Below are 57,671 nucleotides of genomic sequence, written 5' to 3'. Positions count from 1 at the left end.
GATCGGTTCGGTGGGGGAGTTGTACCTCCGGTGTCGGTCTTGCGCGGGGCTATGTGAACCGATTCGGCGACACGGCAACGAGATTCGTGGCCGACCCCTTGACTCCGGGCGCACGGATGTACCGCACCGGTGATCTGGTTCGCATTCGAGCCGACGGTCTGTTCGACTACCTCGGTCGCGCGGACGACCAGGTGAAGATTCGCGGCTATCGAGTGGAGACCGCAGAGGTCGAACGCGCCGTGGCCGCATGCGAGGGTGTGGTGGGCGCGGTGGTGCGTACGGTGCAGATCGGGAGTGGTACTCGCGCCCTGGCCGCATACATCGTTCCTCGCGACGGCGGTACGACCGACACGTCCGTGCTGTTCGGTTCCATTCGAGACCGGCTGGCAGCGACGTTGCCCGAGTACATGGTGCCGACGTTGTTCGCTGCCCTGGAACGCATTCCGATGACGATCAACGGCAAGCTCGATGTGCGGGCTCTTCCGACCGTCGACGCCGTGGGCGGAGGCACGTTCGTACCGGCCCGAACGCCGGTGGAAACGATGTTGTGCGAGATCGTCGCGGCGGTTCTGGGTGTCGGACGCGTGGGGATCGACGACGACTTCTTCGCGCTCGGCGGCGACAGCATCACCTGCCTGGCCGTGGCATCGCGGGCGCGAAAGGCCTCGATTCCGCTGGCACCGCGTGAGGTGATGCGCAAGCGGACGGTGCGAATGTTCGGGGCGGAGCTCACACCGGACGCCGACGCACGCCCCGCTGTCCACGCCGCCGCCACGGTGGAACTGTCCCAGGACGAGCTCGACGAATTCGAAAGCAGTATGTGAGCAGACATGACGACCGATACCGCGGCCACGTCGCAGTCCAAGATCGCCGCCGTACTCCCACTCACCGCACTGCAGGTCGGGATGTACCTGCAATCGACGCTCGCCGAGCGAGCGCAGGATCCGTACCTGTCACAGACGGTGCTCGACCTGTCCGCCGCGGTGGATCGCGGCCGGCTCGATCGTGCCCTCGAACTGCTGTTGGATCGCTACCCGAACATCAGAGCGCTGCTGCGGCAACGCCGTAACGGTGATCTGGTCTGGGTGGTACCGCGCGCGTCGACGCCGGTCGTGACGGCCGTCGACGACGAGTGGGATGATCATCTCCGACGAGACCGCTCGGCCGGGTTCGCGTTCTTCGAGCAGCCGCTCATTCGCTTCTCCTACTCCACTTCTGCGCGCGCCCCGCGAGTTCTGATCACCTACCATCACGCGCTGATGGACGGGTGGTCCGAGGCCATCTTCGTCAGGGAGCTGATCGCTCTCTACGAATCGGGCGAGGGGGCGCGGTTGCCGCCTGCACCCGACTTCGGCGATTATCTCGCGTGGACAGCGTTGCAGGACAACGTCACTGCGCGTCAGCGGTGGGCCGACTACCTCGACGGGTTCGAGTCCGCGACTCTCGTTGCCGGGGACCGAGCGAATGGGTCCAGCGCGGGCACGCGCTCGCGCCTGGACGTCGATATCGACGATGCGTTGGCCCAGCGGGTGTCCGAATACGCGCGTCGTACCGGCGTGACCACGAACGTCGTCGTGCAGACAGCCTGGGCGGCGATGCTTTCGGCGAGAACCGGTTCCGACGATGTGGCCTTCGGGATGGCGACGTCGCTGCGGCCGTTCGATCTCGATGGTGCCGAGGCGATGGTGGGTTTGCTGCTCAACACCGTGCCGGTCCGCCTGCGGTGGAACTCGGCTGCAACGGCGACCGAGATGCTCGCACGCGTGCAGGCAGACCACCTCGACCTGGACGAGTATCGGTTCCTCGGGCTGTCCGACATCGCCGGAACAGTCGGCGGCGGAGAGCTGTTCGACACCATAGTCGTGTACCAGAACTATCCCGCACCGATACCCGAGACGAGCGGGACCGTCGACGAGATCACGGTGCTGGGTGCGCACATGAGCTTCCCGATGGCGTTGATCGTGGGCCCCGATCCTGCTCTGTGGGCGTTCGTACTGCACGACGAGGCCGCTGTCGGCCGGCGGCAGGCCGCCATGTACGCCGAGACGTTCGTCGAGATGCTCGATCGGATGACGACAGTGTCGGACATCGACGTCACTCGACTGGTGGCCGCCCCACATGGCCAGGGGCGCAGCGTCGGACCGGACCGAACCGTGGTGCCGATCGAGACCGCTCTGGCAGCGCGCTTCGAGCAGTCCCGCGACGACGTGGCACTGCTGATCGGCGGCGAGCACATCACGTTCGGGCAGTTGTCCACGCGGGTCGGACAGGTGTCCGCACTGCTGCGTGTGCACCACATCGGTGTCGAAAGCCGCGTCGCTGTTGCGGTGAGCAGAGGTCTCGACATGGTGGCGGCGCTGTTGGCGACCATCGACGTCGGCGCAGCGTTCGTACCCGTCGACATTCGCTACCCGCGTGAGCGGATCGAACTGATCCTGTCCGATTCCGGGCACGACCTGCTGTTGATCGACGATGCGACCCCCGCGGCACTGACGGATATGGAGACTGCGGTCCGTGTCGATACCGCTGTACGACAACAGGACTGGACGCCGCCGTTCGGTCGCAGCGTCCCGGGTGAGTGCGCGGCCTATCTCGTGTACACGTCGGGTTCGACCGGAACGCCCAAGGGTGTGGTCGGCACCAGGAACGCGTTGGCCAACCGGCTGCAGTGGGCGGTGACGCGGTGGGGCAGACCGGGCAGCCGAGTTGCCAAGAGTTCGCTGGCGTTCATCGACGGCGCGACGGAGTTGCTCACCGGCATTCTCGCGGGCCAACGTGTGGTACTCGCACAGGATCACCAGTACGGCGATTCGGGTGCCGTGGCCTCGCTCATCGGACGGTCCGGTGCCGAACAGGTCACCGCCATCGGTTCTCTGGCTGCCGCGTTGGCCGCTACGGCACCGTCGGACTGCGCTTCGGTGACCGGTTGGATACTCAGCGGAGAACCGTTGACCGACCACATGATCGACGTGATCCGAGCGGTGACGCCGGACGCCACGATCGACAATTCCTACGGATCCTCCGAAGTCGCAGGCGACGTCGCCGTCCAGCGGGTCGACGGCGACCCTGCGGTCATCGGAACCTCGGTGGACAACACCACACTGCGGCTGCTCGACTCTCGGCTACGCCCGGTTCGGAACGCCGTTCCTGGCGACCTGTACGTGTCGGGCGTGCAGCTCGCCCGCGGATACTCCGGGAAACCGGCCGAGACCGCGACTCTCTTCGTCGCAGATCCCGGCGGCGATGGCGCGCGAATGTACCGCACCGGGGACCGTGCCCGTCTCGTCGACGGCGTCCTGGTATTTCTGGGTCGAGACGATCGTCAGGTCAAGATCAGAGGCCATCGCGTCGAACTGGGGGAGGTCGAAAGTTGGACGGCCAGTGACCCTTCGGTCGACGAGTGCGCCGTGGTCGCTGTGTCCGACGGTGACGGCGTCGGTGTGCTGGTGGCCTACGTGACTCCCGACTCGGTCGACACCGCGTCGGTGCGGGAGGCGCTTCGTCGCCGGGTTCCCGACTATCTGGTGCCCGCATTCTGGGTGGCCGTCGACAGTATTCCCAGAACCCCCAATGGCAAGGCCGATCGAAAAGTTCTGCAGGAGCGCGGAATACCCGACGGTGGTCCCAGCCGATCGCGACCGGCTGCATCCGAGGACGAGCGAGCACTCGCGGCGCTGTTCGCAGACACCACCCGTGCGGAGAGCGCCCAGTCCATCGGCGTCGACGACGACTTCTTCTCGCTCGGCGGCGACAGCATCACCGCCATCACCCTCGTCCATCACGCGCGCACCGCCGGACTTCCGATCACCACCGCAGACGTCTTCGAGTGTCGAACGGTCGCAGGGCTGGTGGAGCGGGGCCGAAGCGCCCGGGCCGTTGCGATCGTCGACCGGCCCGACAGTTCGGCAGCGCTGCTGACCGATGCCGATGTAGCCGAATTGCGCTCTCATGGAATCGATCCAGAGGCAGCTCGCCCGGCCACTCCGCTGCAGCGGGGCTTGGCATTCCAGTCCGTAGCCTCGGGCGACGGAGTGGAGGAAATCTACGTCATCGCCACCGAATTCGAGGTGCACGGGCTGCTGGATCCGCGACGTCTCGGGGGCGCACTCGACGCGCTCCTCGACCGTCATCCAGCGCTGCGCTCGCGCTTTCTGACGTTGAGCACCGGGACGACCGTCGCGATCCGCGATACGGGTCGAGTCGTACTCCGCCGTCATGTCGTCGACGATCCGACATCGCCTACCGCCCGTGACCTGATCGACCAGGACAGGCGTGCGTTCGACATAGAGCAGGACTCGCTCGTCCGAATTCTGCTGCTGGACTGCGGGAACGATCGTCACCGGGTGGTGCTGACCGTCCACCATCTTCTCGTGGACGGGTGGTCCATGGGCACTGTGGGTACCGAGCTGTTCAAGCTCTACCGAGGCCTGGCACTGCCGGAACCTGCGCGGTTCGACGACTACCTGCGGTGGCTCGCGGGCCGCGACGACTCGTCCGTCGACGCGTGGCGTCGCGCGCTCGGCGCGGACGTGGCACCGACGATGGTGGCAGCGTCGGCATCGGCATCGTCGTCGGTACGTTCCGAGGCGCACGAGATCGACCTCGAGTGGAGTGCGCAGGACACCGCTCGGCTCATCGAGTCGGCGCGTCGTCGATCGTCGACGCTGAGCGAACTGGTCGATGCAGCATGGGCCGTGGTGCTCTCGGCATTCACGGATTCTCCGTCGGTCGTGTTCGGCTCGACGGTTTCGGGGCGTCCCACCGACCTCGATCGTGTCGCAGACATGGTCGGACTGTTCATCAACACCGTTCCCGTCCGTGTCGACGTCGGACCCGATGCACGTCTGTCGACCGTGCTCGCTGGTCTGCGGGACTTCTCGATCGCCGTGGCTCCGCATCATCACGTGGGCCTGGCAGACATTCAGAAGGCCGTCGGACGGGGAACGCTGTTCGACACACTCGTGGTGTTCGAGAACTTCGCTGCTGCAGACACTTCGGGTGTCGATGCCGAGAACTTCTCGGTGTCGGTCGCCGGATTCCACACAGTGACGCACTACCCGCTCGTGTTGACGGTCCATCCGGGCGAACGGATGCGGCTGGTGGTCGAATACCGCAGCGACTCGGTGCCCGTGGCTCGCGCCCGCGCAGTGGCGTCCGCACTGACCTCGGTGTTGGGTGCGTTCGCCGACGAAGGCGACCCGCCGATCGCCGCACTGTCTCTCGTCGACGAGACGACGACTCGGATTCTCCGCACCGAGTACGCCGGCTCGCAGCGTCGGTATCCGGACGGGACGATGGTGGACCTGTTCGCCGACCGCGTCGCGTTGCAACCGGACACCGTTGCTGTTGCAGACGCCGCCACGGCTCTGACGTTCGCCGAGCTCGATCGCGTCTCCAATCGAATTGCGCGATGGCTCCTCGGTTTCGGTGTCGGCGCGGAAGATATCGTGGCCGTCGAGGCCCCACGAACCGTGACGACGATGGCGACGATCCTCGGGGTCATGAAGTCCGGGGCCGCCTACCTACCGATCGACCCGAACTGGCCCACCGAACGCGCGCGGCAGATTCTCGACGATGCGCAGCCGGTGATCACGGTGAAGGCATCGGCGGTCGAGGCCCTGACGCCGTCGTCGACGGACAGGATTGCCGTCACCGATTCCGAGCGTCGGTCCGCATTGCATCCCGACCACCCGGTGTACTTCATCTACACCTCCGGTACGACCGGTGTGCCCAAGGGAGTCTCGGTACCGCACCGAGGACTGGCGAATCTCTATCACTCCCATCGCGAGAGCGTGCATCTGCCGACGGCGGCGCGCGCGGGCACGGACACTCTGAACGTGGCGCATGCCTGGTCGATGGCCTTCGACGCATCCTGGCAACCGCAGTTGTGGATGTTCGGCGGGCACACAGTACATCTCATCGATCCCGAGGTCGTTCTCGATCCGAGAGAACTCACCGAGCGACTGCGAACGCTGTCGGTGCATTTCATCGAGGTCGTGCCGTCGTTGCTCGAACAGATGATGCGGTCGGGATCGATCGACACACTGACGTCAGTCGGGGTCGGCGGCGAGGCGGTATCGGTCGAGTTGTGGAACAGGTTGCGCGCGAATGAGTTTGTTGTCGCGTACAACTTCTACGGACCCACCGAGGCCACCGTCGATGCGGTGTTCACATCGACGGATCTGTCGCCCGAGCCCGTGATCGGTAGGCCGGTGACCAACCTGAAGGCATACGTGTTGGACGCCTGTCTTCGGCTTGCGCCTCCCGGGGCGCTCGGCGAGCTCTATTTGGCCGGGCCGGGCGTGGTGCGCGGGTATCGCAACGCGCCGGGGCGCACCGCGCACCGCTTCGTTGCCGATCCCTTCGCCGCGGACGGTACTCGGCTCTATCGGACCGGGGATCTCGTGTCGTGGACCGAATCCGGCACATTGAGGTATGCCGGTCGCGCGGACGACCAGGTCAAGATCCGCGGGCACCGCGTCGAAGTGGGGGAAGTCGAAAGTCGATTGCGAGAGATCGATGCCGTCGCAGACGCGCGGGTGCTGGTGCATACGTCGGGTATCGCTACCGGGCAGGCGACCCTCGCTGGGTACGTCGTTGCTGCGCCGGGACGGACGATCGACGTGAGCGCCGTGCGCGCGGGTCTGGGCGAACTCCTTCCGTCGTACATGGTTCCATCGTCGGTGACCGTGCTCGATGCGTTCCCTGTGCTGCCGAACGGAAAGCTCGATGCGGCCGCGTTACCCGACCCCGTCCCGACCCTCGGTTCCGGGCGCGCGCCGCGCATCGACGTCGAGCGGGAGATATGCCGCGCAGTAGCCGCTGTGCTGCATGTGCCGGAGGTCTCCGCGGACGACGACTTCTTCGATCTCGGGGGCGACAGCATCATGGCCATGGAGTTGTCGGCGCGGCTGCGGACGGTGGGCATGGCGGTCTCGCCCCGTCACATCGTCGCTCGGCGCACGCCGGAAGCACTTGCTCAGCAAGCGGAGTCGGCGCAACCGATGGCCTCCGGCGTCGAGGAACTGTCGCCGTACGGAGAAGTCCCGTTGACACCGATCCTCCGCTGGATGGACAGTCTCGATGGGTCCGTCGACGAGATCTCGCAGGCGGTGTTGCTGGAGGCTCCCGCCGATCTGACCGAGAACTCGCTGATCGAGCTTCTCGATCTCGTGGTGGCCAGGCACCCCATCCTGCATTCGAGTTTCGAGCGTCGTCCCGGCTCCGAGCCCGTGTTCACCGTGTTGCCGGACGGTACTGCCGACGTGGCCGAGTGGGTCCGTACCGAGTATGTGGACGGGCTCACCGAATCGCTGCTCGCAGAACGTGTTGCCGCCCAGTCACGCGCGGCACGTGGTCGGCTCGATCCCCGGATCGGCCGGATGGTCGATGTGGTGTGGCTGCGCCACCACGGTGACACCGACTCCTCGGGTGAGCTCCTGATCACGCTGCATCACCTCGTGGTCGACGGGGTCAGCTGGCGAATACTGCTGCCGGACATCACGACTGCGTGGCAGCAGCGGTTGTCGGCGGATCGCGGCCCGATCGGGCCCTCCATGCGGCAGTGGGCGCACGAGATCCACCGCCTCGCCGGCTCTGCCGAGGTGCTCGCTGATCTGGAGTACTGGACACGCGTCGGCGACGGGGCGGAACGGGTTCCGATGGTGCGTCCGGTCGATCCGTCGATCGATACCGGTGCAGGCGTACGCACCACCACGTTCGCGCTCTCCCCTCAGGAAAGCGCGCGGATTCTCGCCGCAGCCCGCCCGCGGCTCGGGGTGTCCGTCGAACATCTGTTGTTGGGAACGTTCGCGGCCGCGACAGTCGAGTGGATGGACAGCGGTGCGGCGGGTCCGCAGTCGTTCGTCGTCGACGTGGAGGGGCACGGGCGGTCGGGAATCGCGTCCGATCGGGTGGACGGCTCTTCCGTGGTCGGATGGCTCACGGCTGTGTTCCCGCTCCGCCTGACCGCTGACGCGACCGACCATCGCGCCCTGATGTCGCACCGGTCCGATCCTGTTGCCGCAGAATCGGTTCTGCGTACGATCGCGACGGACGCGGCTCGGTCGAGGGATTCGGTGCCGGGAGACGGGTCGACGTACGGCATGCTGCGGTGGTGCAGCGGTGAGGCGGGTGCGGTGCTGCGGCACATGCCCACGGCCGACATCGAATTCAATTATCTGGGCCGTTTCGACACCGCGACAGGCGGTCCGTTCGGGGCCAGCCGATTGCGTAGCAGTCTCGACACCACGCCCGGCACCGAGACGCCCTGCGGCTATGCGTTGGTCGTCGACAGCTACGTGCACGAACAGGACGGGTCGTCGGTACTCGGTGTGACGTACACGTGGCCGGCAGGAGTGCTCGACGGTGTGGAGGAACTGGCCGGGCTCTGGCGGGAGGCCCTGTCGGCCGCGTGTCGAATTGTGGAGGACAGGGAGTCAGAGGACGGCCTAATGAGGCAAGGGTAACCTCATTAGTGCTACCTTGTCAGTCGCCTCGCCCGGTCGGGTGTGGACGCAGTCAGTGCGTGGTCGAGTCGAGAGGTTCCGAGGAACGATGAAGGTTCGTACGAAGTGGATGAGGAGCGCCGCGTCGATCGCGCTCGCCGGAGGGCTGACCATCGCCCTCGCCGCCGGATGCAGCAGCGACACCGAGGAGACGCCTGCCGCCGACTCCACGACGTCTGCGCAGGAGTCCGCATTTCCGGTCACGATCGACTCGGCACTCGGATCCGCGACGATCCCCGAGGCACCGAAGCGGATCGCGACCTGGGGATGGTCGAACCAGGACGCGATTCTCGCCCTCGGAGTCGTACCCGTTGCGATGCCTACATTCGACGGTGCCCAGTACGGTGCGGACGAACGCGGCGTTCTGCCGTGGGATGCGAAGGCTCTCGCCGACCTGGGCGGCGACGCGCCGACACTGCTCTCCGGTGACGGCACCGGAGCGGTTCCGGTCGAGCAGTTCGCTGCCGCCGCACCGGATCTGATCTTCGCGCCGTACTCGGGGTTGAGCCAGGAGGAGTTCGACAAGCTCTCCGACATCGCGCCCGTCGTCGCGTACCCGGACAAGCAGTGGACCACGTCGTGGGAGGACCAGCTGACCATCGCGGGCAAGGCGCTGGGCAAGGAGAAGGAGGCCGCCGACCTGGTTTCCGGAGTCGAGGGCTCGATTGCCGATGCGGCGACGAAGTACTCTGCGCTGCAAGGCAAGACGGTCACCGTCGCGCTGCCCAACGCACCCGGCACTTTCGCCGTCAGCAAGGACAACGACGTACGAGTCGAGTTCCTCGAGCAGCTCGGTCTCGTCAACGAGCCCACCATCCAACAGGCCGACCCGGCCAAGGACCCCGACGCCGTGTACTTCGAGCTCAGCCTCGAACAGGCGTCGTTGCTGAAGTCCGACGTGCTGTTCGTCGTGGCGTACGACAAGGAATCTCTCGCCGGGTTCCTGGCCGAACCCGCCGTGGCCTCGCAGCCCGTACTTTCGCAGGGGCGTACCGCCTCCACCGAGGCCCTCAGCGCCGACAAGAACTTCGCGTTCGGTGGCCTGACGGTGCTGACGATCCCGTACATCCTCGACGACGTGGCCTCGGCGCTGAACACTGCCGCCGAGAACGTTCAGGGCTGACAACACTCGGGCGGCCCACTCGACGCGAGCACAGGCGTATTCACTTTCGACGACAGGAGCGTGTTCCACCGTGGCAAGGTCCCATCGACTTCAGGTCGTCTTTCCCGAAGTCCTGCGCACGGCAACGGTGATCGAAACACGTCAGCTGGGTTCGGGTATGCGCCGAATCGTGTTGGGTGGGCCGCAGCTGCGCGAGTTCTCGCGCGGCGACTACCGGTTCCCGGCGTTGCGCAGCGAAGGATTCGACGACTTCGTTCGGTTGTTCTTCCCGGCGGAGACCGACGGCACGGTGGTGCTTCCGACCCAGCACGAGCGCACCGTCGAATGGCCGCGTGATCCGCGTCCGGTGACCCGCAACTACACCGTGCGCAGCGTCGATCCCGAGACCGCGCAGGTGACTCTCGACTTCGTCACCCACGACACCGGCATCGCGTCGACGTGGGGTCGGCGTTGCCGCGTCGGCGATTCCATCACCCTGCTCGGACCGGTGCGGTCGGGCCATGCTCCGGCCGATGTCGACTGGGTGTTGCTCGTCGGCGACGAGACCGCGTTACCTGCCATCGCTCGGTATCTCGAAGAGGCATTGCCGGGCCGGCGAATTCGGGTGTTCGTCGAGGTCGCCGACGTCGAGCGAGAGTTGCCGTTGCCGACGGCCGCCGACGCCGAGATCACGTGGGTCCACCGTGACGGCGTCACCGCCGGCACCGGCGACTTGCTCGACAGTGCGGTGCGGGCGGCACCCTGGTGGGACGGAACGGTGTTCGCCTGGGTGGCAGGGGAAGCGACCGCTCTCAAGGGAATCCGTCGGTATCTGCGCGAGGACCGCGGCCTGCCGCCGGAGATGGTCGACGTCACCGGGTACTGGCGTCGCGCCGAGGTTCTGACCCGCGCCGACGATCCCGAGGTGCCCGACCTCAGCGGCGGTGAGTCCGAGCCGTTCGACAGGCTCGCCGAACGTGCGGAAATACTGTCGCCCTTCGCTTTCAGGGCGGCCAACACGTTACGTATCCCGTTGCACGTGTCCCGAGGGGCGTGCTCCGTCGAATCGCTGGCGGAAGCCACCGAGACGGACGCGCGCGCCCTCGCGAAATTCGTGCGCTATCTGCGTGCCGTCGACGTCCTCGCCGAGAACTCCACCGGTGATCTGATTCTCGGCGATATCGGTGAGGCGATGCTCGGCGACGACTGGATCTCGCACTGGCTGGACCTGGACGGGATCGAGGCACGGGTGGAACTGTCGATCACAGGTCTGGTGGACAGCCTGCGGACCGGTACCGCCAGCGCGAGCCTGCTGACCGGCAACACGTTGACCGAAGACCTCGAGGCGTCCCCGCGGCTCGCCGAACTGCATCACAACCACATCGCCGACGAGGCCGCGTTCCTGGGTCCTGCTCTGGTGCAGGACTATTCGTTCGACGGGGTCTCGACCCTGTTGGTGGCGGGGGCAGGATCCGGAGTGGTGCTCGGTTCCGTTCTCTCCCGGTACGACGGAGTATCGGCGGGTGTGCTCGGGTTGCCCAGCGAACTCGACCTGATTCGACGCGACCTCGGGAAATGGCCCGAACTCGAAGGGCGAGTGGTGAATCACCCGCAGAGCGTGATGTCCGAGCCGCATGTGGAGCACGGGAACGGATTCGACGCGTATCTGATGCTCGAGGTCACCGGACACTATCGAGACGACGATCTCGCACTGCTGTTGCGCAACGCGGCAACAGGATTGGCCGACAACGGAAAATTGGTGGTCGTCGAGCGACTGTCCAACGACGGGTCGTTCAACGAGGATCAGTCGGAATTCGATCTGCTGATGCTCTGCATGCACGGCAGCGGTGTACGAACGAAAGCCGAATTTGCCTGCGTAGCAGCCGATGCCGGCCTCGAGGTCGCGGCGTCGACGCTGGTCGGCTGGGGTATCTCGGTGCTCGATCTACGCCGTGTTCGCTGACACCGAGGAAGCCGTTGTGCTGCCGAGTCGGTTAGGTTAGCGTTCCCTATCGAAGGCGCGCGCCGATGCCGACCGCAGACGTTGCGCGCAATGCGCGGTCACGGACCGATTCACCGTCAGGAGTGCACACAAAATGACCGTTGTCGAAGAAACGACGATGGACACGGCCGAGGGGACCGAACTGCAGCGGGGACTGCGTACGGTCGTCGCGTTGGCGGAGTCCGGATTGTTCGACGAGTACGTCGTGTACGAGGACCGGGGACGCTGGGTGTTCGCGGGCGGCGTGGTCGCTCGCATCGTGCTTCGGCCCCACCTCGTGACCACCACCTGGGGGGCCGGAGAACCGACCGAGCGGAGCTGGTCCGGTAACCCGGCAGCGGCCCTGAGCGAGGCGTGCACGGGCCTGACCCGAGAACAGTGGAACGCTTACGGATTCGTCGGTTTCGGGTTCGCGGAGCACCTGCACGACGTCGATCGGTCCACTGCCGCCGGGCGCGACGCCGACGACATCCTCGCGCACCTGGTGGTGCCCCGCGTCGAGGTCCGCTTCGGCCGCGAACACGATGCCGTCGAGGTGACCGGCAGCGACGAGGACCGCGCCTCGGTACTGGCCGCGCTCGACGCGATCGGCGGCGACGAGCTGCCGACCGTGCACGCTCTCGACGTCGGCGGAGATCTCGACGACTACCGCGGCCGCGTCGAACAGGCCGTAACGGAAATCCGACGGGGCGACTACGCCAAGGTCATTCTGTCCCGGAGCGTGCGTATCCCATTCGATCTCGACATGCCGGGCACCTACCGCGCCGGGCGTACGGCGAACACTCCGGCCCGCTCTTTTCTGCTGCATCTCGGCGATCTGCGTGCCGTAGGCTTCAGCCCGGAATTGGTCGCCTCCGTCGACGCACACGGGATCGTCACCACCGAGCCGCTCGCGGGAACGAGAGCGTTCGGACTCGGTTCCGATGCCGACTCGGCAGCGAAGTCCGATCTCGAACAGGATCCGAAAGAGATCACCGAACACGCTGTGTCCGTGCGTACCTCGTTCGAGGAACTCGAATCGATCGCCAGCCCGGGGTCGACGGCCGTCTCGGACTTCATGAGCGTGCGCGAACGGGGAAGTGTCCAACATCTCGCGTCCACCGTGCGCGCACGCCTGCGCGAGGACCTGTCCTGCTGGGATGCCTTCGGTGCCCTGTTTCCGGCCGTCACGGCGTCGGGGATCCCGAAGAAGGAGGCCATCGACGCCATCGGTCGGCTCGACGACTCACCGCGCGGCCTGTACTCCGGTGCCGTCGTGAAGGCATCGTCGACGGGAGAATTCGAAGCAGCACTCGTGCTGCGCGCCGTCTACGAGCAGCAGGGTTCCGCATGGCTGCGTGCCGGAGCCGGCATCGTCGGCCAGTCCAAGCCCGAACGTGAATTCGACGAGACCTGCGAGAAGCTCGCCAGCGTTGCCCCATATCTCGTCCGCAAGAAGGAGAACGACGCCTGATGCACCGCACCATGCTGGGTGGAAAGATCCACCGTGCCACTGTCACTCACGCCGATCTGCACTACGTCGGGTCCATCACGATCGATTCGACTCTGATGCAGGCGGCCGATCTGATCGAGGGCGAACAGGTCCACGTCGTCGACATCACCAACGGCGCTCGCTTGGTCACCTACGTGATCGAAGGCCATCCGGGATCCGGCGTGATCGGAATCAACGGTGCCGCGGCCCATCTGGTGTCTCCGGGTGATCTGGTGATCATCATGTCGTTCCGTCAGGTCGAGAACGCCGAGCTGCCCACACACAGTCCCTCCGTGGTGCACGTCGACTCGGACAACAGCATCGTTGCCCTCGGAGTGGACCCTGCCGAACCGGTCCCCGGTGCGCTCGATCAGATGTCGGGGGCGAGCATCCGATGAGCCCGAGCGACGACTACAGCAGCGAACTCGACGGCGAATACGACATCGTCGGGGTCGGCTTCGGGCCCTCCAACCTCGGCTTGGCCATCGCGATCGAGGAACACAATCGACAGTGCGCTCCGGCCGAGCGCCTGACCTCGTGCTTCGTCGAGTCGAAGGACGAGTTCGCCTGGCACCCCGGAATGTTGCTGCCGGGAACCACGATGCAGATCTCCTTCCTCAAAGACCTTGCCACCCAGCGCAATGCGAGCAGCGAGTACACGTTTCTGTCGTATCTCGCCGAACGGGGCCGGCTCAACCACTTCATCAATCTGCAGACGTTCTTCCCCAGCCGGCTCGAGTTCCACGACTACCTGTCCTGGGCCGCAGGCAAAGTCGACGCCGCGGTGCACTACGGGACGCGGGCGTCCGCGGTCGTCGACACCGGTGACGGTTACGGCGTCCGCACCGAGGGGCGACGCACCGGGACCGTCCGCGGCCGCAACATCGTGCTCGCCGGCGGCCTGACCGCAGCCCTGCCGGACGGAGTCAGCGCGTCGGCGCGGCAATTCCACAATCACGACCTGCTCGGCCACCTCGACCGGTTGCCGTCGCGGAACCACCGGACGTTCGTCGTCGTCGGTGCCGGGCAGAGCGCAGCCGAAGTGGTCGACTACCTGCATTCGACCTATCCGGACGCATCGGTGCATGCGGTACTGCGCAAGTACGGGTACAGCCCGGCCGACGACAGCCCCTATGCCAACCGCATCTTCGATCCGACCGCCGTCGACGACTTCTACTCGTCCTCGCACTCCCTTCGTGATCAGCTGCTGCACTATCACCGCGGAACCAACTACTCCGCCGTCGACCTGCCCCTGATCGAGGAGCTGTACGCGCGCGAGTACGCGGAGCGGGTCAGCGGACAGCGCCGGCTGTTCGTGCACGGAGCCTCCCGACTGGCCGATGTCACGGAGGAGGCGTCGGGCGTGCGGGCATCGGTGGAACACGGGCCGACAGGACTGGCCGAGGACGTGCTGTGCGACGCTGTCGTCTATGCCACCGGCTTCACGTCCCTCGATCTGCCCGACATCCTCGGGCCGTTGTTCGACGCCGTCGAATTCGATGCGCACGGTCCTCGCGTGACGCGGGACTACCGGCTCGTCACGCGTGGATCGACAGTGGGTTCGATCTACCTGCAGGGCGGCACCGAGCACACCCACGGTCTGACGTCCTCTCTGCTGTCCAACATCGCTGTGCGCAGCGGTGAGATCGTCAAGTCCGCGGTGGGTGCGAGGGTGCGTTCGGTGGTGTGAAACGGCGGGGTATCACTGCGGGCGACGAGCCGGAACAGAGCGATGTTCCGGCTCTCGTCGGTGGTCTGGCCCGAACCGATGCCGGCAGGACCGCCGGTCTGATTCTCGTCGTCGCCGTCCTCGCGATTCTGTGCCTGGTGAGTATCGCTGTGGGAGCCGAGAACATCGCTGTCGGTGACGTGTGGCACGCACTGTGGTCGTCGAACGGTTCCACCGACGCGGTGATCGTCCGCGAGCTCCGAGTTCCACGGACCGTGCTCGGTGTGCTCGTCGGTACCGCGCTCGGCGTCGCGGGCGCGCTGATCCAGGCGATGACGCGCAACCCGTTGGCCGACCCGGGCATTCTGGGCGTCAATGCCGGAGCGGCACTCTTCGTCGCCTTCGCAGTCGGGGTGTTGGGCGTGACCGACGTTCGCTTCTATGTGTGGTTCGCGTTCGTCGGTGCCGTTCTCGCCACCGTCGCGGTGTACGCGCTGGGTTCGGTGGGACGAGCGGGTGCCACTCCGATTCGCTTGACGCTCTCCGGTATTGCCCTCGGTGCGGTGCTCGGCGGCGTCACCTCCGGGATGCTGCTGCTGGACCCGGACGCCTTCGCCAGGATGCGGTTCTGGGGCGCAGGCTCGTTGGCGGGTCGAGGCCTCGACATCGCGGCGGCGACCGGCCCGTTCGTCGTACTCGGACTGTGTCTGGCGGCGCTCGTCGCGCGTCCGCTCAATGCGATCGCACTGGGCGACGAGCTGGCCCGGTCGTTGGGAGCCAATGCGCTTCGAACGCGGACCGTCGGTGTCGTTGCGGTGACGCTGTTGGCCGGAGCGGCGACAGCGGCGGCGGGACCGGTCGGATTCGTGGGGCTGATGGTGCCGCACATGGTGCGCTGGTTCGTCGGGCCGGACCAGCGTTGGATTCTGATCCACACCGTGTTCGCGGCACCGGCACTGCTGTTGTTCGCCGACGTCGTCGGCCGAATCGTCATCGAGCCGGGGGAGTTGCAGGTCGGTATCGTCACCGCCTTCGTCGGGGCTCCCGTTCTGATCCTGTTGGTCCGCCGAAAGAAGGCGAGCGGGCTGTGATCCGGGCACCGCGCGCCGGGAACATCGACTTCGGCAGAAGGGTGTGGATCGTTCGCACAGTGCTGGGCGCACGAATCGACGTTCGTACGGTCCTCGTCTGCGCGGCCCTGCTGTTGCTGACAGCGGTTGTCGCCGTCCTCGCGATCGGCACCGGCGATTACCACGTTCCACCGGGCCAGGTGCTCGCAGCGGTGTTCGGCGACGCCCCGCGCATCACCGAGATCGTCGTGATGCAGTCGCGGTTCCCCCGGGTTGCGCTGGCATTCCTGTTCGGAGCTGCCCTGGGGGTGTCGGGTGCGATCTTTCAGTCGTTGACGCGAAATCCGTTGGGCAGCCCGGACATCATCGGCTTCTCGACCGGCGCGTACACCGGCGCTCTCGTCGTCATCCTGACGCTCGGCGGCGGTTACTACCGGACCGGAGCGGGCGCGCTCGTCGGCGGACTGGTGGCCGCCGCCGTGGTGTACGTGCTCGCCTACAAGCGCGGCGTGCAGGGCTTTCGATTGATCATCGTCGGTATCGCGGTCAGTGCCGTCCTGGCGTCCGTCAATACCTGGCTCGTGGTGAAAGCCGATGTCTCCGAGGCAATCGCAGCCGCCGTCTGGGGCGCGGGCACACTCAACGGGTTGGGGTGGCCGCAGGTGGTTCCCGTTCTCGTGGCCCTGGCTGTCGTCACCCCCGTGGCGGCGGCGCTGTCGACACGGCTACCGGTACTCGAGATGGGTGACGACGCGGCGAGAGCGCTCGGAATCCGCGTCGAGCCGACGCGTCTGATGCTGGTGATTCTCGGGGTCGCCCTCACGGCACTGGTCACGGCCGCAGCGGGGCCCATTTCGTTCGTTGCGCTCGCCGCGCCGCAGTTGGCTCGGCGGCTCACCGGTACCTCGTCGGTGGCGATGGTGCCGGCAGCATGCATGGGTGCTCTGCTCCTGATCGTCAGTGACGTTGCAGCGCAACGAGTGTTCGCGCCCACTCAACTTCCGGTCGGCGTGGTGACGGTCTGTGTGGGCGGCGCGTACTTCGTCTGGTTGTTGGCACGAGAAGGGCGGAAGCAATGACGACGAGGCCACGCCTGTACGCGGACGGCATCACCGTCGGATACGACAAACGAATCATCAGCGAGAAGTTGACCGTCGACATTCCCGACGGCAAGTTCACCGTGATCGTCGGGCCGAACGCCTGCGGTAAATCGACACTGTTGCGCGCGTTGTCGCGGCTGCTGAAGCCGACCGGCGGCACGGTATTGCTCGACGGCAAGTCCATCTCGTCGTACCCGGCGAAGGAGGTCGCCCGCCGACTCGGGCTCCTGCCGCAAACCTCCATCGCGCCGGACGGCATCTCGGTGGCCGATCTGGTTGCGCGAGGCCGCTATCCGCATCAGAAGTTGATTCGGCAATGGTCCGTCGCGGACGAGGCCGCGGTGGTGGAGGCCATGACTGCGACCGGAGTGACGTCGCTGTCGGCCCGTCCGGTCGACGAGCTGTCCGGTGGACAGCGGCAAAGAGTGTGGGTGGCAATGGTTCTCGCGCAACAGACACCGCTGTTGCTCTTGGACGAGCCGACGACCTTTCTCGACATCGCGCACCAGATCGAACTTCTCGACCTGCTGGCCACGTTGAATCGGGACAACGGCAACACCCTCGTCGCGGTGTTGCACGATCTCAACCACGCATGTCGATACGCCCACCACATCATCGCGATGAAGGACGGCGCGGTGGTCACCGAGGGCCCACCGGCGGAGATCGTCACCGCCGACTTGGTGGAGGCGGTGTTCGGACTGCAGTGCCGCATCATCGACGATCCCGAATCGCACACTCCGTTGGTGATACCCAAGGTGGCCGCTGGCAGGCTAGGCAAGGCTTAGTTTAGAATCGAACAGAATTGCCGCCGAGTTAGCCTGAGGGTTCTCGCACAGTCGGACGAGAGATGTATCGAGGACGAAGATGACCGATCAGCAGCGTGGTTTCCACTACGCCGACGTCGTTGCGGTGGAGCAGCTCACCGTGCACATGGTGCGCGTCACCTTCGGCGGCGAGCACGTCGCCGGTTACCGCACGCTCGGGGCACCCGACGAGTGCGTCGGGGTCTACTTTCCGCGTGAAGGCGAGTCGGCACCGCCGCCGATGACCGAGGTCGACGGCCTGTGGTGGTTCCACGGCCTCGAGAACGCGCCGGAGGGCCGGAACTACACGATCCGACGCGTCGATCCCGACCGCGGCCAGTTGACCATCGACTTCTTCGCACACGAGGGTGGCGTCGCGGCCACCTGGGCCCAGCAGGCCGCCCCCGGTCAGACGGTGCTCTTCACCCGTCCGCGGTCGTGGTACTCACCGCCCGCCGACGTCGATTGGCTGCTGCTGGTGGCCGATATGACCGGAGTTCCAGCACTGGGTCGACTGGTCGAACAGTTGCCCGCAGGCACCCGCGCACACGCGATTGTCGAGGTACTCGAACGCGGTGACATCCAGACGTTCGAGACAGCCGCCGACGTGACATTCGATTGGCGTATCGGATCCGGAAACGGAGACAGCGCCAGCGTGCTCGACGACGCGGTGCTCGCCTACCCGCTACCCGAGGGGCGCGGCTACGTGTGGTTCGCCGCAGAGGCGTCGTCCTCGCGTCGGGTACGCAAGTACTTCCGCAAGGACTTGGGTTACGACAACAAGTATTTCGACATCATCGGCTACTGGCGCGCTGACTCGGAGAAGTGGCTCGAAAAGTACAAGCAGTACCAGGAGGAGGCGCTCGCGGTGTACAACGGCGTCATCGAATCCGGCCGCACCGAGCAGGAAGCCAGCGAGGCGTTCGACGCGCTGCTCGAGCGGGTCGGGCTCTAACGCGGAAATTCGTAGTCGGGCAATTCCAGCGTCGCCGCGTCGGGACCGAGGAATCTGCTCGTGACCGCCTGGACCGGCTTCGATCCGGCCAGGCGGAGCACGGTGCGAAAAGCAGCTACTCCCACAGTCGTTTTCGGATGCGCGACGCGAGGCACGCCGGGCGGAAGCTTCTGAGCCTGATTCACGAACGGACGCATGCGCGCCTCGAAGGCCTCGAACCCGGTGCGATGATCGCGCGCTCGGGCGAGTTCCCCGGCGAGCACGTAGGCCCCGGTGACCGACAACGTGGTGCCCATCCCGCTCAATGGTGTTGCGCACCAAGCAGCGTCGCCCAGCATGCCGATTCTGCCGTTCGACCAGCGTGGGGCCTGCACCTGGGCCAGATAGTCGACGTAGAGCTCCGAACCCGGTCCGAGCGAATTCAAGATTCTGGGCACTTCCCAGCCGACGTCGGCGAACGTCGCTCGCAGGGCGGCAACGACTTCTTCGGTAGACGCGGTTTCGTACCCGCCATCGTCGGACACCCAGGACAGGCTGAAACGCGTCGTGCCGAGGTTGTCCGGGCGCAGATTGGCGACCCTGGATCCGGCGGCGTTGTACCACCGCCACCAGCCGTCGTCACTCGGTCTCTTCGGCAAAATCCCGTAGGCGGTGTACAGGCCGACCGGCGTGGTCTCCGCCTCGGCAGGAAACGCCAGTTCTCTGCTACTGGAACGGATTCCGTCGGCGAACAGGACGAGGTCGAACCTTTCCGCTGCGTTCGACGCGAACGTGACATCGACGCCGTCGGCATCCTGAGCCACGTCGACGACGCGATCGCCGTACCGGTACTCGGTTCGCGGACCGGCTGATTCGACGAGAATCCGCGCGAACTCGCCGCGCAGAATCTCCATCTCCGCCGTCGGCCCGTCGTGTGATCCGTCTCCGGCCGGAAAGGCCGCGATGGTGGCGTCGGAATCGTCGACGAATCTGGTGCCCTTCTCGGTGGTGCCGTTGGCCAGCAGGGTCTGCTCCAGGCCCATGCGCCGCAGCACCTCGCGTCCACTACCGCGGACGTCGATGTTCTGGCCGCCCAGACGCAGCTGCGGACTGCGCTCGACGACGACGACGTCGTATCCCGCTCTGTCGAGCCAGTAGGCGACGGTGGGGCCGACGATGCTGGCACCGGTGACGAGCACGCGTTCGGTCATCGGGCGGGAATGCCCGGGCGGCCGGTCGTTCAATCCGGGGGGAAAGTAGCTGAGCCTCACCTTGGTGGTGTACTTTCTCGAATTGTCCGTTTGACCCGTTTTCGTCAGGAGAACCGTGTTCACCGTTCGCCGTCTGGCGCTGCTCTCGTGCAGTGCAACCCTTGCCCTCGGTTTGGTCGCCTGCAGCTCTTCGGACTCGGGTGACACCACCTCCACCTCCGAGTCCGCCACCGCAGAGTCCGCCCTGGTGGTGTACTCCGGCCGCGGCGAAGAACTCGTCGACCCCCTGATCGAACGCATCGGCGGCGGCGTCGAGGTCGACTACTCGGGCAACACCAACGCCCAGGCCGCCAAGATCCTCGAAGAGGGCGACGCGACGCCGGCCGACGTCTTCTACGGCCAGGATGCAGGTGCACTGGGGGCCCTCGACGAAGCAGGGGCGCTCGCACCGCTGCCCGAGGACATCCTCGCGCTCGTCCCCGAGCAGTACCGCGGCACCGACGGCACCTGGGTCGCCACTTCCGCACGGGCCCGCGTGCTGGCCTACAACTCCGATTCGGTGCAGGCAGCAGACCTGCCCACCGGTATCGACGGACTGCTCGACCCACGCTGGCGCGGACAGATCGGCTACGCACCCACCAACGCGTCGTTCCAGGCGTTCGTCACCGCATTGCGCGTGCAGCGCGGCGAGGAGGGTGCGCGCACCTGGCTCGAAGGATTCGTCGCCAACGAGCCGGTCGCGTTCGAGGGCAACGGTCCGCTGCTGACCGCCGTCAACGACGGGCAGGTCGCCACGGGACTGCTCAACCACTACTACTGGTACCCGTTCAAGGACGAGAACGGTGCCGACGCTCCCGTCGAGCTGCACTACTTCGAGCCCGGCGACCCCGGCGCATTGATCAACGTCGCCGGTGCCGGTGTGCTGGCGGCGTCGGACAACCAGGAAGCGGCATTCGATTTCGTGCGCGAGCTGCTCTCGACCGAATCGCAGACATACTTCGCCAACGAGACCGCCGAATACCCCGTCATCGACGGCGTCACGTCCGACTACGACCTGCCGCCGCTGTCGGACCTGGGTTCGACCGACCTCGACCTGGGCCGGCTCTCGTCCCTCGAAGCCACGCAAACCCTGCTCACCGACGTCGGAATCATCTAGTCGGTGTTCGTGTCCGCACTCCAGCCGCTTCGGCGGCGCCACTTCGGCGGTCGTCCCGTTCTCGGGACGACCGCGTTGTGCGTGGGAGCGCTGACGCTGACACCCTTGGTGTACCTGTTCGTTCGAGCGTTCGACGGCGGAACCGAGAAGGTACTGCGGCTGCTCCTGCGGCAACGCACCCTCGACCTCGTTGTCCGGACGGCCACGCTCGCGCTCACCGTGGTGGTCGCCTCCGTCGTGGTGGGCACGCTGCTCGCCTGGTTGACCGTCCGAACCGATCTACCGGGTCGACGCATCTTCTCGATGATCCTCGCGGCACCGCTGGCCATCCCGTCGTACGTGTCCGGGTATCTGTGGATCGCTGAATTTCCCTCCCTTGCAGGATTTTCCGGTGCTGCGCTGGTGCTCACGTTGTCGTGCTTCCCGCTGGTGATGTTGCCGGTGTCCGCGGCGTTCGCCACCGCGGACCCGTCGTTGGCCGAGGTCTCGCGAACCCTCGGTCGAGGCGCTGTACGCACCGCGCTGACCGTCGAGTGCCGTCGCGTCGTTCCGGCTGCGGCAGCAGGCGCGCTGCTGGTGGCGCTGTACACCATCAGTGACTTCGGGGCGGTGGCACTGATGCGGTACGACGCCTTCACTCTTGGCATCTACAGCGCCTACCGCGGCGGGCTCGATCGCACCGCGGCCGCTGTTCTCGGGTTGGTCCTCGTGGTGGGCGCGTTGGTGTTGACCCTCCTCGAACGGCGTGCTCGACGCGGGGCCACGGCGCGCGTGGGATCGGGTACCGACCGGATGGCCGAGCCTGTGGTTCTTGGCCGGTGGCGCGTGCCTGCTCTGGCCGTTATCGTTGCAGCCCTCGGTGTTTCGGTGCTGGTACCGATTCTGGCCCTGGCGCGATGGCTCACTCGATCGCTGCGCTTCACCGTCGACTGGGCGGACGTGCTGGCTGTCAGCGCCAAGACGGTCCAGTACTCGGCGACTGCTGCTCTGGTGGTCGCCGTGCTTGCGTTGCCGGTGGCGTTGTTCGCGGCCAGGTCCACGTCCCGCGGTGCGCGCACCGCCGAGTTGTCCACGTACATTGCGCACGGTCTCCCGGGTATCACCGTGGGACTGGCGACGGTGTTTCTCGGAATCAGATTTCTGCCGTCGTTCTATCAGACCGCGGTGCTGCTGGTGCTGGCGTACGTGGTGCTGTTCCTGCCGTTGGCCGTCGGCAGCACCCGATCGGTCGTCGACGCCACTCCGGTTGTGCTCGAGGATGTTTCACGGACCCTCGGTGCCGGGCGAGTGCGCACCGACCTGCGGGTGACGATTCCCGTCGCCGCGCCCGGCATCGCGGCCGGAGCCGCCCTGGTGTTCCTGACCGTCGCCAAGGAATTACCGGCGACGTTGATGCTGCGCCCCCGCGGTGTGGACACGCTCGCGACCACGCTGTGGTCCACCACCGAGGCATTCCGCTACGGCGAGGCAGCCCCCTACGCCCTCGCATTGATCCTGATCTCCGTGGTCCCGACGATCGTCCTGACCCGGGCGCTGCGGCGTACGACGCGAAAGCGAGTGACACTGTCATGAGCATGGTGATGTCCGATCTCGTTGCCTCGTACGGCAGTACGACGGTGCTGCACGGAATCGATCTCGACCTCGGCGACGGTGAGATGCTCGCCGTTCTCGGACCCTCCGGCTGCGGCAAGACGACTCTGCTGCGATCGATCGCAGGCCTGCACCGTATCGACGCGGGCCGCATCACCGCCGACGGGCGCGACCTCTCCGTCGCCGGGCGTGTTCAGGTGCCGGAGAAGCGGGGAGTAGGCCTGATGCCGCAGGAAGGTGGACTGTTTCCACATCTGACGGTGCGCCGAAACATCGAATTCGGTTTGCGCACAGGGTTCGTGCGGCCGTACCTGTCCGGCCGAGCCGAACGGGCCCGACGCGTCGACGAGATGCTCGAGCTCGTCGGACTGCCCGACGCCGGTGCGGTTCGACCCAGCGAACTCTCGGGCGGGCAGCAGCAGCGGATCGCGTTGGCGCGCGCGTTGGCCCCGGCTCCGTCGGTGGTGTTGATGGACGAGCCGTTCGCTGCTCTCGATGCAGGTCTGCGGACCTCGATTCGGCAGGACGTGCGAGAGTTGTTGCTCACCAGCAAGACCGCGTCGATTCTCGTCACACACGATCGGGCCGAGGCTCTGGGCACTGCGGATCGGGTTGCGGTCCTGCTGGGCGGGCGCTGTGCGCAGGTCGATACGCCGCGTGCACTGTACGAGCGGCCCACCACGCCGGCTGTGGCGAGCTTCGTCGGCGACGCCTATTACGTCGACGCTGCCGCGCGCGACGGTTGGGTCGACACCGTTCTCGGTCGTCTCGAATCCACCACCAGGGCAACGGGTATGGGGCAGGTCTTGCTCCGGCCCGAACAGTTGGTGGTCTCGGAGCGCGAGGATGGCGAATTTCTCGTCGAACACGAGGTTTTCACCGGCCCCGAATGCTCGGTCACTGTGCGACACCGCGATACCGGGCTCCGGCTGCGTGTCGTCGCTCGGGCCTGCGACCGATTCGCTCCCGGTACAGCCGTGAACGTCTCGGTGACCTCACCGGTGCACTGGTTTCCGCGTTCGGTGCGTTGATGCCGTGACGCAGGGTTCCGGTCGCGGTACGCGGCGGAACCCTGCGCAGTGGGCGAGTTATCGGGCCGTGCGCTTGGGCATGAACACCGCAGCGACAGTCATCAGGACGGCGGCGACCAGCACTCCGATGAAGACCAGATGGATGGCGTCGGACAGTTGTTCGGGTTCTGGATCTCCGGACACACGGGCGTTGACGATGGCACCGAACACCGCGACGCCGACGGCGCTACCGAGTGAACGGGCGAACATGTTGGTGGAGGTGACGACGCCGCGTTCGGCCCACTCGACGCTCGACTGTGCGGCGATCAATGTGGGGCTCGCGATCAACCCCATGCCGAGGCCGATGACGAAGCACATCGCCGCGACGTGCCAGATCTGCGAATCGGCGTCGAGCAGAGTCGTCAGTGCCGTACCCACGATCCCGATCGAACCGCCGACCACTGCCGTCGTGCGGAAGCCGAAGCGCAGGTACACCCGCCCGGACTGGGATGCCGCGATCGGCCAGCCGAGGGTCAGCGTGGACAGCGAGAAGCCGGCGATGATGGCTCCGGTGCCGAACACGCCCTGTACGAAGGTCGGGACGTAGGACGTCAGTCCCAGGATCAATGCGCCGACGAGCAACGAGATGAAGCTGCTGACCACCAGCACCCGCCGGGTGAACACCCACAGCGGCAGGATCGGCTCCTCGGCGCGGGACTCGACCCATGCGAACACCGCCAGCAGTAGGAAGCCCACAACGAAGATCGCGATGCTGATCGGCGAACCCCAGGCCCAGGACTGGCCGCCTTCGAGCAGGCCGAGGAGCACCATCGTCGCGCCGACGGTGAGCAGAGCTGCACCGAGGTAATCGATCTTCGGCTTGGTGCGTTCGACAGCGCCTTCCTCGAACTTGCGCAGCAACATGAACGCCGCCACCGCGCACAGCGGAATGTTGATGAAAAAGATCCACCGCCACGACAGGTACTCGGAGAAGACGCCACCGAGGGCGGGGCCGAGCACCGAAGAGATCGCCCACACGCTGGCCAGGTAGCCCTGCACCTTGGCGCGCTCGGGCAGCGTGTAGATGTCGCCCGCGATGGTGATGGACATCGGCTGGACGGCACCCGCGCCGAGTCCCTGAATCGCGCGGAAAGCAATCAGAGCAGGCATGCTCCACGCCAGGCCGCACAGAATCGAGCCCAGGCAGAACACCGCGATGCCGAACACCATGATCTTCTTGCGCCCGAACAGATCGGACAATTTGCCGTAGAGCGGCACCGAGACAGCCTGTGCCAGCAGGTAGATCGAGAACAACCACGGGAACTGCGCAAACCCGCCGAGGTCGCCGACGATGGTGAGCACCGCAGTGGCGATGATCGTCGCGTCCAGCGCAACCAGCGACGAGCTGAGCATCAGCGCGATCAGGATGGGACCGCGTTCGGAGCGGAATCCGATGTCCGGGGTCGATTCGGTCGTTGCCATTGCTACTCATTGTGATCCCTGCCCGCCGACGTGGCGGCACCGGCCCAGATAGTGTTGAGCCTCGTGCGACCATCACTGAGTAGCTACGAGCATCTGGCCGGCGGCAAGGTCCGCGATCTGTACACGATCGACGACGCGCATCTGCTGCTCGTCGCGAGCGATCGAATCTCGGCCTACGACCACATCCTCGACACCCCGATCCCGGACAAGGGACGTGTGTTGACGGCGATGAGCGTGTTCTTCTTCGAGGAGCTCGGCGGCGTCAATCACCTGGCCGGTGATCCGCTCGACGAACGCATCCCCGCCGAACTGATCGGCCGCGCCCTGGTGGTGAAGAAGCTGAACATGGTGCCGATCGAGTGCGTTGCTCGCGGCTATCTCACCGGATCCGGGTTGGCGGATTACAACGCGACCGGTGCCGTGTGCGGCGTCGAACTGCCGCCCGGCCTGATCGAATCGAGCAAACTCGACGAGGTCATCTTCACTCCTGCCGCCAAGGCCGAACTGGGCGAGCACGACGAGAACATCACCTTCGACCAGGCCGTCGAACTGGTCGGTGCCGAGCTGGCCTTCAAACTCCGCGAAGACACCATCGAGATCTATTCGCGTGCAGCCAACTTCGCTCTGGAACGCGGAATCATTCTCGCGGACACCAAGTTCGAGTTCGGGACCGATGCCGACGGCAACCTCGTTCTCGCCGACGAGGTGCTCACCCCCGATTCCTCGCGCTACTGGCCTGCCGATTCGTACGAAGAGGGTCGCGTTCAGCCCAGTTTCGACAAGCAGTTCGTTCGCGACTGGCTGACCGGCGAATCCGGCTGGGACCGAGCGTCCGACACCCCACCGCCACCGTTGCCCGACGACGTCGTCGCCGCAACGCGCAGCCGCTACATCGAGGCCTACGAGCGCATCTCGGGCCTGAACTTCGACGATTGGGTCACGCCATGACGATCACCCCTCCCATTGCCAAGAAGGTGCCGCAGGGGCGCACCCATCACGGCGACACGTTCATCGACAACTACGAGTGGTTGCGCGCCAAGGAAGACCCCGAGGTGATCGCCTACCTCGAAGCCGAGAACGCGTACACCGAGCAGCAGACGGCCGGACTGGAAGCACTCCGCGGCAAGATCTTCGACGAGATCAAATCGCGCACCCAGGAGACCGACCTGTCCGTGCCGACGCGCATGGGCCAGTGGTGGTATTACTCGCGCACCGTCGAGGGTAAGTCGTACGGCCTCCAATGCCGTTGCCCCGTCGACTCTCCCGACGACTGGACACCGCCGACGCTGTCTTCCGACGTGGACGTGCCGGGGGAGCAGATCCTGCTCGACGCCAACGTCGAGGCGGAGGGTCACGACTTCTTCTCGCTCGGGGCATTCTCGATCAGCCTCGACGGCACGTTGCTGGCGTATTCCACCGACACCGAGGGCGACGAGCGGTACACGCTGCGTTTCAAGAACCTCGAGACCGGTGAACTGCTCGCCGACACCATCGAGAACGTCGCGCCGGGTGCCACCTGGACCGCCGACGCCACGCATGTCTTCTACCTGACGGTCGACGAGTCCTGGCGTCCCGACACCGTCTGGCGGCACACGCTCGGTAAGGCCGAGGACGTCAAGGTCTTCCACGAGCCCGACGAGAGCTACTGGGTCGGATTCGGTTCCACCCGCAGCGAGAAGTACCTGATGATCTGGGTCGGCTCGAAGATCACCTCCGAGTGCCTCGTCCTCGAATCCACCGATCCCGAGGGCGAATTCCGCGTCGTGCTGCCGCGCACGGACGGCATCGAGTACAGCATCGAACACGCCGTCGTGGCCGGTGAGGATCGCTTCCTGATCACCCACAACGGCTCGGTCAACGGCTGGGGCACCGAGGGGGAGAAGGCCGAGAACTTCCTGCTCGCCGAGGCCCCGGTCAGCGATCCACTCGATCAGCGCATTCTGGTTCCGCATCAGGGCGACGTCCGAGTCGAGGACATCGACGCCTTCGCGAGCCACCTGATCTTCACCTACCGCCGAGAAGCGTTGACCCGCATGGCGATCTGGCCGCTGACCGACGAGGGATACGGCGAGTACCGCGAGCTGGAGTTCGACGAGGAGCTCTACTCTGTCGGTGCGGGCTCGAACCCGGAATGGGATCAGCCCCTGCTGAGGATGGTCTACACCTCCTTCATCACGCCCGGTCAGGTGTACGACCTCGACATCGCCAGTGGCGAACTGCTGCTCCGCAAATCGCAGCCGGTTCTCGGTGAGTTCGATGCCGGTGACTATGTGCAGCACCGAGAGTGGGCGACCGCGCCGGACGGAACACAGATTCCGCTGTCGGTCATCGCTCGCAAGGACGTCCCCGAGGGGCCTGCTCCCACGCTGCTGTACGGCTACGGATCGTACGAGGCATCGATGGACCCGTCGTTCTCGGTGGCGCGTCTGTCCCTGCTCGACCGCGGCATCGTCTTCGTCGTCGCACACGTGCGCGGCGGCGGCGAGATGGGTAGGCACTGGTACGACCAGGGCAAGACGCTGCAGAAGAAGAACACGTTCACCGACTTCATCGCTGCCGCAAAGCATCTGATCGACACCGGCCGTACCTCACCGAAGCATCTGGTTGCCGACGGCGGCAGCGCAGGCGGACTGCTGATGGGTGCGGTGGCCAACCTTGCACCCGAGTTGTTCAACGGCATCCTGGCCAACGTGCCGTTCGTCGACCCGCTCACCTCCATCCTCGACCCGTCGCTGCCGTTGACGGTCATCGAATGGGACGAGTGGGGTAACCCGTTGGCGGACAAGGAGGTGTACGACTACATGAAGTCGTACAGCCCCTACGAGAACGTCGAGGCCAAGGACTACCCGTCGATCCTCGCCATCACGTCCATCAACGACACCCGCGTCCTGTACGTCGAACCGGCCAAATGGGTTGCGGCCCTGCGTGCCACGAAGACCGGTGACTCGGACCTGCTGCTCAAGACCGAAATGAGCGCCGGACACGGCGGAGTCAGCGGACGCTACGAGAAATGGAAAGAAGCGGCCTTCGAGTACGCGTGGATCGTGAGTGCGGCTGGCGCCGCAGTGGAGTGATCAAGCGCCCCAGGGGGCACTCAACCACACCACTGGCGCGTCAGCGCCACACATAGCGGACCTGCGGTCGCCCGGCTTTGCCGTATTCGGTGTGCCGGGTGACCAGGCCGTCGTCGGCCAGTCGTTCGAGGTAGCGCCAGGCCGTCACCCGGGATACGCCGACAACCTTGGCCGCCTCGGAGGCGTTGAGGCCGTCGACGGATTCCTTGACGCTGGCGGTGATGCCGTCCATCGTCTGTGGGGCAATGCCTTTGGGGGTGGAGACGCGTTCGTCGGCCGTGCGCAGGTGTGCCATCGCACGGTCGATGTCTCGTTGACTCGACGCGTTCTCACCGGCGGGTAATGCGTCGTGGAATTCGCGGTAACGCTCGAGCTTGTCGCGAAACGCCGCGAACGTGAACGGTTTGAGCAGATACAGCACGATGCCGTGCGCCACTGCGGAACGAACTACCGACAGATCACGTTCGGAGGTGATCGCAATGACGTCGGGGCTCGGACGTAGACCGCCGAGCGCCGCAGCGACGTCGATGCCACTGGCGTCGGGCAGGCCGATGTCCAGCAACACCAGATCGACGGGTTCGGTGCTGGCGAATCGCATGGCCGCAGCGCCGGTGTGTGCGACGCCGGCAACGTCGAAACCGGGCGTCCGCTCGACGTACGTCTTGTGTGCCTCGGCGATGAGCGGTTCGTCGTCGACGATCAGTACGCGGATCACGACGTCGCTCCCGGAATGGTCGCAACCAACACCGACCCGTACGTCACTTCCGAGGTCAACGTGCCACCGTGCCGCGTGATCACCTGCGTCACGAGCGCGAGGCCGAGTCCGCGAGATCCGGATTTGGTCGAGTATCCGCGCCGGAGAGCAGCTTTCAAGGTTTCCGGTGGCATGCCGGGACCACTGTCGGCCACCCGGACGACGAGTTCACCGTCGGCGTCGCGGACCGTCACTTCGACCCACGGTTGGTCGGATTCTTTCGAGGCATCGATCGCATTGTCTATCAGATTGCCGACCAGCGTCACCAATTCGCGAGCAGTCAGAACCCCTTCGTGTTCCATCGCCGTGTCGTCGGTGATCGTCAGCTCGACGCCCTGTTCGGCAGCCTGGCTGACCTTGCCGAGCAACAGCGCCGCGAGCGCAGGCTCGCCGACCGCGTTCATCAACCGGTCGATGAGAGTCTGCGAGAGTTCGAGATCGGCCGTCGCGAATTCGACGGCTTCTTCGGGGCGACCGAGCTCGACCATCGTGATGACCGTGTGCAACCGATTCGCCGCCTCGTGCGCCTGCGAGCGCAGTGACTCCGCGAAACTGCGCACCGAATCCAATTCGCCCATCAACGAACGCAACTCGGTCTGATCGCGAATCGTCAGGACGTTACCCAGGCGTTTGCCCTCCCACATGACCGGATCCTGGTTGACGACGAGTACACGATCTTTCGTCAGATGCAGCTCACCGCGGACGATCCCGGTGTCCATCTGTTGCATCGACTCCGGCAACGACGTCAGCGATACCGGCCCGTCCGGTAGGTCGAGAAGGCGTCGGGCCTCGTCGTTGACCAACTCCGCCTCGTCGCTGCGTCCGAACACCAACAGACCCTCGCCGATGGAATGCAGAACGGCGTCGTGATGCTCGTACATCGTCCGCAATTCGGCCGGAGCCATTCCCAATGTCTGACGCCGTAGCCGGCGGCTGAGCAGCGTCGAACCGGCCGCAGCGACGACGAAGGCCGCGAGCACGACGGCGAGGATCAACGGCAGGCCTTGCAGGAACTGATCGCTGATCTTCTGGCGGGTGACTCCGGCGGACACGAGGCCGACGATCTCGCCGTCGGTATCGGTGACGGGTGTGACCGCTCTGATCGACGGGCCGAGAGAGCCCACGTACGTCTCGGTGAACGTCTCGCCGAGCAGTGCGCGATCGATGTTGCCGCTGAACGGTTTACCGATCAGGTCGACGGTGGTGTGCGTGAAGCGGGTGCGATCGGGAGCCATGACGACGATGAAATCGACCCCGGTGACCTGCCTGATCTTCTCCGTTTCCGGCTGCAGACGAGACGTCGGGTCGTCGGATTCGATGGCCAGCGGCGTCGACGGTTCGTTGGCAATACTCACCGCGATCGCCGTCACCTCACGTCGGGTGGCGTCGTCGCTGTTGGACCTCTCGTTGAGGATCGTCAGTATCCCGCCGGCGAGAACGACGACGGCCATGACGACCAGTTGCAGGACCAAAACCTGGCCCGCCACGCTCAGCGGCCGCTTCGAGGACAACACATTCCTTTCGGACAAGAAACATCGATGTGAACAGAATGAACGTATAGGTGACTCCAGTCACTGGGTGCAGCAACATCATCTCTCAGCAGGGGTGACCCACCTCACTCCACTCCGGCGATCACGAAGCCACCAGCCACATTCACGCACCACCGGAACACTAAGGAACGTCCATGACTATCAGCACCGACGCTGAGCGGAACGACAATCCGTCGTCCGAGCCGAAGAAGAAGCGCGACAGAACGCACTGGCTCTACATCGCGGTGATCATCGCCGTCATCGCCGGCATCATCGTCGGGCTGGTGGCCAAGGATTTCGCGTCCGACCTGTCGATCCTCGGCACGCTCTTCGTCAGCCTGATCAAGATGATGATCAGCCCGGTCATCTTCTGCACCATCGTCCTCGGCATCGGATCGGTACGCGCCGCAGCCAGCGTCGGCCGAGTCGGCGGCCTGGCGCTCGCTTACTTCATCGGCATGTCGACCATCGCCCTCGGTATCGGCATGGTTGTCGGCAACCTCATCAAGCCCGGTGACGGCCTGAACATCACGCCGAACGACGCCGGACTCAAGCTCGCCGACACCGCCCACGAGGCCGGCGGGACGATGGACTTCATCGCCGGGATCATTCCGACATCGCTGCTTTCGTCGCTGACGGCCGGTTCTGTTCTGCAGACGCTGTTCGTCGCCATCCTCGTCGGTTTCGCACTGCAGGCCATGGGCAAGCAGGGTGAAGGCATCCTCAAGGGCATCGGCGCAGTACAGAAGCTCGTCTTCCGCATCCTGACGATGATCCTGTGGCTCGCCCCGATCGGTGCCTTCGGTGCCATCGCCGGTGTCGTCGGCAAGACCGGCTTCGACGCAGTGATTCAGCTCGGCACTCTGATGCTGGCCTTCTACATCACCTGCTTCATCTTCGTCTTCTTCTTCCTCGGCCTGATTCTCAAGTTCGTCTCCGGCTTCTCGATCTTCAAGCTGGTCAAGTACCTGGCCCGGGAGTACCTGCTCATCGTTGCCACGTCGTCCTCCGAATCGGCCCTGCCGCGTCTGATCGCCAAGATGGAGCACGTCGGAGTCGAGCGCACCACCGTCGGCATCGTCGTCCCCACCGGTTACTCGTTCAACCTCGACGGCACCGCGATCTACCTGACCATGGCCTCGATCTTCATCGCCGACGCCATGAACATGCCGCTCTCCATCGGGGAGCAGTTCTCGCTGCTGCTGTTCATGATCATCGCCTCCAAGGGCGCAGCCGGAGTCTCCGGAGCAGGCCTGGCGACGCTCGCCGGCGGCCTGTCGAGCCACCGCCCGGAACTGCTCGACGGTGTTCAGCTCATCGTCGGAATCGACCGGTTCATGTCCGAGGCTCGCGCCGTCACCAACTTCTCCGGTAACGCCGTTGCCACTCTGTTGGTCGGTACGTGGACCAAGACGATCGACGCCGCCCGAGTCACCGAGGTGCTCGACGGCAAGCACCCGTTCGACGAGGAGACCATGGTCGACGACCACCTCCCCGAGGACGACCGGCCCGCCGACAAGCAGGTCATCATCGAAAAGAACGCCGCCAAGGCATAAGAACCTGCCGGGCGACGCGCATCCCCCCGTCGCCCGGTTCGGAAGAACGCAAGTACGGCCCTGCCACCAGCGGGGTCGTACTTGCTTTTGTACGTCGGTTCCATTCTGTCGGTACTCACAGGTAAGTTCGGGTGATGACTGAAGTTCAGAACATCGGCATCAACACGCTGGGTGGTGCGCCCACCTCGCTCGACGAGTACGCCGGACGGGCCGTCCTCGTGGTCAATGTCGCATCCAAGTGCGGACTGACCCCGCAGTACGAAAAGCTGGAGAAGCTCGCCAACGAGTACTCCGCCAGTGGCCTGTCGGTCGTCGGGGTGCCGTGTAACCAGTTCGGTGGCCAAGAGCCCGGCACCGCCGAAGAAATCGAAACTTTCTGCTCCACCACGTACGGCGTCACGTTCGCGATGACCGAGAAGGTCGACGTCAACGGTGACAACCGGCACCCGCTCTACGCCGAACTGACCAAGACCGAGGACGCCGACGGCACCGCCGGAGACGTTCAGTGGAACTTCGAGAAGTTCCTGATCTCCCCGGATGGCGTCGTCACCAACCGGTTCCGCCCGCGCACCGAGCCGGACGCACCCGAGGTCCTCGCCGCGATCGACAAGATCCTGCCGAAGGAAACGATCGCCGTTTAGCTTCTGTCTGCATCGACGTCGAGCCTCGTTCACGCTGGTGTGCGAGGCTCGAGTCATGTCTGGACGCCTGATCGTGTCGGTGAGCGGAATCAAGAACGACACCTACGAGCACGCCGCCGAGTTCGCGCGAGAACTCGACGGACGGGGCGTCCCGCTGTCGCTGCTCGTCGCACCGCGCCTGAAAGACAAATACCGTCTCGCAGCCGACGTGCCCACCCAGGAATGGCTGCGGACGCGACGCGACGGAGGCGACGCCATCGTTCTGCACGGCTACGACCAGGCCGCGACGAAGCGTCGACGCTCCGAATTCTCTGCACTGCCGCGTCACGAAGCTCGACTGCGTTTGATGGCCGCCGACCGCGTCATGGAACAGACCGGCCTGCGTACCCGAGTGTTCGCCGCTCCGCGCTGGATCGCCTCACCCGGAGCCATCGAGGCGCTCCCGGATGCAGGATTCCGAATGATCGCCTCACTCAACGGTATTCACGACCTCGACCGCGACGGCACCATCCGCGCCCGGGTCTGGGGAATCGGCGAAGGCTTCAAAGCCGAACCCTGGTGGTTCAAAGCACTCGTACTTGGGGCCGGCCGCACCGCCCGACGCGGGGGAGTGGTGCGCCTGGCCATCAGCGCCAAACAACTCGGACGCCCCGCGCCCCGACAGGCAATCCTCGATGCCATCGACCTCTCCCTGCACCACAACGCCGCAGCGGGAGTCTACGAATGGATCCCGCGCACCAAAACTCGCGTGGCCTGACTCCTCGCTGCCTCACCCCCGCCCCGCCCCAACCCCCGCCCCGCCCCCGGCTTGCTCTGTACCTCCAATTGGGATCAATGTGGCTTTCAGTCACTCAGATTGCAAGAAAGGCGCATTGATCCGAAGGGGGTGGGGTGGTCCATTGACGCGAACGGGGTGGGAGCGGTCGTAGACTCGACAGCGATGAATGCCTCGAGTGTGACCCTGAACGACGTCGTTGCCGCGCATCGACTGCTGCGTGATCGCAATCCGCTGGTGCAGTGTCTGACCAATACGGTGTCGGTGCAATTCGTCGCCAACGCCCTGCTCGCGGCAGGTGCGGCTCCGGCGATGGTCGACAATCCGGAGGAAGCGGCCGGCTTCGCCGAGATCGCCGACGCGGTTCTGGTCAATCTCGGAACTCCGACGGCCGCGCAGGTGGAAAGTTCTCGTCTGGCGTCCGCTGCCGCGCGAGCAGCGGGGAAGCCGTGGGTACTCGATCCGGTGGGAGCGGGCGGGCTGCCGTGGCGAACCCAGGTCGCCGTGGAACTACTTGCCAACCGGCCCAGCGTGATTCGCGCGAATGCTTCCGAGGTGATGGGACTCGCGGGCGCTGAGGGTGGATCGCGGGGTGTGGATTCGTCTGCGCACGTGGCGGATTCCGTCGACGCGGCGCGTTCTCTCCTCGACCGCGCCGAGGTCGTAGCGGCCTCGGGGGAGGTCGATCACATCTTCGCGCAAGGCTCGACGGTGAAGATCGGCGGCGGAAGCGCACTGCTGCAACGAGTTACAGCCACCGGATGCGCGTTGGGTGCGCTGACGGCTGCGTACTGTTCCGTTTCTCCGTCTGCGTTGATCGGTGCCGCCGCCGCGCACGCGCACGTGGCGGTCGCGTCGGAGATTGCGGCTCGGTCGACGTCGCGTCCGGGTACCTTCGCCGCTGCATTCTTGGACGGACTCGACGCGGTGGACGAGTCCGCGCTACGCGAATTGGTTCGGCTCGACTGACGAGTGCAACTGGCGCTCCACTCTGTGGCGGCTTCCGCTGAAATACCGCGGACCGGGCGGGGAGTGGAGCAACAATCGCCTGCGCCGTGAATGTAACGACCCCTTGATCGAAATGTGATGTAACGGAACGCGTTTGCGAGGGGACATACCTGGCGTCGGACAATACGAACCAGGCGGTCTTCATGAAACGACTTCTGCTCCTCGCGGTCGGTGCAACAGCTCTCGTCGCGTGCGGCGGATCGGAGCATGGAACGCCGTCGGCAGCACCGTCCTCGGCCGTTCCGGCGACCACCCAGGCAACCACCCAGACAAGTCCGGCACCGGTGACACCCGACCCGGCCACCGTGACCGAGGGAACGCAGCCGCAGCGGACGCCACCGGAGGAGGCCAGCGACCTGGTCCCCATGGGTCCGTCGGAAGCCGAGCCACTGTGCCTGGATCTGACGTGGGGGCCGGTACCGCAGGCCGTGGACTCGCTGCCGCTCGTGTTCGCAGATTCACCGTGGGTCGCCACCGACATGGGCGATCCCTGTGCGTCGTTCACCTGGGTCGAAGCCCTGCCGTCCGGGGCAACGGTGAGCTCGCCGACACATCTGCTCTTCTTCCACGACGCCGAGTACCTCGGCACCGCGACGCTGGAGCCGTACGGGTTCACGTCGGTGGCGGCGCAATCCGCCGACACGATCACAGTGAACTACCGCTGGCCACTCGCCGGTGACGCCAATGCGAACCCGACCGGCGGACCTGCGACGATCGACTACCAGTGGGACGGAACGCAAGTGACCATGATCGGCACCCTCCCGCCCGAGGTCACCGGCTAGATCGAGACGGACGATTCCTCGGGAAGTTCGCGGATTTCGGCGTCGGACATGTCCTTGAATCGGCCGTAGTAGATGCCCCTCGCCTGTTCCGCGACGACGGCCTGATGGATGGGGAAGGCCATTCTCGGGGCCACCGCACGCAGGAACTCGACCGTCTCGGACAGCTTCGACCACGGTGCTGCCGCGGGCAGTGCCAGTACCTCGACCTGTTGCTCGGGAACGAACAACGAGTCACCCGGATGGAACAGTTGCCCCGGGTTCTCGGGAGTGCCGAGAAGGTAACCGGTGTTGTCGATCTCCGGCAGTTCCGGATGGATGACGGCGTGCGTCCCGCCGACTCCGGTGACGGTGATGCCGCCCACGGAGAAGTCCTTGCCCGCCGAGGCAGCGATCCATTTCCCTCCGAGCTGGCCTGCCGTCATGGGATCGGCATGCAGCTCGGCGCGGGGATTGGCGTCGAGAAGCGCGGGAAGTCGCTGCAGATCAACATGATCCGGGTGCTGGTGAGTGACCAGGATGGCGTCGAGTCCGGTGATGCCCTCGAATCCGTGAGAGAACGTGCCGGGATCGAACAGCACCGTGGTGCCGTTGAGTTCGACCAGAACGCAGGAATGTCCGAAGTGTGTCAGCCGCATGCACTCCACAGTAAGCGCGGTTTCGCTCCGCTGGCCAGGGCTGCGTAGACTCCCACCTGCCGGTAACTGTCTTGCTGTACGTATTTCAAGGAGCGCTTTCGTGGCCCGAGTCGTAGTCGATGTCATGCCCAAGGCCGAGATTCTCGATCCGCAGGGTCAGGCCATCGCAGGTGCGCTGGGCCGGCTGGGAATCTCCGGTGTGTCCGATGTGCGTCAGGGCAAGCGCTTCGAGCTGGAGATCGACGATTCCGTCGACGACGCCGAACTCGAGAAGATTGCCGAATCGCTGCTCGCCAACACGGTGATCGAGGACTGGAAAGTGACCCGCATCTCATGAGCGCCCGCGTAGGAGTCATCACGTTCCCCGGAACTCTCGACGACGTCGACGCATCCCGCGCCGTGACTCTCGCCGGCGGCGAGGCCGTCAGCCTGTGGCACGCCGACGCCGATCTGAAGAACGTCGACGCCATCGTCGTCCCCGGCGGATTCTCGTACGGCGACTATCTGCGGGCCGGTGCGATCGCCCGCTTCGCTCCCGTGATGGAGTCCGTCGTCAAGGCGGCAGAGGGCGGGATGCCGATCCTGGGTATCTGCAACGGTTTTCAGGTGTTGTGCGAGGTCGGACTGCTTCCCGGAGCGTTGACGCGCAACGAGGGCCTGCATTTCGTGTGCCGCGACCAGTGGTTGAAGGTCGAGAATGCCGGCACGGCATGGTCGTCGCGATACGAGCAGGATGCCGAGATCCTGATTCCGGTCAAGAACGCCGAGGGCCGATTCCAGGCATCGCAGAGCGTGCTCGACGAGCTCGAAGGTGAAGGCCGCGTCGTGTTCCGCTACAGCGGGAGCAACCCCAACGGGTCGCAGCGCGGTATCGCCGGAATCTCGTCGGCAAACGGTCGGATCGTCGGCCTGATGCCCCACCCCGAGCACGCCACCGAGCCGTTGACCGGCCCGAGCGACGACGGGCTCGGCATCTTCTACTCGGCACTGGACGCGATCGTCAACGCCTGATTTTCGTGTCGGTGGGTGGGTCTAATCTTCCGCCATGACACTGACCCTGGGCATGATCACGTTCGATTCCACCGACCCGGGCCCGCTCGCTCGCTGGTGGGCCTCACAGGTCGACGGATCGATCGTCGAGGAGAACGACGGCTGGTTCTACGTCGTCGCACTCGCTTCGGCCCCGTATCGACTGGCCTTCCAGAAGGTCGACGACCCGTCGCCGGGTAAGAACCGCCTCCACCTCGACATGACCGCCGAGAACCTCGACGACGAGGTCTCTCGGCTGGTCGAGTCGGGTGCGACCGAGATCCAGCAGCACACCATGGGTGACTTTCGCTGGGTGACGCTGAGCGATCCCGACGGCAACGTGTTCTGCGTATCCGGGGCGCACTGAGCGGCGGATGCCCGCCCAATCGTGGGTGACCCTCGTCGTCGGCGTTCTGGCCGTCGTCGGGGTCGCTCTCATCGCCAGCATCGACGCAAGGTGCTGATGGCCGTTGCGGGCCGGTCTGCACGTCGCGCACTGGCGCAACCGCGCGAAACCGAGGACACTGACGGCGAGAGCGAGCAGGAGGACCCGCGATGACCACCACCGACGAACGCAACATCAAAGCACCACGGCCAACGGTCGCCGCTGCCGCTGCCCGCGCGTACATCACCATGGCCGAACGCGATCATCAACCCGTACCCGACTGGATTCGCGACGCTGCAGCGGGACGACCGACCACTCCGCCGCCTGAATAGCGGGTCTGTCGGCATGTGTTCGCAGTCAGGCCGCGCGTGCGCGTAGTTCGGTCAAAGCTGAGGTGAAGATACCCGTAGGCCCGTGCGTCACGTCGCAATACTCGCCGTCTCGCCAGAAGAACACCGAGCGCGACAGTGGGCTCGGTGTATCGCGAGAGAACACGTCGGCCAGCTCGGCGAGTGCGGTGGCTGCCGCGACTGCGTCGTCGGCGTCGCGGGGCCGGTGAAAGGCGAATTCGTACGCGTTGGGGACGGCGAAGAGTACGCCGTACAGGCATTCGCCCAGATGCGACGAAATCAACGTGGTCATATCGGCGATCTTCGACGCGAGATAGATCGAATCGCCGTCGAGCACCTCGATGCAGACCCCCTCGCGTTCGAGCAACTGCGCTCCCTCGAACTCGATCGCCGCAGTGTTCTTGCGACCCGCAGCCCACGCAGCGTCGATGTCGCGCCCCTCGAGGTGACTGTCGGACAACGTCAGAGCTCGATTCGGAGACGACAGATTCAACACCCGCCTCGGCGCATCGGGTGCCGCGAGCAGGGGAACCGAATAACTGTACGAACCCATCGATTCCAACACGCACGGCGCGACGACGCGTTCACGGAGTTTCGAATGGAACTCGTCGTCGGACAGGCCTGCGATGAACGCCGGAGCGGACTCGCGCATCGCCTCGATCATGACCTGGACATGGCCGCCGATGATGCTGTCCCACGCCGACCGGGGCGCACCCGAGCAGCGGGCGAACACGTTGTCGAGCGGGAAGCGTGCACCCGACTCCGCGCCGAGCGTGGTCGCATCCTCACGGTGCACCACCATTCCGCGGGTACGAAATGCTTCGATCGTTTTCATTCGAACGATGGCGAGTGTGGTTGCGTGAGCGACGTGTTGGTTCGGTGTCGGCTCGATCTTCATGTTTCTCCCCCGGTCGGTGTGTGCTCTCGGGGTGTTCGACGCGGCGGCTGACACAATGGTTCCCATGTCGTCCTCTGCCTCTGCTGCCGGTCTCTGCAACTTCGTCGACGTCTCGCCGTCCCCGTTCCATGTGTGTCGGACGGTGTCGGTGCAGCTCGAGGACGCCGGATTCGTGCGTCTGGACGAGACCGATGCCTGGCCGACGGAAGCGGGCCGCTACTACCTGATCCGCGGCGGCTCACTCGTTGCCTGGAGCACCGAGCGTGAGGGCCCCTTCCGCATCGTCGGCGGACACACCGACAGCCCCAATCTCCGGGTGAAGCAGCATCCCGATCTCGAATCGGCGGGTTGGCAGATGGTCGGCCTGGAGCCGTACGGCGGTGCCTGGCTGAACTCCTGGCTCGATCGCGACCTGGGTATCTCCGGCCGGCTCAGCGTGCGCGACGGCAACACCGCTCGCGAGGTGCTCGTCAAGGTGGACGAGCCGATCCTCCGCGTTCCGCAGCTGGCGATCCACCTGTCCGAGGACCGCAAAGGCGTCACGCTCGATCCGCAGCGGCACGTCAATGCCATTTGGGGCGTGGGTAACTCGCCACGATCGTTCATCTCCTACGTCGCCGACCGCGAAGGCGTCGATCCCGGTTCGGTGCTGGGCTGGGAACTGATGACACACGACCTGGCGCCCAGCGCGGTGGTGGGCGTCGAATCCGAGTTGGTCAGTGCGCCGCGTCTGGACAACCAGGGCACGTGTTACGCCGGAACGCAGGCTTTGCTTGCGGCAGTGGAGAATCCGACCGACGTCACTCCGGTGCTGGCACTGTTCGACCACGAGGAAGTCGGCAGTATGTCCGACCGCGGCGCGTTCTCGGACCTGCTCAGCACCGTGCTCGAACGCATCGTGCTCGGGCGCGGCGGCGGTCGTGAGGAATTTTTGCGCACGATGGCCGGATCCATCTGTGCCTCGGGCGATATGGCGCACGCGACGCATCCGAACTACCCGGATCGCCACGAGCCTGCACATCGCATCGAACTCGGCGGCGGACCGGTGCTCAAGGTCAACCAAAACCTGCGCTACGCAACCGATTCCGCCGGTGCCGGTGCATTCGCACTGGCATGCGAGCAAGCCGACGTACCGTTGCAGCGCTACGTTCATCGCGCGGATCTACCGTGCGGATCGACCATCGGACCGATCACCGCGTCGCGCACCGGGTTGTCGACGGTCGACGTCGGCGCAGCGCAACTCGCCATGCACTCGTCCCGAGAGTTGATGGGAGCCGGCGACGTGAAGGCATACGCCGACGCGTTGGCGGCTTTCCTCGCCCCTGCCTGAGCCAGATCGGCGTCGCAAACGCGCGCGCAATTGTCAGGTGCGCGCGGATTCGTGCCCGATTCCGGGGCTGTTTCGCGCGCGTTCGGCAAACGCGCGCGCGTTTGCGAAATCCGGGGGGGGTGAACCAGAGACCCGGAAGCGAACCCGAGACCAGCGACCCGAGGACCTAGACCGGATCGAGTTGCAGGCAGGCGTCGGCAGCGAGCCAGAACAACTGTTCGCGCACCGTTGTTGCCTTGGTCCAGCCGCGGTGATCCCAGTCGGCGGCCAGGGAGTCTCCCGCGTACAGCAGTTGCGCGAATCGGACTCCACGGAATCGGGCGACTGCGCAGAAGGCCGACGCCTCCATGTCGACCGTGCGGCAGCCTTCCTCGACGCGGCGCGAGACTCGGCCGCGGGTCTCGCGGTAGAGCGCATCGGTGGTCCAGGAGCGGCCGGTGACGAAGTCGATGCCGGCGTCGGTCAGTACCGACTGGAGTACGGCCACTCCGGCGGGATCGGCGTCGACCACTCGGCCCGGCGGCAGGTAGTGGAACGAGGTGCCCTCGTCGCGGACGGCGCTGTCGACGACCATGACGTGTCCCATGCCCAAGTCGTCGGACAGCGCCCCGGCACCGCCGACGGCGACGAACTGCGTGCAGCCCATGGCGATGGCTTCTTCGAGGAACAGGGCGGCCAGTGGCGCGCCGACGCCGGGATGGAAGACGGCAAGTTTCTGTCCGTCTCGTTCGATCTCGTAGACGGGGTGTTCGCCGTGCTCGGAGCGCATGATCGACACCACTCGGGCGTCGCCTTTCGCGCAGATGCTCTCGATCACCTCGGCGAAGAAACAGACGACGGCTTTCGGCGGTACGTCGACTCCCTTGGCCACCATCGACGGGTCGATGACGCCCGTTTCGTCCAGATCGTCCTCGGTCAGTGCAATGTCCATCAGGTGATGTTCGCACGAGGCCGATACGTCCGATGCCGTACATGTCGGCGGCACCTTATAGACTCTCCCTGGCATTTCGCTCCATCGAAGGGACCTATTCCTCGTGTCCGCTAGCTCTGTACCCACAGACACTGTCTCGAACGCCGTCGCCACCCCCGACGTTGCGCAGCCGTACAAGGAACTCGGACTCAAGGACGACGAATACGTCCGCATCAAGGAAATCCTCGGCCGCCGCCCCACGGACGCCGAATTGGCGATGTACTCCGTCATGTGGAGCGAGCACTGCTCGTACAAGTCCTCGAAGGTGCACCTGAAGTACTTCGGCGAGACCACCACCGACGAGATGCGCAAGCCGATGCTCGCCGGTATCGGCGAGAACGCGGGCGTCGTCGACGTCGGCGACGGCTGGGCCGTCACGTTCAAGGTCGAGAGCCACAATCACCCGTCGTACGTCGAGCCCTACCAGGGTGCGGCGACGGGCGTCGGCGGCATCGTCCGCGACATCATGGCCATGGGCGCTCGCCCGATCGCCGTCATGGACCAGCTGCGATTCGGTGCTGCCGATGCACCCGATACGCGCCGTGTCCTGAGCGGCATCGTCGCAGGCGTCGGTGGGTACGGAAACTCCCTCGGCCTACCGAACATCGGCGGCGAGACGGTGTTCGACGCCTCCTACGCCGGTAACCCGCTGCTCAACGCCCTGTGTGCCGGCGTCATGCGGGTCGAGGACATGCACCTGGCGTTCGCGTCGGGCCTGGGTAACAAGATCATTCTGTTCGGTGCACGAACGGGTCTCGACGGCATCGGTGGCGTGTCCGTGCTCGCGTCGGAGACCTTCGACGGTGACGAGACCGGTGGGGGCCGCAAGAAGCTTCCCGCGGTTCAGGTGGGCGATCCGTTCACCGAGAAGGTGCTCATCGAAGCCTGCCTCGAGTTGTACTCGAACAAGCTCGTCGTCGGCATCCAGGACCTCGGTGGTGCCGGGTTGTCCTGCGCCACATCGGAACTTGCGTCCGCCGGCAGTGGTGGCATGCACATCGAGCTCGACAAGGTGCCGATGCGCGCCACCGGCATGACTCCGGCCGAGGTGCTCTCGAGCGAATCCCAGGAGCGCATGTGCGCCGTGGTGACCCCCGAGAACGTCGACGCATTCATGGCCGTCTGCAAGAAGTGGGACGTCCTGGCCACGGTCATCGGTGAGGTCACCGACGGCGAGCACCTCCAGATCACCTGGCACGGCGATACCGTCGTCGACGTACCGCCGAAAACCGTTGCGCACGAAGGCCCGGTGTACAACCGTCCGGTGCAGCGCCCGGACACCCAGGACGCGTTGATCGCGAACAGCACGGCGTCGCTGAAGCGTCCGGAAACCGCGGACGAGCTGAAGGCCACTCTGCTCAAAATGATCGGCTCGCCGCAGCTGTGCAGCCGCCGATTCATCACCGAGCAGTACGACCGCTACGTCCGCGGCAACACCGTGCTGGCAGAGAACGCCGATGCAGGCGTCATCCGCATCGACGAGAAGACCGGTCGCGGAATCGCTTTGGCCACCGACGCGTCGGGCCGCTACACCGCACTCGACCCGTACCAGGGCGCGCAGCTGGCTCTGGCCGAGGCGTTCCGCAACGTCGCGGTCACCGGCGCCACTCCCAAGGCCGTCACCAACTGCCTGAACTTCGGTTCGCCGGAGGACCCGGGTGTCATGTGGCAGTTCCAGCAGGCCGTACGCGGTTTGGCGGACGGGTGTGTCACCCTCGGCATCCCGGTCACCGGCGGCAACGTCAGCTTCTACAACCAGACCGGCGCGGAGCCGATCCTGCCGACCCCCGTGGTCGGAGTGCTGGGCGTCATCGACGACGTCCATCGCCGCATCCCGACCGGGCTCGGCCTCGAGCCCGGCGAGACACTCATCCTGCTGGGGGAGACCCACGACGAGTTCGACGGGTCCATCTGGGCGCAGGTCGAGCACGATCACCTCGGCGGCGTTCCGCCGAAGGTCGATCTCGCTCGGGAGCAGTTGTTGGCAGACATCCTGCTCGCATCCTCCCGCGACGGCCTGGTCTCGGCTGCACACGACCTGTCCGAGGGTGGTCTCGCTCAGGCCGTCGTCGAGGCAGCCTTGGCCGGCGAAACCGGTTGCCGCATCATCGTTCCCGAGGGCGCAGATCCGTTCGTGACCTTGTTCTCCGAATCCTCCGGCCGGGTGCTGGTCGCCGTGCCGCGCACCGAGGAGACCCGGTTCACCGGCATGTGCACCGCACGTGGACTTCCATGGGCGCGCGTCGGCGTCGTCGACGAGGGCTCGGATTCGATCGAGGTCCAGGGGCAGTTCTCCGTGCCGATGACGGAACTGCGGGAGACGTTCGAGAGCACTCTTCCCAGACTCTTCGGCTGACCGAGGTGGGGGGACAGGTATCGGAGCGTCGAAGGGGGACCGAGCCCACACTCGAGCAGGATCAGCATCATCGGTATCACTTTCCGACGGTGGAGTTCTCGGCTCCGTCGCCGGAGAAGCATCCGTTCGTCATGTGGTCGTGGGGCCTGCTGCGTCTGGACTTCACCGGAATCGCGTTCAGCGCGTTGTTCTTCTGCTGGTCGCTGACGCCGTCGCTGCTGCCTCGTGGATGGCTGTTCCAAGGCATCATCGGCGGCATCAACTCGGCTATCGGGTACGCCTTCGGGGTGGCCGTGGGATGGGCGGTGACGCGATGGTGGCTGTCCTCGCGCTCGTGGTGGCCATTGCCGCGCAAGGTCGAACTCGCAGTCAAGGTGGTCGTACTCGTCGTCGCCGTCGCTGCGTCGATGATCATGCTGGCGGTCTCGGCGCAGTGGCAGCGTGAACTCGCCGCGCTCATGGACGCGGAGGGGACCACAACGACGGGGTACCTCCGCACCGGAGCATTGAGCATTGCCATTGCCGCACTGCTCATTTCGATCTCGCGGGTGCTACGCGACGTCGTCCGGTTGCTGGCCCGTCAGATCAATCGCATCGTGAAGATGCCGCGCGAGGTGGCCAATGCACTCGGCGTGATCGTTCTGGTGGTGTTGGTCGTCGCCCTGGTCCAGGGTGTGCTGTTGCGTGCGGTCTCCGAGGTGACCAACTCGGTGTTCAGTCTGCAGAACGACGAAACGCGAGAGGGCACAGAACAACCCGTCGCCGACGAGAGGTCGGGTAGCCCGAATTCGTTGGCACCGTGGGACACACTCGGATTCGAGGGCCGCAACTTCGTCTCCAGCGGCCTGCGAGCCGACGAGATGGAACGGGCCACCGGACGTCCGAGCCTCGAACCCATTCGGGCCTACGCCGGACTGGAAACCGCGGAGACTCAGGACGAACGACTCGACATCGTCGTCGCCGAACTCGAACGCACCGGCGCGTTCCAGCGCAAAGCGCTCATCGTCGTGCCGACCACCGGCACCGGCTGGGTCAACCCCACCGCCGTCGAGGCCGAGGAGCTGATGTTCGACGGCGATGTCGCCACCGTCGCCTCCCAGTACTCGTATCTGCCGAGTTGGATCTCGTTCATCGCCGAGGGCGACAAAGCCGCCCAGGCAGGCAAGGCGCTGATCGACAAGGTGCACGACCGGTGGCTGCAGGAGCCCGAGGCCACCCGCCCCAAGTTCTACGTCTACGGCGAAAGTCTGGGGACGAAGTCCGGTGAAGGCGCGTTCGACGGGTTGGCCGACATCCGCGCCACCACCGACGGCGTCCTGTGGGTGGGTCCGCCCAACGACAACCGCATCTGGAGCCAGTTCGTCAGCAGGCGTGATCCGGGCAGCCCCGAGGTTCGGCCGGTGTACTCCGAGGGCCTGACGGTTCGCTTCGCCGACAATTCGTCGGGCATCCCACCGGAGGATCAGCCCTGGTACGCCCCGCGCATCCTGTACGTCCAGCATGCGTCGGATCCGGTGGTCTGGTGGTCACCCGACCTGCTGTTCGAGCGCCCGGACTGGCTGTCCGAGCCGCCGGGGCCGGACCGACTGCCGAGCATGCGTTGGTTCCCGGTGGTGACGTTCTGGCAGGTGGCAGCGGACCTGACCAACGCCGCGGGCGTCCCCGACGGCCACGGTCACAACTACGGAACCCTCGTGCTCGACGGCTGGGTGGCCGTCGCCGCCCCCGAAGGCTGGACCGACCGCGACACCGAACGAGTGCGCGGCGTCATGGAGCAATTCGCCGGACGTGACGGTCCCGAGAAGTGAGAACCGCACTGGCAACCGGAGTGGAGCCCGCGGAACGACCCATTCTGACGGGACTCGTGACAACGGCGTGGAGCACGTACGTGCTGCCTGCGGCCGGGCTCGGAGCCCGCGGGCGGGCAGTGGCCAACGCGTCGTTCGCCGTCGCTGTGGCTGCGGTGTCGGGATCGAATGCCGAACGGCTGGGCCTGCGTAACGCCGCATCCGGGCTGAAATGGGGTGCGGCTGCGGCAGCCCTACCCGTCCTGGGGTCTGCGGTGGTGTCCGCCGTACCCGCACTGCGTCGACGCGTCCGACCGTCCGAGGACGATCTCGCCGAATGGGTGCTGTTTCGGATTCCGGTGGGGACGGTGCTGACCGAGGAGTTGCTCTTCCGCGGTGTGCTCGATGCGGCATCGCCTGCCGTGTCGCCGGTCTTCTTCGGACTGTGGCACATTCGTCCCGCCCGCGCCGCCGGGGATTCGGTGGCCGGGACCGTTGCCGCGACGACCGTCGCCGGGGTGGTGTTCTCGTGGCTGCGGGCACGCAGCGGCAGTGTGCTCGCCCCTGCTGCGCTGCACTACGCACTCAACGCGAGCGGTGCCGTGTTGGCGCATCTCGCGGCTACCGAACGTGAGAGGAGCTGACCGGAGATGCCACCGCACAAGGAGGTCGGTCCCGCCGAGGTGCGCGAGGCCGTTCTGGCCGTCGCGGGCTGGATCAGAGGCGAGGCCGAGAAGCCGCCGCGGGCACAGATCGCCGCCGCCGTGCGCACCACCGCCAGAACTCTCGGTCAGAACGCGCCGGGGTCGTCGGTGGAGGTGCGGGTGCCGCCGTTCGTCGCGGTGCAGTGCATCGTCGGGCCCCGGCACACCAGAGGAACCCCGCCGAACGTCGTCGAAACCGATGCTCTGACATGGCTTCAGGTGGCCACCGGGACCCGGGATTTTGCCGAGGCGCTCGGCGACGGCTCGATCGACGCGTCCGGCAGCCGGGCCGTCGAGGTGGGTCGTTGGTTGCCGTTGCTGACCATCACCTGACCGCCGGATTTCAGCGGCCGTTCGACCGCCGGGAATCTTCTGGACACACGATGCGTTGTGTCAGCCCGTGTGCCCGTAGACTGGGCACGGCCCCCCGCCCCGGACCCCCTAGGGAGCAATGCCCGTGACCAACGCCGATTTGTCGGTCGACAGTCCGAATCTTCTGGTAGGCAAACCCATCGACGAGCCGGAGAACGAGCCGCGCGAAGAGTGTGGAGTGTTCGGAGTGTGGGCACCGGGCGAGGACGTGGCCAAGCTCTCGTACTACGGCCTCTACGCACTGCAGCACCGTGGGCAGGAAGCCGCAGGCATCGCGGTGTCCGACGGCTCCCAGGTGCTCGTGTTCAAGGATCTCGGCCTGGTCAGTCAGGTGTTCGACGAGCAGACGCTCGGCGCGATGCCCGGGCACGTCGCCATCGGTCATTGCCGTTACTCCACGAGTGGTTCGGTGACGTGGGAGAACGCGCAGCCGATCTTCCGTACCACCACTGCCGGTACCGGTATTGCGCTCGGGCACAACGGCAATCTGGTGAACTTCGCAGAACTCGCCACCAAGGCTCGCGATGCGGGCCTGATCAGCGATCGATTGCAGGGCAACGGGACGTCGGATTCCGATGTCGTGACGGCACTGCTGGCGCACAAGGCGGCCGACTGCACCATCGAGCAGGCGGCCATGGAATTGCTGCCGCTGCTCAAAGGCGCGTTCTGCCTGACCTTCATGGACGAGCACACCCTCTACGCCGCGCGTGATCCGCACGGCGTTCGGCCTCTGTGCCTCGGTCGCCTCGATCGCGGCTGGGTCGTCGCCAGCGAGACCGCAGCACTCGACATCGTCGGTGCGGCGTTCGTCCGCGACATCGAGCCCGGCGAACTGTTGGCGATCGACGCCGACGGCGTTCGGTCCTCGCGTTTCGCTGCCCCCGAGCCCAAGGGCTGCGTGTTCGAGTACGTCTATCTCGCACGGCCCGACAGCGTCATCGGCGGTCGCTCGGTGCACTCGACACGGGTGGAAATCGGACGTCGCCTCGCCAAGGAGCATCCGGCCGAGGGTGATCTGGTCATCCCGGTGCCCGAGAGCGGAACTCCGGCAGCCGTGGGCTTCGCCCAGGGCTCGGGAATCCCGTACGGCCAGGGGCTCATGAAGAACGCGTACGTGGGCCGCACGTTCATTCAACCGTCGCAGACCATTCGGCAGCTCGGTATCCGGCTCAAGCTCAACCCTCTCAAAGAGGTCATTCGCGGCAAAAGGCTCGTGGTGGTGGATGATTCGATCGTTCGCGGCAACACGCAGCGGGCGCTGATCAGGATGCTGCGCGAGGCCGGTGCCCTCGAGATCCACGTCCGTATCGCGTCCCCGCCGGTGCGGTGGCCCTGCTTCTACGGCATCGACTTCGCTTCTCCCGCAGAGCTGATCGCCAACGGCGTCGATTCCGAGGACGGAATCCTCGAAGGCGTCCGGCAGGCCATCGGTGCCGACTCGCTGGGCTACATCTCCATCGACGGCATGATCGCGGCGTCGGAGCAGCCCGAATCGCGCTTGTGTGCAGCATGTTTCACCGGGAAGTACCCCATCGATCTGCCCGCGGACAATGCACTCGGCAAGCACGTGCTCGAGGGTCTGCTGGCGTCGGCCGCTGGGCAACCGGTGGACAACGACGCGAATGTGAGCGCTCTCAGCCGTCCTTGACCTGGTCTTTTCCGTTAGGGAACAGCAGGGTTTTCTCAATGCCACATATTGGAAACAGTCCATCGGTACTGTCCCGAGTTACATAGGACACACCGATTGGATAGAGGCTCAGATGACCCTGTCGCCCGACGACGGACGCATGCAGCGCTACAGCGCCGCATCACGAACGGCTGTGCGTAAGCACGGCAAGAAGACCGCCGCAGTGGCCGCACTGTCGGTACTTGCACTGACCGCCGCAGCGTGCGGCTCGGGACGCACCGACGCCGGTGGATCCGGCGACGGCGGCGGCGGTGAGACCATCACGGTCGGCACCACGGACCAGGTCACCTCGCTCGACCCGGCCGGCTCGTACGACAACGGATCGTTCATGGTGATGAACCAGACGTATCCGTTCCTGATGAACTTCGCTCCCGGTAGCTCCGAGCTCGAGCCCGATGCGGCCGAGAGCTGCGATTTCGCGGAGCCGACCGTCTACAAGTGCACGCTCAAGGACGACCTGAAGTTCGCCAACGGCAATCCGCTGACGAGCGAGAGCGTCAAGTTCTCGTTCGACCGCATCGTCGCGATCAACGATCCGAATGGGCCGGCGTCGCTGCTGACCAATCTCGACAGCATCGCGACACCGGACGAGAAGACCGTCGAGTTCACCCTCAAAGCGGCCAACGATCAGACGTTCCCGCAGATCCTCGCGACACCCGCGGGCCCGATCGTCGACCAGACGGTGTTCCCGGCCGACAAGGTGCTCGACGACGACGCAGTGGTTGCGGGCAAGCCGTTCGCCGGCCCGTACTCCATCTCCAGCTATGGCAAGAACTCACTCGTCAGCTTCGTGGCCAACGGGGACTACAACGGCATTCTCGGCACCCCGAAGACGTCGTCGGTCAACGTGAAGTACTACACCAGCTCCGACAACCTCAAGCTCGATGTGCAGAACAAGGCCATCGATGTGGCATGGCGCTCCCTCACCCCGACCGACGTCGAATCGCTGGGAGCCGTCGACGGCCTGACGGTGCACGAGGGTCCCGGCGGCGAGTCCCGCTACATGGTCTTCAACATGAACACGATGCCCGGCAACACCCCCGACCAGAAGTTGGCCGTACGCAAGGCGATTGCTGCCTCGGTCGATCGCCAGGCGCTCTCCGACGGCGTCTACAAGGGCACCTACACCCCGCTGTACTCCGTGGTGCCGACCGGTCTGGAAGGTTCCAACAAGGCCTTCTCCGACGTCTACGGTGAGACCCCCAACAAAGACGAGGCTGCCGGGTTCCTCTCGGCCGCAGGCGTGGCCACTCCGATCCAGCTCAACCTGCAGTACAACCCGGATCACTACGGCTCGAGCTCGAGCGAGGAGTACGCCGCGATCAAGAGTCAGCTCGACGCGACGGGCTTGTTCAATGTGAACCTGCAGTCCACCGAGTGGAGCACCTACACCAAGGAACGCGTCGCCGACGCGTACCCGGTCTACCAGCTCGGCTGGTTCCCGGACTACCCCGATGCAGACAACTACCTGACGCCGTTCTTCGGGCCGGACAACTTCCTCCAGTCGCATTTCGAGAACCCGGAGATCACGTCACTGCTCGACCTCGAGCGCACGACGGCCGACGAGAACGCACGGATGCAGATCATCGGACAGATTCAGACCGAGCTCGCGACCAACTACCTGCCGACCCTTCCGCTGTTGGAGGGCAAGCAGATCGCCGTCGCCACCGATGAGATCAGCGGTGTGGACGAGACCCTCGACGCCTCGTTCAAGTTCCGCTTCGTCACTCTCGCCAAGAGCTGACCGGTGCCCGCTACCGCACAGACGCCGGTAGGGGAGAAGAAAGCGCAGCAGGCGAGCGCGCCGTCACGATACGGCGCGCTCGCCCGCTATCTCGGGATCAGGTTTCTGTTGATCATCCCGACTGCCTGGATTCTCGTCACCGTCGTCTTCTTTCTCATGCGTGTGATCGGTGACCCGATCACCGCCGCCCTCGGCGGTCGACTACCCGCCGAACAGATCGCCCAGCGCAAGGCCGAGGCCGGATACGACCGGCCGATCCTGACGCAGTACTGGGAGTACCTCACCGGATTGTTGCGCGGCGACTTCGGCCGCTCCGCCACCGACAATCGCGCGATCAGTGACGTCCTGCTCGTCAACGGTGCTGCCACACTGGAATTGGCGTTCTGGGCGCTGCTCGTCGCGTTCGCGGTCGGCATCCCGCTCGGGTTCTACGCCGCCACCCATCGCGACCGGTTCGGTGATGCGTCGCTGCGAATCTTCGCGATCCTGGCGTACGCGGCCCCGGTATTCTTCGTCGGCATGCTGCTCAAGCTGCTGTTCGCCGTCAAGCTCGGCTGGCTGCCGGTCGCCGGGCGGGCCAGTACCAATGTTGAACTGGCACTGCAGAACGTCTCCCCGAAGACGAACATTCTGATCATCGACTCGTTCCTGTACGGCGACACCGGTTACACCGTCGACGTGCTCGAGCACGCGGTTCTGCCCGCTCTTGCGCTCGGCCTGCTGACGGCCGGTGTGTTCCTGCGATTGGTGCGAGTCAACCTGATTCAGATGTTGCAGGCGCCGTTCGTCGACGCCGCCCGCGCACGCGGGTTGAGCGAGGGCACGGTGACGAGGCGACATGCGTTCCGCAACGCCATGATTCCCATCGTCACCGTCATCGGACTGCAGATCGCCGTCCTCCTCGGCGGTGCCGTACTCACCGAGACGACCTTCGAGTGGCAAGGACTGGGCTACGAACTCGCCCGTTATCTGCAGGCCCGCGATTTCGTTGCCGTGCAAGGCATCGTGACGTTCCTGGCCGTGGTGGTCGCCGTCGTCAGCTTCGTCACCGACGCGATCGTCGCCCTCATCGACCCGAGAGTGAGGTTCTGATGAGCACCGAAGTCGTGCTGTCCGACGTTCCTCCCACCCGTCCGCACCGCAGAGGGTTCCCCGGCGTCGCGTTCGTGAAGTCCACCTCGGGATTGCAGCGGGTCACGCTCATCGTCGGGTTGGCGCTGATGGTGGGGTTCGTGATCGCGGCGCTGTTCGCGCCGATTCTCGCGCCGTACGGTTTCTCGCAGACCAGTGACGCCGGTGCGGATTTCGCCCGCCAAGCCGCGCCGTCCGCGGATCACTGGTTCGGTACCTCGGTTCGCGGTGAGGACGTGTTCTCGCGGGTGATCTACGGTGCCAGAACCGCATTGATGGTCATCGCCTCGTCGCTGGTGCTGTCCCTGATCATCGGCGTTCCCCTCGGTCTGGCCTCGGGCTACATCGGCCGCTGGTTCGACCGGGTGCTCGTGCTGTTCATGGACGCGATGTACGCATTCCCGTCTCTGCTTCTCGCCGTGGTCATCTCGATCGTCGTGGCAGGCGGTCAGTCGTCGAGTTTCGGCGGTATCGCCTCCGCGGCCATCGCCATCACGGCGATCTTCGTGCCCCAGTACTTCCGGGTGGTCCGCAACGCGACGGTCGCCGTCAAGACCGAACCGTACGTCGACGCCGCGCGGGTGACCGGAGCCGGTACACCGCGAATTCTGTTCCGGCACATACTCGCCAACGTGGTGCAGACACTGCCGGTCATCATCACGCTCAACGGAGCCGAGGCCATCCTCACCCTCGCCGGGCTCGGCTTCCTCGGGTTCGGGATCGAGCCGACCTCCGCCTCGGAGTGGGGATACGACATCAACAAGGCCCTACCGGACATCTCCAACGGCATCTGGTGGACGTCGGTGTTCCCGGGCCTGGGCATCGTGCTGGTAGTCCTCGGTCTGACCATGGTCGGTGAAAGTGCAAGCGAGACACTCAATCCGCTGCTGCGGACCCGCAAGAAGTTCAAGAAGGCGGTGAAGGTATGACATCGAGTGTCGTGACTGAACGCGAGTTCGCATTGTCGGTGCAGTCGTTGTCCGTTTCGTTCGTCACCGATGCCGGCGAAGTCGATGCCGTCACCGAGGTCTCGTTCGAGGTCTTTCCCGGTGAAGTTCTCGCTGTGGTGGGGGAGTCGGGGTCGGGTAAGTCCGTCAGTGTCCGCTCCGCCATCGGGTTGCTGCCCGATACCGCGCGGGTCGAAGGACACGTGGTTCTCGGCGGGCAGGACGTCACCACGCTGAGCAACAAGGCGTGGGCGCAGTTGCGCGGCAACAAGATTTCGATGGTGTTCCAGGAGCCGGGCAGCGCTCTCGATCCGCTGTTCACCATCGGGTATCAGATCGTCGAAGCACTCCGGGCCCACACTCCTGACGACGGTAGACGGATGTCGGCAAAGGATGCCAAGGCCCGGGCCGTCGAGTTGCTGACGATGGTGGGTCTGCCCAATCCCGAGCAGCGCTTCTCGTACTACCCACACGAGCTCTCCGGTGGCCAGAAGCAACGCGTCATGATCGCGATCGCCATCTCGTGTGAGGCGAAAGTCATCATCGCCGACGAGCCGACCACCGCCCTCGACGTCACTGTGCAGGCCGAGATCCTCGAACTGCTCCGCGATCTCAAGGATCGGTTGGGCTGCGCCATCGTGCTGATCACCCACAGCATGGGCGTCGTGTCCGATCTGGCGGACCGCGTCGTCGTCATGCAGAACGGCCGAGTCGTCGAGGAAGCGCCGGTGGCACAGCTGTTCGACGCCCCCGAAGACGAGTACACCAAAAAGCTGCTGGCCGCGGTGCCGACCCTTGCTGCAGTGGAGTCGGACAAGACCGTCGACACGTCGGGCGAGCCGGTACTCGAGGTCTCGCAGCTGGTGGTGCAGTTCTCCGGTGGGGTCGGCTCCTCGGCATTCCGAGCGGTCGACGACGTCTCGCTGACCATCCACCGCGGCGAAACCCTCGGTCTGGTGGGCGAATCGGGCTCGGGTAAGTCGACGATCGGCAGGTGCGTTGCAGCGCTCCAGAAGCCGACCAGCGGCAGCGTGACGGTGATGGGACAGAACATCGCCGGCGTGAGCGAGCGCAAGCTCAAGCCCTTGCGCAAGCGATTCGGCTTCGTCTTCCAAGACCCGTCGGCGTCGCTGAACCCGCGGCTCACCGTCGGACAGTGCATCGCCGAGCCGATGATCGTGCACAAGTACGGCTCCAAGGATGCGATCGCGGCCAGGACCACCGAGCTGCTCGACGCCGTGCAACTACCGTCCGGCACCGACAAGCGTTACCCGCACGAGCTGTCCGGTGGGCAACGGCAACGCGTCAGCCTGGCGCGGGCACTGGTGCTGGGACCGGATCTGGTGGTCGCGGACGAGCCGACCAGTGCACTCGACGTCTCGGTCCAGGCGGCCGTGCTCGACCTGTTCGAGGCGCTGCAGCGGGAGTTCGGTTTCGCCTGCCTGTTCATCAGCCACGATCTGGCGGTGGTCGATCGCGTCGCACATCGGGTGGTGGTGCTGCGGGGCGGCCAGGTCGTCGAGCAGGGCACGCCGTGGAAGATTCTGCGCTCGCCGGAGGAGGAGTACACGAAGAAGCTGTTGGCCGCCATCCCGGGCAAGCGGCTGCGCACGTAAATTCTTCCCGCCAGCGGGCACTCCGGTACCGTTAGGGCGCTATCTGCGCCGCTACGCACGGTTCGCGTGCTTGGGGGCGCTGACATGAACGAGTACACAGGCTGGAGCCGAATGACCGAGGAATCCCAACCCACGAGCGCAACTCACTCGGGCGGTGCCTCCTACGCGGCGGCCGGGGTCGATATCGCCGCAGGAGACCGAGCAGTTCAACTGTTCGCGCCACTCGCCAAGAAGGCCAGCAGGCCCGAGGTCATGGGCGGTCTCGGTGGTTTCGCCGGTCTGTTCGCGCTCAAGGGCGACTACCGCGAGCCGGTCCTGGCTGCCTCGACCGACGGAGTCGGCACGAAGGTCGCCGTCGCCCAGGCCCTCGGCAAGCACGACACCCTGGGTCTCGACCTCGTGGCCATGGTCGTCGACGATCTGGTCGTGTGCGGAGCCGAGCCGCTGTTCCTGCAGGACTACATCGCCGTCGGCCGTGTCGTTCCCGAGCAGGTCGCGGAACTGGTCAAGGGCATCGCCGAGGGCTGCATCATCGCCGGTTGTGCCTTGCTCGGCGGCGAGACGGCCGAACACCCGGGGCTGATGGCCGACGGTGACTACGACCTTTCTGCCACCGGCATCGGCGTCGTGGAGGCGGACTCGATCCTCGGACCCGAGCGCGTGCGTCCCGGCGACGTCGTCATCGGCATGGGATCGTCCGGTCTGCATTCCAACGGCTACTCGCTCGCTCGCAAGGTGCTGCTCGAGATCAACCACATGGATCTCGGCGGACACGTCGAGGAGTTCGGCCGCACACTCGGCGAGGAACTGCTCGAGCCGACGAAGATCTACGCCAAGGACTGCCTCGCACTCGCGGCCGAGACCGACGTGCGCACGTTCTGCCACGTGACGGGCGGCGGACTCGCCAACAACCTCTCGCGCGTCATGCCCGAGGGTCTCGTGGCCGAACTCGATCGGACCACGTGGAGCCCGGCCCCGATCTTTTCCCTCATCGCGCAGCGCGGACGCGTCGAGCGGGCCGAGATGGAGCAGACGTTCAACATGGGTGTCGGCATGGTCGCGATCGTCGCCCCCGAGGACGTCGATCGTGCTCTGGCAGTACTGACTGCACGGCACATCGACTGCTGGACGCTCGGCACGGTCAAGAAGGCTGCGGGCAAGGACGTCGCCGACGAGCGCGCGCTGCTGCTGGGTAACCACCCGAGGTTCTGACCGGCCGGTCACACGACGAACAAGTGAGGGGGAGCCGCGGTGCGGCTCCCCCTCAGTCGTTCAATGCACAGTTTCTAGCGTCGCCAGTCCTCGTACTCGTCTTCCTCGACTCGGGAATGCACATCCGAGTCAGAGTGGATGCCGCCACGATGGGAGTTGGACGAACCACCGGAGAGCTCTCTTTGCAGACTCTCCAAGTCCGTTGTCGGCGAGCTGTACTTGAGCTCACGAGCGACCTTTGTCTGCTTTGCCTTAGCCCTGCCTCGGCCCATGGCGGTGCCCCCTCGCGGACTTGCGGGGCGGCCTGGGGAAATTTGGCGGCCCCGTTAGAGTTGGTATTTCTTCCTGGCACACACTCTAGCGCGCGAATCGCCGCGATGCGCATACGGCACCACGTGTCGATGCCGGGCCCGGCGGCGCGACACGCCCGGGGCAGGGGTCCGCGCTGCCTGTACCTGCGCATATCCGTGCTCAGGCGAACTATCTTCGCGCTACGACACGAAAACAGTAGTGCTGCGCGTCATGGCCTCCGCGACGATTTCAGCGCCGCCGCCGCGTCGCGGTACACCTTCGGTGCCAATCCGGGCTCGTCCAGAAGAGTCTGCATCGCCGCGGCGTCCCGCCCCTCGAAGAGCATCCGCACCGTCACCGCGTGCCGTGGAACCGATTCGACCGTCACCGAATCACCGGCGGCGAAGACCCCGGGCTCGAGCACTCGGAAGTAAGCGCCCACATCTCCCCGGGCAGTGAATCGGCGAACCCACCCCGGCTCGCCCATCCACCGCGCGAACGTGCCGCAGGGCTTGCGTGCGATGGTTGCCTCCAGTGTCACCGTGCCGATGCGCCACCGCGTCCCGATCACCGCGTCGGTCACCGGGACGCCGCTGGTCCGCAGATTCTCGCCGAACCGTCCTGGCTCGACGGGCGCACCCAGCTGATCGGCCCAGTACCGGGCCTCTGCCTCGTCGTAGGCGTACACGGCTTGATCGAGACCACCGTGGAACTTGGTGTCGGAACAGTGGTCCCCGCCGATGCCGAGCTCGTGCACATCCACCGGGCCGTGCACGGGGCGCTTGTCGATGCCGCTGTCGACGACGCCGCGCCGCCCGAACGGGACGTCGGCATGCACCACGCAGACCGCCGAGACGGTCCCGGTCACCGGCCGCGAAGGCGATCGACGGCCGCGCGGCCGGCCTGCACGTCGTCGTACGAGGGGATGGAATCGGGGTCGATCGACGCCGCACACGGACCCGCCTCCAGGGCGGTGTCCACCGGAATCGTTCTCTTGACCAGCGCGAGGGCAACGGGCCCGAGCTCGAAGTGGTCGACAACGGTCCCCAGACGCCCCACCGCGCGGCCACCGGCGGTGACGGGGTCGCCGGTCACGGGCCGTCCGTCGGCGGAACCGTCGAGATGCAGGAGTACCAGGTGACGCGGCGGTCGACCGAGGTTGTGCACCCGCGAGACGGTCTCCTGCCCGCGATAGCAGCCCTTCTCCAGATGAACCGCGCCGAACTCGGCTGCACTGCCGATCCATCGGACCTCGTGCGGAATGGTCTTCTCGTCGGTGTCCACGCCCACCCGCGGTCGCACCGATTCCACCCGCAACGCCTCGTACGCCCACGTTCCGGCCGGGGCAGCACCGGCGTCACGGAGGCGAAGGAACCAGTCGCTCAGGCCTGCTCGGGGGACGACGACGTCGTACGAGTTCGGACCCGGCCAGGGCATCCGCCGGACGAAGCCGCCGCCGTCCACTGCCGACGCGCCGTAGATCTCGCTCGGAACGGGGAGGCCTGCCTTGTCGAGGATCGACGCCGCGTCGGATCCGAGGACGGAGAGAACGACGAGTTCGTCGGCCTCTCTGGGTTCGGCCTTGGCCCAGAAGACCATCTTCTTCAGGAACGACAGCAGATCCGGTCCCTGTGCACGTTCGGTGTCGATGTAGGTGACCCCGCCCAGATCGGTCTGAACGAAGTGATGCTCGATGCGGCCGTTGACGTCCAGGCTCAGGTTTTCGGCCGAGCTGCCGTCGGGCAGATCCGACACGAGTTGGCTCGAGATCGTGTTCAGCCAGCTCGAGCGCTCGTCGCCGCTGATGGCAAGCACGAATCGGTGGGATCGATCGATGACGGCGGCTGCGCTGACGGCACTGCGTTGTTCGCCGAACGGATTGCCGTAGTGCCAGGCGACGCCGGCATCGACGCTGTCGTCGGGAGAGGGCACTGCGCCGGGGAGAGTGAGAAGAGGACTCGGGGTGATCGTCACAGGATCGGACACCACTCCATAGTAGGAGCACCCGGCCACAGCCTTTAGGGTGGCGGCATGTCGGAGTCGGTAGTGGTGACGTTGGACGGCCGAGTGCACGACGCGGATCGGCCGTTGCTGTTCGCCGACGATCTGGCTGCCGTGCGTGGTGACGGCGCGTTCGAGACGCTGCTGGTGCGTGACGGCTCGGCCTGCGGCGTCGAGCTGCACCTGGCGCGTCTGGCCGTGTCGGCGGCGGCCCTGGATCTTCCCGTCCCCGATCCGGATGCCTGGCGCGCAGTGATCGAGCAGTCGGTCGGCCTGTGGACGGAGAACTCCACGGACGAGGGCGTTCTGCGGTTGGTGCTGAGCCGTGGTCGTGAGGGCGGCGGCGATCCGACGGCGTTCGTGACGCTGGGGCCACTGCCGGGTCGAGTGCGCAACGCCCGGGAGAACGGGGTGTCGGTGATGACGCTCGATCGGGGCTACTCGGTGGACTTCTCCGCCGGTGCGCCGTGGCAGCTGGCAGGCGCGAAGACGTTGTCGTACGCGACCAACATGGCCGCGCTGCGCCACGCCGCCCGCCAGGGCGTGGACGACGTGATCTACCTCAGCAGTGAGGGCAGAGTGCTGGAGGGACCCCGGTCGACGGTGGTGGTGGCGCGCGGTAAGACTCTCGTCACACCGTCGGTCGAGCAGGGCATCCTGGCGGGCACCACTGTTGCCGCCCTGTTCTCGGTGGCCGAGGCGGCCGGCTGGACGTGCGAGCACGGACATCTGTATCCAGCGGATCTCATTGCAGCGGACGGTGTTTGGCTGGTTTCGAGCGTCACGCTCGCGGCGCGGGTGACATCGATGAACGGCGTCGTTCTGGGTCGGCCCAGCCGCGCGGACGAGGTGCCCGAGATGGTCGATCTCGCGGTGGAGACCGTCCGGATTCTCTGAGGGCCCAATGGCCCTGTCGAAAGACTCTTCCCTACTACTACTCGTAGTAGTACATTCGAATCAGTCGCGGGCCAATGCCCTGACCTGCGGTGTTGCCCGTCAC

General features: G+C 65.7%; 48 protein-coding genes (1 of these 48 only partly in view). 38 read left to right on the top strand and 10 right to left on the bottom strand.

Annotated elements, in window-relative coordinates; all coding sequences use genetic code 11:
• The 12 genes from JLZ96_RS08395 to JLZ96_RS08340 form a co-directional block, all read left to right on the top strand.
• Positions 1-133 carry the 3' end of an AMP-binding protein gene (locus JLZ96_RS08395; protein WP_201009838.1) on the top strand. The gene continues 2,564 nt to the left of window position 1, outside the view, so only the last 133 of its 2,697 coding nucleotides appear in the window; the start codon falls outside the window, past its left edge; its stop codon occupies positions 131-133.
• Positions 87-824 carry a phosphopantetheine-binding protein gene (locus JLZ96_RS08390; RefSeq protein ID WP_374758029.1) on the top strand — a complete coding sequence of 246 codons (738 nt, stop codon included), beginning with the start codon at positions 87-89 and terminating at the stop codon, positions 822-824. The genes JLZ96_RS08395 and JLZ96_RS08390 overlap by 47 nt, the downstream gene beginning before the upstream one ends.
• Positions 825-830: 6 nt before the next feature.
• The gene (locus JLZ96_RS08385; protein ID WP_201009836.1) at positions 831-8,468 is read left to right on the top strand and encodes a non-ribosomal peptide synthetase; all 7,638 of its coding nucleotides are present in this window, start codon (positions 831-833) and stop codon (positions 8,466-8,468) included.
• Between the two features lie 88 nt (positions 8,469-8,556).
• The gene (locus JLZ96_RS08380; RefSeq protein WP_027495815.1) at positions 8,557-9,630 is read left to right on the top strand and encodes an ABC transporter substrate-binding protein; all 1,074 of its coding nucleotides are present in this window, start codon (positions 8,557-8,559) and stop codon (positions 9,628-9,630) included.
• 70 nt (positions 9,631-9,700) lie between these two features.
• A complete protein-coding gene (locus tag JLZ96_RS08375) occupies positions 9,701-11,572 on the top strand; it encodes a siderophore-interacting protein (protein ID WP_201009835.1) in 1,872 nt (623 codons plus the stop codon).
• 133 nt (positions 11,573-11,705) lie between these two features.
• Positions 11,706-13,064 (top strand): salicylate synthase, encoded by a 1,359-nt coding sequence (locus JLZ96_RS08370; RefSeq protein WP_201009834.1) that lies wholly within the window; start codon positions 11,706-11,708, stop codon positions 13,062-13,064.
• A complete protein-coding gene (panD, locus tag JLZ96_RS08365; protein ID WP_027495817.1) occupies positions 13,064-13,480 on the top strand; it encodes an aspartate 1-decarboxylase in 417 nt (138 codons plus the stop codon). Before JLZ96_RS08370 ends, panD begins: the two co-directional genes overlap by 1 nt.
• Positions 13,477-14,772 (top strand): lysine N(6)-hydroxylase/L-ornithine N(5)-oxygenase family protein, encoded by a 1,296-nt coding sequence (locus JLZ96_RS08360; protein ID WP_201009833.1) that lies wholly within the window; start codon positions 13,477-13,479, stop codon positions 14,770-14,772. The genes panD and JLZ96_RS08360 overlap by 4 nt, the downstream gene beginning before the upstream one ends.
• 11 nt (positions 14,773-14,783) lie before the next feature.
• Positions 14,784-15,842, top strand: coding sequence for an iron ABC transporter permease (locus JLZ96_RS08355; protein ID WP_201010687.1), 1,059 nt, complete (start codon positions 14,784-14,786; stop codon positions 15,840-15,842).
• Entirely contained in the window at positions 15,839-16,900 is a 1,062-nt protein-coding gene (locus JLZ96_RS08350; RefSeq protein WP_371829095.1) for a FecCD family ABC transporter permease, read from the top strand. The genes JLZ96_RS08355 and JLZ96_RS08350 overlap by 4 nt, the downstream gene beginning before the upstream one ends.
• Positions 16,897-17,706 (top strand): ABC transporter ATP-binding protein, encoded by an 810-nt coding sequence (locus JLZ96_RS08345; protein WP_201009832.1) that lies wholly within the window; start codon positions 16,897-16,899, stop codon positions 17,704-17,706. The genes JLZ96_RS08350 and JLZ96_RS08345 overlap by 4 nt, the downstream gene beginning before the upstream one ends.
• A gap of 79 nt (positions 17,707-17,785) precedes the next feature.
• Positions 17,786-18,679 carry a siderophore-interacting protein gene (locus tag JLZ96_RS08340; RefSeq protein ID WP_032367547.1) on the top strand — a complete coding sequence of 298 codons (894 nt, stop codon included), beginning with the start codon at positions 17,786-17,788 and terminating at the stop codon, positions 18,677-18,679.
• On the opposite strand, the gene JLZ96_RS08335 is transcribed toward JLZ96_RS08340, so the two are convergent.
• Positions 18,676-19,869 carry an FAD-dependent monooxygenase gene (locus JLZ96_RS08335; protein ID WP_201009831.1) on the bottom strand — a complete coding sequence of 398 codons (1,194 nt, stop codon included), beginning with the start codon at positions 19,867-19,869 and terminating at the stop codon, positions 18,676-18,678. The genes JLZ96_RS08340 and JLZ96_RS08335 overlap by 4 nt on opposite strands.
• A 115-nt stretch (positions 19,870-19,984) precedes the next feature.
• Between JLZ96_RS08335 and JLZ96_RS08330 the strand changes: the two genes are divergently transcribed.
• The 3 genes from JLZ96_RS08330 to JLZ96_RS08320 are packed head-to-tail and all read left to right on the top strand — an operon-like array spanning position 19,985 to position 23,646.
• Positions 19,985-21,025, top strand: a complete 1,041-nt coding sequence (locus JLZ96_RS08330) for an iron ABC transporter substrate-binding protein (protein WP_027495824.1) — start codon at positions 19,985-19,987, stop codon at positions 21,023-21,025.
• A 9-nt stretch (positions 21,026-21,034) separates the two neighbouring features.
• Complete coding sequence (locus JLZ96_RS08325; protein WP_236253861.1) at positions 21,035-22,597, top strand: iron ABC transporter permease; 1,563 nt, start codon at positions 21,035-21,037, stop codon at positions 22,595-22,597.
• Positions 22,598-22,599: 2 nt separating this feature from the next.
• On the top strand, positions 22,600-23,646 hold the full coding sequence (locus JLZ96_RS08320; protein WP_236253860.1) for an ABC transporter ATP-binding protein: 1,047 nt from the start codon (positions 22,600-22,602) through the stop codon (positions 23,644-23,646).
• Between the two features lie 57 nt (positions 23,647-23,703).
• Here JLZ96_RS08320 and JLZ96_RS08315 read toward each other — a convergent pair whose 3' ends face one another.
• Positions 23,704-25,107: an MDR family MFS transporter gene (locus JLZ96_RS08315; protein ID WP_032400075.1), complete on the bottom strand. Its 1,404-nt coding sequence runs from the start codon at positions 25,105-25,107 to the stop codon at positions 23,704-23,706.
• Between the two features lie 63 nt (positions 25,108-25,170).
• On the opposite strand from JLZ96_RS08315, the gene JLZ96_RS08310 reads away from it, so the two are divergent.
• Both JLZ96_RS08310 and JLZ96_RS08305 read left to right on the top strand, forming a co-directional pair.
• Complete coding sequence (locus tag JLZ96_RS08310) at positions 25,171-26,055, top strand: phosphoribosylaminoimidazolesuccinocarboxamide synthase (RefSeq protein WP_094621728.1); 885 nt, start codon at positions 25,171-25,173, stop codon at positions 26,053-26,055.
• The gene (locus JLZ96_RS08305; RefSeq protein ID WP_201009829.1) at positions 26,052-28,181 is read left to right on the top strand and encodes a S9 family peptidase; all 2,130 of its coding nucleotides are present in this window, start codon (positions 26,052-26,054) and stop codon (positions 28,179-28,181) included. The genes JLZ96_RS08310 and JLZ96_RS08305 overlap by 4 nt, the downstream gene beginning before the upstream one ends.
• A 40-nt stretch (positions 28,182-28,221) precedes the next feature.
• Here the strand turns inward: JLZ96_RS08305 and JLZ96_RS08300 are convergent, their stop codons facing one another.
• Together JLZ96_RS08300 and JLZ96_RS08295 are read right to left on the bottom strand one after the other, a co-directional pair.
• Entirely contained in the window at positions 28,222-28,896 is a 675-nt protein-coding gene (locus JLZ96_RS08300) for a response regulator (RefSeq protein ID WP_032374017.1), read from the bottom strand.
• The gene (locus tag JLZ96_RS08295; protein ID WP_228139393.1) at positions 28,893-30,386 is read right to left on the bottom strand and encodes a sensor histidine kinase; all 1,494 of its coding nucleotides are present in this window, start codon (positions 30,384-30,386) and stop codon (positions 28,893-28,895) included. The genes JLZ96_RS08300 and JLZ96_RS08295 overlap by 4 nt, the downstream gene beginning before the upstream one ends.
• Before the next feature lie 233 nt (positions 30,387-30,619).
• On the opposite strand from JLZ96_RS08295, the gene JLZ96_RS08290 reads away from it, so the two are divergent.
• From JLZ96_RS08290 to JLZ96_RS08270, 5 genes are all read left to right on the top strand, one after another.
• The gene (locus JLZ96_RS08290) at positions 30,620-32,020 is read left to right on the top strand and encodes a cation:dicarboxylate symporter family transporter (RefSeq protein ID WP_032371343.1); all 1,401 of its coding nucleotides are present in this window, start codon (positions 30,620-30,622) and stop codon (positions 32,018-32,020) included.
• Positions 32,021-32,151: 131 nt separating this feature from the next.
• Entirely contained in the window at positions 32,152-32,661 is a 510-nt protein-coding gene (locus tag JLZ96_RS08285) for a glutathione peroxidase (protein WP_027495833.1), read from the top strand.
• Between the two features lie 55 nt (positions 32,662-32,716).
• Positions 32,717-33,418, top strand: a complete 702-nt coding sequence (locus JLZ96_RS08280; RefSeq protein WP_032367942.1) for a DUF2334 domain-containing protein — start codon at positions 32,717-32,719, stop codon at positions 33,416-33,418.
• A 183-nt stretch (positions 33,419-33,601) separates the two neighbouring features.
• The gene (thiM, locus tag JLZ96_RS08275) at positions 33,602-34,405 is read left to right on the top strand and encodes a hydroxyethylthiazole kinase (RefSeq protein ID WP_201009828.1); all 804 of its coding nucleotides are present in this window, start codon (positions 33,602-33,604) and stop codon (positions 34,403-34,405) included.
• Between the two features lie 182 nt (positions 34,406-34,587).
• On the top strand, positions 34,588-35,226 hold the full coding sequence (locus JLZ96_RS08270) for an LppP/LprE family lipoprotein (protein WP_201009827.1): 639 nt from the start codon (positions 34,588-34,590) through the stop codon (positions 35,224-35,226).
• Here JLZ96_RS08270 and JLZ96_RS08265 read toward each other — a convergent pair.
• Entirely contained in the window at positions 35,223-35,861 is a 639-nt protein-coding gene (locus JLZ96_RS08265) for an MBL fold metallo-hydrolase (RefSeq protein ID WP_201009826.1), read from the bottom strand. The genes JLZ96_RS08270 and JLZ96_RS08265 overlap by 4 nt on opposite strands.
• A 100-nt stretch (positions 35,862-35,961) precedes the next feature.
• Between JLZ96_RS08265 and purS the strand changes: the two genes are divergently transcribed.
• The 4 genes from purS to JLZ96_RS08245 all read left to right on the top strand — a co-directional run bounded on the left by purS (position 35,962) and on the right by JLZ96_RS08245 (position 37,607).
• Positions 35,962-36,198, top strand: coding sequence for a phosphoribosylformylglycinamidine synthase subunit PurS (purS, locus tag JLZ96_RS08260; RefSeq protein ID WP_032371340.1), 237 nt, complete (start codon positions 35,962-35,964; stop codon positions 36,196-36,198).
• Entirely contained in the window at positions 36,195-36,872 is a 678-nt protein-coding gene (gene purQ, locus JLZ96_RS08255; RefSeq protein ID WP_027495839.1) for a phosphoribosylformylglycinamidine synthase subunit PurQ, read from the top strand. The genes purS and purQ overlap by 4 nt, the downstream gene beginning before the upstream one ends.
• A 34-nt stretch (positions 36,873-36,906) precedes the next feature.
• The gene (locus JLZ96_RS08250) at positions 36,907-37,257 is read left to right on the top strand and encodes a VOC family protein (protein ID WP_201009825.1); all 351 of its coding nucleotides are present in this window, start codon (positions 36,907-36,909) and stop codon (positions 37,255-37,257) included.
• A gap of 188 nt (positions 37,258-37,445) precedes the next feature.
• On the top strand, positions 37,446-37,607 hold the full coding sequence (locus JLZ96_RS08245; RefSeq protein WP_155288495.1) for a hypothetical protein: 162 nt from the start codon (positions 37,446-37,448) through the stop codon (positions 37,605-37,607).
• A gap of 25 nt (positions 37,608-37,632) precedes the next feature.
• Here the strand turns inward: JLZ96_RS08245 and JLZ96_RS08240 are convergent, their stop codons facing one another.
• Positions 37,633-38,523, bottom strand: a complete 891-nt coding sequence (locus JLZ96_RS08240; RefSeq protein WP_201009824.1) for a hypothetical protein — start codon at positions 38,521-38,523, stop codon at positions 37,633-37,635.
• A gap of 55 nt (positions 38,524-38,578) precedes the next feature.
• Between JLZ96_RS08240 and JLZ96_RS08235 the strand changes: the two genes are divergently transcribed.
• Entirely contained in the window at positions 38,579-39,853 is a 1,275-nt protein-coding gene (locus tag JLZ96_RS08235; protein ID WP_201009823.1) for a M18 family aminopeptidase, read from the top strand.
• 166 nt (positions 39,854-40,019) lie between these two features.
• Here the strand turns inward: JLZ96_RS08235 and JLZ96_RS08230 are convergent, their stop codons facing one another.
• A complete protein-coding gene (locus JLZ96_RS08230; protein ID WP_236253859.1) occupies positions 40,020-40,784 on the bottom strand; it encodes a nucleoside phosphorylase in 765 nt (254 codons plus the stop codon).
• A gap of 103 nt (positions 40,785-40,887) precedes the next feature.
• Here JLZ96_RS08230 and purL point away from each other — a divergent pair, with 103 nt between their 5' ends.
• From purL to purM, 10 genes are all read left to right on the top strand, one after another.
• Complete coding sequence (gene purL, locus JLZ96_RS08225; protein ID WP_032367486.1) at positions 40,888-43,179, top strand: phosphoribosylformylglycinamidine synthase subunit PurL; 2,292 nt, start codon at positions 40,888-40,890, stop codon at positions 43,177-43,179.
• A gap of 131 nt (positions 43,180-43,310) precedes the next feature.
• Positions 43,311-44,987: an alpha/beta-hydrolase family protein gene (locus tag JLZ96_RS08220; RefSeq protein WP_230595216.1), complete on the top strand. Its 1,677-nt coding sequence runs from the start codon at positions 43,311-43,313 to the stop codon at positions 44,985-44,987.
• A 41-nt stretch (positions 44,988-45,028) separates the two neighbouring features.
• Positions 45,029-45,610: a CPBP family intramembrane glutamic endopeptidase gene (locus tag JLZ96_RS08215; RefSeq protein WP_201010685.1), complete on the top strand. Its 582-nt coding sequence runs from the start codon at positions 45,029-45,031 to the stop codon at positions 45,608-45,610.
• A 6-nt stretch (positions 45,611-45,616) separates the two neighbouring features.
• Positions 45,617-46,003 carry a sterol carrier family protein gene (locus tag JLZ96_RS08210; protein WP_032367488.1) on the top strand — a complete coding sequence of 129 codons (387 nt, stop codon included), beginning with the start codon at positions 45,617-45,619 and terminating at the stop codon, positions 46,001-46,003.
• A 124-nt stretch (positions 46,004-46,127) separates the two neighbouring features.
• Complete coding sequence (gene purF / locus JLZ96_RS08205; protein ID WP_032367510.1) at positions 46,128-47,690, top strand: amidophosphoribosyltransferase; 1,563 nt, start codon at positions 46,128-46,130, stop codon at positions 47,688-47,690.
• Between the two features lie 139 nt (positions 47,691-47,829).
• Entirely contained in the window at positions 47,830-49,473 is a 1,644-nt protein-coding gene (locus tag JLZ96_RS08200) for an ABC transporter substrate-binding protein (RefSeq protein WP_236254079.1), read from the top strand.
• Positions 49,474-49,476: 3 nt separating this feature from the next.
• Positions 49,477-50,565, top strand: a complete 1,089-nt coding sequence (locus JLZ96_RS08195) for an ABC transporter permease (protein ID WP_374758028.1) — start codon at positions 49,477-49,479, stop codon at positions 50,563-50,565.
• The gene (locus JLZ96_RS08190) at positions 50,565-51,533 is read left to right on the top strand and encodes an ABC transporter permease (RefSeq protein ID WP_032367489.1); all 969 of its coding nucleotides are present in this window, start codon (positions 50,565-50,567) and stop codon (positions 51,531-51,533) included. The genes JLZ96_RS08195 and JLZ96_RS08190 overlap by 1 nt, the downstream gene beginning before the upstream one ends.
• On the top strand, positions 51,530-53,167 hold the full coding sequence (locus JLZ96_RS25150; RefSeq protein WP_094621599.1) for an ABC transporter ATP-binding protein: 1,638 nt from the start codon (positions 51,530-51,532) through the stop codon (positions 53,165-53,167). The genes JLZ96_RS08190 and JLZ96_RS25150 overlap by 4 nt, the downstream gene beginning before the upstream one ends.
• Before the next feature lie 111 nt (positions 53,168-53,278).
• Positions 53,279-54,379: a phosphoribosylformylglycinamidine cyclo-ligase gene (gene purM / locus JLZ96_RS08180; protein ID WP_027495851.1), complete on the top strand. Its 1,101-nt coding sequence runs from the start codon at positions 53,279-53,281 to the stop codon at positions 54,377-54,379.
• 74 nt (positions 54,380-54,453) lie between these two features.
• On the opposite strand, the gene JLZ96_RS08175 is transcribed toward purM, so the two are convergent.
• The 3 genes from JLZ96_RS08175 to JLZ96_RS08165 all read right to left on the bottom strand — a co-directional run bounded on the left by JLZ96_RS08175 (position 54,454) and on the right by JLZ96_RS08165 (position 56,656).
• Entirely contained in the window at positions 54,454-54,651 is a 198-nt protein-coding gene (locus JLZ96_RS08175) for a DUF3073 domain-containing protein (RefSeq protein ID WP_072692062.1), read from the bottom strand.
• 248 nt (positions 54,652-54,899) lie between these two features.
• Complete coding sequence (locus JLZ96_RS08170) at positions 54,900-55,538, bottom strand: MOSC domain-containing protein (protein ID WP_057473677.1); 639 nt, start codon at positions 55,536-55,538, stop codon at positions 54,900-54,902.
• Complete coding sequence (locus JLZ96_RS08165; RefSeq protein WP_032400972.1) at positions 55,535-56,656, bottom strand: folate-binding protein YgfZ; 1,122 nt, start codon at positions 56,654-56,656, stop codon at positions 55,535-55,537. The genes JLZ96_RS08170 and JLZ96_RS08165 overlap by 4 nt, the downstream gene beginning before the upstream one ends.
• Before the next feature lie 45 nt (positions 56,657-56,701).
• Here JLZ96_RS08165 and JLZ96_RS08160 point away from each other — a divergent pair, with 45 nt between their 5' ends.
• Entirely contained in the window at positions 56,702-57,568 is an 867-nt protein-coding gene (locus JLZ96_RS08160) for an aminodeoxychorismate lyase (protein ID WP_057473678.1), read from the top strand.
• Positions 57,569-57,671: the final 103 nt, after the last annotated feature.

The organism is Rhodococcus sp. NKCM2511, assembly GCF_014905595.1.
GTDB lineage: Bacteria > Actinomycetota > Actinomycetes > Mycobacteriales > Mycobacteriaceae > Rhodococcoides > Rhodococcoides fascians.
This window is presented reverse-complemented; position numbering and strand designations above follow the sequence as displayed.

Bases quoted from the DNA above. Each gene is read 5' to 3' on its own strand.
- JLZ96_RS08160 (WP_057473678.1), top strand. From the start codon at position 56,702: ATGTCGGAGTCGGTAGTGGTGACGTTGGACGGCCGAGTGCACGACGCG.
- JLZ96_RS08230 (WP_236253859.1), bottom strand. From the start codon at position 40,784: ATGGACATTGCACTGACCGAGGACGATCTGGACGAAACGGGCGTCATC.
- JLZ96_RS08265 (WP_201009826.1), bottom strand. From the start codon at position 35,861: ATGCGGCTGACACACTTCGGACATTCCTGCGTTCTGGTCGAACTCAAC.
- JLZ96_RS08295 (WP_228139393.1), bottom strand. From the start codon at position 30,386: ATGGCCGTCGTCGTTCTCGCCGGCGGGATACTGACGATCCTCAACGAG.
- JLZ96_RS08290 (WP_032371343.1), top strand. From the start codon at position 30,620: ATGACTATCAGCACCGACGCTGAGCGGAACGACAATCCGTCGTCCGAG.
- JLZ96_RS08210 (WP_032367488.1), top strand. From the start codon at position 45,617: ATGCCACCGCACAAGGAGGTCGGTCCCGCCGAGGTGCGCGAGGCCGTT.
- JLZ96_RS08385 (WP_201009836.1), top strand. From the start codon at position 831: ATGACGACCGATACCGCGGCCACGTCGCAGTCCAAGATCGCCGCCGTA.
- JLZ96_RS08270 (WP_201009827.1), top strand. From the start codon at position 34,588: ATGAAACGACTTCTGCTCCTCGCGGTCGGTGCAACAGCTCTCGTCGCG.
- purQ (WP_027495839.1), top strand. From the start codon at position 36,195: ATGAGCGCCCGCGTAGGAGTCATCACGTTCCCCGGAACTCTCGACGAC.
- JLZ96_RS08200 (WP_236254079.1), top strand. From the start codon at position 47,830: ATGCAGCGCTACAGCGCCGCATCACGAACGGCTGTGCGTAAGCACGGC.
- JLZ96_RS08235 (WP_201009823.1), top strand. From the start codon at position 38,579: ATGGTTCCCATGTCGTCCTCTGCCTCTGCTGCCGGTCTCTGCAACTTC.
- JLZ96_RS08220 (WP_230595216.1), top strand. From the start codon at position 43,311: ATGTGGTCGTGGGGCCTGCTGCGTCTGGACTTCACCGGAATCGCGTTC.
- JLZ96_RS08190 (WP_032367489.1), top strand. From the start codon at position 50,565: ATGAGCACCGAAGTCGTGCTGTCCGACGTTCCTCCCACCCGTCCGCAC.
- JLZ96_RS25150 (WP_094621599.1), top strand. From the start codon at position 51,530: ATGACATCGAGTGTCGTGACTGAACGCGAGTTCGCATTGTCGGTGCAG.
- JLZ96_RS08335 (WP_201009831.1), bottom strand. From the start codon at position 19,869: ATGACCGAACGCGTGCTCGTCACCGGTGCCAGCATCGTCGGCCCCACC.
- JLZ96_RS08370 (WP_201009834.1), top strand. From the start codon at position 11,706: ATGACCGTTGTCGAAGAAACGACGATGGACACGGCCGAGGGGACCGAA.
- JLZ96_RS08175 (WP_072692062.1), bottom strand. From the start codon at position 54,651: ATGGGCCGAGGCAGGGCTAAGGCAAAGCAGACAAAGGTCGCTCGTGAG.
- JLZ96_RS08240 (WP_201009824.1), bottom strand. From the start codon at position 38,523: ATGAAGATCGAGCCGACACCGAACCAACACGTCGCTCACGCAACCACA.
- JLZ96_RS08380 (WP_027495815.1), top strand. From the start codon at position 8,557: ATGAAGGTTCGTACGAAGTGGATGAGGAGCGCCGCGTCGATCGCGCTC.
- thiM (WP_201009828.1), top strand. From the start codon at position 33,602: ATGAATGCCTCGAGTGTGACCCTGAACGACGTCGTTGCCGCGCATCGA.
- JLZ96_RS08345 (WP_201009832.1), top strand. From the start codon at position 16,897: ATGACGACGAGGCCACGCCTGTACGCGGACGGCATCACCGTCGGATAC.
- JLZ96_RS08360 (WP_201009833.1), top strand. From the start codon at position 13,477: ATGAGCCCGAGCGACGACTACAGCAGCGAACTCGACGGCGAATACGAC.
- JLZ96_RS08250 (WP_201009825.1), top strand. From the start codon at position 36,907: ATGACACTGACCCTGGGCATGATCACGTTCGATTCCACCGACCCGGGC.
- JLZ96_RS08315 (WP_032400075.1), bottom strand. From the start codon at position 25,107: ATGGCAACGACCGAATCGACCCCGGACATCGGATTCCGCTCCGAACGC.
- JLZ96_RS08245 (WP_155288495.1), top strand. From the start codon at position 37,446: ATGACCACCACCGACGAACGCAACATCAAAGCACCACGGCCAACGGTC.
- JLZ96_RS08305 (WP_201009829.1), top strand. From the start codon at position 26,052: ATGACGATCACCCCTCCCATTGCCAAGAAGGTGCCGCAGGGGCGCACC.
- purM (WP_027495851.1), top strand. From the start codon at position 53,279: ATGACCGAGGAATCCCAACCCACGAGCGCAACTCACTCGGGCGGTGCC.
- panD (WP_027495817.1), top strand. From the start codon at position 13,064: ATGCACCGCACCATGCTGGGTGGAAAGATCCACCGTGCCACTGTCACT.
- JLZ96_RS08340 (WP_032367547.1), top strand. From the start codon at position 17,786: ATGACCGATCAGCAGCGTGGTTTCCACTACGCCGACGTCGTTGCGGTG.
- JLZ96_RS08280 (WP_032367942.1), top strand. From the start codon at position 32,717: ATGTCTGGACGCCTGATCGTGTCGGTGAGCGGAATCAAGAACGACACC.
- JLZ96_RS08320 (WP_236253860.1), top strand. From the start codon at position 22,600: ATGGTGATGTCCGATCTCGTTGCCTCGTACGGCAGTACGACGGTGCTG.